This window comes from Mediterraneibacter massiliensis (genome assembly GCF_001487105.1).
In the GTDB taxonomy this organism is placed as follows: Bacteria; Bacillota; Clostridia; order Lachnospirales; family Lachnospiraceae; genus Mediterraneibacter; species Mediterraneibacter massiliensis.
This window is the reverse complement of the sequence record NZ_LN913001.1, coordinates 1554915-1612585: the sequence shown is the minus strand read 5'-3', so window position 1 is coordinate 1612585 and position 57671 is coordinate 1554915. Positions and strand designations below refer to the sequence as shown.

Annotated in this window: 51 protein-coding genes (2 of these 51 cut by a window edge); 6 read left to right on the top strand and 45 right to left on the bottom strand. The window is 42.9% G+C overall.

Annotated features, from left to right (window positions below; all coding sequences use genetic code 11):
• The 17 genes from rlmH to BN3282_RS11765 all read right to left on the bottom strand — a co-directional run.
• Positions 1–326, bottom strand: partial view of a 23S rRNA (pseudouridine(1915)-N(3))-methyltransferase RlmH gene (rlmH, locus tag BN3282_RS11845; RefSeq protein ID WP_059069439.1) — the 5' portion only. It extends 154 nt beyond the left edge of the window; 326 of the gene's 480 nt are visible here — the first part of the coding sequence; its start codon is at positions 324–326; its stop codon lies beyond the left edge, outside the window.
• Between the two features lie 35 nt (positions 327–361).
• A complete protein-coding gene (locus tag BN3282_RS11840; protein ID WP_242866633.1) occupies positions 362–946 on the bottom strand; it encodes a pyridoxamine 5'-phosphate oxidase family protein in 585 nt (194 codons plus the stop codon).
• Between the two features lie 14 nt (positions 947–960).
• Positions 961–2355 (bottom strand): NADPH-dependent glutamate synthase, encoded by a 1395-nt coding sequence (gene gltA, locus BN3282_RS11835; protein WP_059069436.1) that lies wholly within the window; start codon positions 2353–2355, stop codon positions 961–963.
• Positions 2355–3242 (bottom strand): sulfide/dihydroorotate dehydrogenase-like FAD/NAD-binding protein, encoded by an 888-nt coding sequence (locus BN3282_RS11830; protein WP_059069434.1) that lies wholly within the window; start codon positions 3240–3242, stop codon positions 2355–2357. The genes gltA and BN3282_RS11830 overlap by 1 nt, the downstream gene beginning before the upstream one ends.
• A gap of 141 nt (positions 3243–3383) precedes the next feature.
• Complete coding sequence (locus BN3282_RS11825; RefSeq protein ID WP_059069432.1) at positions 3384–4565, bottom strand: iron-containing alcohol dehydrogenase; 1182 nt, start codon at positions 4563–4565, stop codon at positions 3384–3386.
• A 113-nt stretch (positions 4566–4678) separates the two neighbouring features.
• Positions 4679–6052, bottom strand: a complete 1374-nt coding sequence (locus BN3282_RS11820) for a chitobiase/beta-hexosaminidase C-terminal domain-containing protein (RefSeq protein WP_059069430.1) — start codon at positions 6050–6052, stop codon at positions 4679–4681.
• Positions 6053–6063: 11 nt separating this feature from the next.
• The gene (gene folD / locus BN3282_RS11815; protein ID WP_059069428.1) at positions 6064–6903 is read right to left on the bottom strand and encodes a bifunctional methylenetetrahydrofolate dehydrogenase/methenyltetrahydrofolate cyclohydrolase FolD; all 840 of its coding nucleotides are present in this window, start codon (positions 6901–6903) and stop codon (positions 6064–6066) included.
• 12 nt (positions 6904–6915) lie between these two features.
• A complete protein-coding gene (locus BN3282_RS11810) occupies positions 6916–8586 on the bottom strand; it encodes a formate--tetrahydrofolate ligase (protein WP_059069426.1) in 1671 nt (556 codons plus the stop codon).
• A 34-nt stretch (positions 8587–8620) separates the two neighbouring features.
• Positions 8621–11152: an FtsK/SpoIIIE family DNA translocase gene (locus tag BN3282_RS11805; RefSeq protein WP_059069424.1), complete on the bottom strand. Its 2532-nt coding sequence runs from the start codon at positions 11150–11152 to the stop codon at positions 8621–8623.
• 68 nt (positions 11153–11220) lie between these two features.
• The gene (locus BN3282_RS11800) at positions 11221–11943 is read right to left on the bottom strand and encodes a ClpP family protease (RefSeq protein ID WP_059070443.1); all 723 of its coding nucleotides are present in this window, start codon (positions 11941–11943) and stop codon (positions 11221–11223) included.
• Between the two features lie 153 nt (positions 11944–12096).
• Positions 12097–13371 (bottom strand): O-acetylhomoserine aminocarboxypropyltransferase/cysteine synthase family protein, encoded by a 1275-nt coding sequence (locus BN3282_RS11795; protein WP_059069422.1) that lies wholly within the window; start codon positions 13369–13371, stop codon positions 12097–12099.
• Between the two features lie 28 nt (positions 13372–13399).
• Entirely contained in the window at positions 13400–14152 is a 753-nt protein-coding gene (locus BN3282_RS11790; protein WP_059069420.1) for a CFI-box-CTERM domain-containing protein, read from the bottom strand.
• An 11-nt stretch (positions 14153–14163) separates the two neighbouring features.
• The gene (locus tag BN3282_RS11785) at positions 14164–14895 is read right to left on the bottom strand and encodes a YebC/PmpR family DNA-binding transcriptional regulator (RefSeq protein ID WP_059069418.1); all 732 of its coding nucleotides are present in this window, start codon (positions 14893–14895) and stop codon (positions 14164–14166) included.
• Between the two features lie 145 nt (positions 14896–15040).
• A complete protein-coding gene (locus tag BN3282_RS11780) occupies positions 15041–15388 on the bottom strand; it encodes a type II toxin-antitoxin system PemK/MazF family toxin (RefSeq protein ID WP_059070441.1) in 348 nt (115 codons plus the stop codon).
• An 81-nt stretch (positions 15389–15469) separates the two neighbouring features.
• Positions 15470–16633 carry an alanine racemase gene (gene alr / locus BN3282_RS11775; protein WP_059069416.1) on the bottom strand — a complete coding sequence of 388 codons (1164 nt, stop codon included), beginning with the start codon at positions 16631–16633 and terminating at the stop codon, positions 15470–15472.
• Positions 16630–18135 carry a bifunctional ADP-dependent NAD(P)H-hydrate dehydratase/NAD(P)H-hydrate epimerase gene (locus tag BN3282_RS11770; RefSeq protein WP_059069415.1) on the bottom strand — a complete coding sequence of 502 codons (1506 nt, stop codon included), beginning with the start codon at positions 18133–18135 and terminating at the stop codon, positions 16630–16632. Before BN3282_RS11770 ends, alr begins: the two co-directional genes overlap by 4 nt.
• A gap of 161 nt (positions 18136–18296) precedes the next feature.
• Positions 18297–18941, bottom strand: coding sequence for a redox-sensing transcriptional repressor Rex (locus BN3282_RS11765; protein WP_059070439.1), 645 nt, complete (start codon positions 18939–18941; stop codon positions 18297–18299).
• A 168-nt stretch (positions 18942–19109) separates the two neighbouring features.
• Between BN3282_RS11765 and BN3282_RS11760 the strand changes: the two genes are divergently transcribed.
• A complete protein-coding gene (locus BN3282_RS11760; RefSeq protein WP_059069410.1) occupies positions 19110–21044 on the top strand; it encodes an ABC-F family ATP-binding cassette domain-containing protein in 1935 nt (644 codons plus the stop codon).
• Positions 21045–21221: 177 nt separating this feature from the next.
• Here the strand turns inward: BN3282_RS11760 and BN3282_RS11755 are convergent, their stop codons facing one another.
• From BN3282_RS11755 to BN3282_RS11705, 11 genes are all read right to left on the bottom strand, one after another.
• Entirely contained in the window at positions 21222–22418 is a 1197-nt protein-coding gene (locus BN3282_RS11755) for an NADP-dependent isocitrate dehydrogenase (RefSeq protein ID WP_059069408.1), read from the bottom strand.
• An 11-nt stretch (positions 22419–22429) separates the two neighbouring features.
• Positions 22430–23095, bottom strand: coding sequence for a GntR family transcriptional regulator (locus tag BN3282_RS11750; protein WP_059069406.1), 666 nt, complete (start codon positions 23093–23095; stop codon positions 22430–22432).
• 16 nt (positions 23096–23111) lie between these two features.
• A complete protein-coding gene (locus BN3282_RS11745) occupies positions 23112–24500 on the bottom strand; it encodes a beta/alpha barrel domain-containing protein (RefSeq protein WP_059069402.1) in 1389 nt (462 codons plus the stop codon).
• Between the two features lie 212 nt (positions 24501–24712).
• The gene (locus BN3282_RS11740) at positions 24713–25876 is read right to left on the bottom strand and encodes a phosphoglycerate dehydrogenase (RefSeq protein ID WP_059069401.1); all 1164 of its coding nucleotides are present in this window, start codon (positions 25874–25876) and stop codon (positions 24713–24715) included.
• Position 25877: 1 nt separating this feature from the next.
• A complete protein-coding gene (gene serC, locus BN3282_RS11735; RefSeq protein WP_059069399.1) occupies positions 25878–26960 on the bottom strand; it encodes a 3-phosphoserine/phosphohydroxythreonine transaminase in 1083 nt (360 codons plus the stop codon).
• A gap of 44 nt (positions 26961–27004) precedes the next feature.
• A complete protein-coding gene (ilvB, locus tag BN3282_RS11730; protein ID WP_059069397.1) occupies positions 27005–28681 on the bottom strand; it encodes a biosynthetic-type acetolactate synthase large subunit in 1677 nt (558 codons plus the stop codon).
• Positions 28682–28693: 12 nt separating this feature from the next.
• Positions 28694–30367, bottom strand: coding sequence for a dihydroxy-acid dehydratase (gene ilvD / locus BN3282_RS11725; protein WP_059069395.1), 1674 nt, complete (start codon positions 30365–30367; stop codon positions 28694–28696).
• Positions 30368–30409: 42 nt separating this feature from the next.
• Entirely contained in the window at positions 30410–31495 is a 1086-nt protein-coding gene (gene leuB / locus BN3282_RS11720; protein WP_059069393.1) for a 3-isopropylmalate dehydrogenase, read from the bottom strand.
• 263 nt (positions 31496–31758) lie between these two features.
• Positions 31759–32034: a preprotein translocase subunit YajC gene (gene yajC / locus BN3282_RS11715; RefSeq protein WP_330382204.1), complete on the bottom strand. Its 276-nt coding sequence runs from the start codon at positions 32032–32034 to the stop codon at positions 31759–31761.
• A 128-nt stretch (positions 32035–32162) separates the two neighbouring features.
• Positions 32163–33293: a tRNA guanosine(34) transglycosylase Tgt gene (tgt, locus tag BN3282_RS11710; RefSeq protein ID WP_059069392.1), complete on the bottom strand. Its 1131-nt coding sequence runs from the start codon at positions 33291–33293 to the stop codon at positions 32163–32165.
• A 16-nt stretch (positions 33294–33309) separates the two neighbouring features.
• A complete protein-coding gene (locus BN3282_RS11705) occupies positions 33310–34947 on the bottom strand; it encodes a L,D-transpeptidase family protein (protein WP_082667538.1) in 1638 nt (545 codons plus the stop codon).
• Between the two features lie 270 nt (positions 34948–35217).
• On the opposite strand from BN3282_RS11705, the gene aroC reads away from it, so the two are divergent.
• From aroC to BN3282_RS11685, 4 genes are read left to right on the top strand one after another with little or no spacing between them, the layout of a single operon-like run.
• Positions 35218–36333: a chorismate synthase gene (gene aroC, locus BN3282_RS11700; RefSeq protein ID WP_059069391.1), complete on the top strand. Its 1116-nt coding sequence runs from the start codon at positions 35218–35220 to the stop codon at positions 36331–36333.
• Positions 36323–37396 carry an ABC transporter ATP-binding protein gene (locus BN3282_RS11695; protein ID WP_059069389.1) on the top strand — a complete coding sequence of 358 codons (1074 nt, stop codon included), beginning with the start codon at positions 36323–36325 and terminating at the stop codon, positions 37394–37396. Before aroC ends, BN3282_RS11695 begins: the two co-directional genes overlap by 11 nt.
• On the top strand, positions 37386–38201 hold the full coding sequence (locus tag BN3282_RS11690; RefSeq protein ID WP_059069386.1) for an ABC transporter permease: 816 nt from the start codon (positions 37386–37388) through the stop codon (positions 38199–38201). Before BN3282_RS11695 ends, BN3282_RS11690 begins: the two co-directional genes overlap by 11 nt.
• Positions 38201–40090 (top strand): extracellular solute-binding protein, encoded by a 1890-nt coding sequence (locus BN3282_RS11685; RefSeq protein WP_330382249.1) that lies wholly within the window; start codon positions 38201–38203, stop codon positions 40088–40090. The genes BN3282_RS11690 and BN3282_RS11685 overlap by 1 nt, the downstream gene beginning before the upstream one ends.
• Before the next feature lie 176 nt (positions 40091–40266).
• On the opposite strand, the gene BN3282_RS11680 is transcribed toward BN3282_RS11685, so the two are convergent.
• From BN3282_RS11680 to BN3282_RS11650, 7 genes are all read right to left on the bottom strand, one after another.
• Positions 40267–40593, bottom strand: coding sequence for a cupin domain-containing protein (locus BN3282_RS11680; protein WP_059069383.1), 327 nt, complete (start codon positions 40591–40593; stop codon positions 40267–40269).
• Positions 40538–41257: an ABC transporter ATP-binding protein gene (locus BN3282_RS11675; RefSeq protein WP_082667537.1), complete on the bottom strand. Its 720-nt coding sequence runs from the start codon at positions 41255–41257 to the stop codon at positions 40538–40540. The genes BN3282_RS11680 and BN3282_RS11675 overlap by 56 nt, the downstream gene beginning before the upstream one ends.
• Positions 41254–42210, bottom strand: coding sequence for an ABC transporter ATP-binding protein (locus BN3282_RS11670; protein WP_059069382.1), 957 nt, complete (start codon positions 42208–42210; stop codon positions 41254–41256). Before BN3282_RS11670 ends, BN3282_RS11675 begins: the two co-directional genes overlap by 4 nt.
• 1 nt (position 42211) lies before the next feature.
• Positions 42212–43027 (bottom strand): ABC transporter permease, encoded by an 816-nt coding sequence (locus BN3282_RS11665; RefSeq protein ID WP_059069381.1) that lies wholly within the window; start codon positions 43025–43027, stop codon positions 42212–42214.
• The gene (locus BN3282_RS11660) at positions 43024–43974 is read right to left on the bottom strand and encodes an ABC transporter permease (RefSeq protein WP_082667536.1); all 951 of its coding nucleotides are present in this window, start codon (positions 43972–43974) and stop codon (positions 43024–43026) included. The genes BN3282_RS11665 and BN3282_RS11660 overlap by 4 nt, the downstream gene beginning before the upstream one ends.
• Before the next feature lie 47 nt (positions 43975–44021).
• A complete protein-coding gene (locus BN3282_RS11655) occupies positions 44022–45659 on the bottom strand; it encodes an ABC transporter substrate-binding protein (protein ID WP_059070433.1) in 1638 nt (545 codons plus the stop codon).
• A gap of 122 nt (positions 45660–45781) precedes the next feature.
• The gene (locus BN3282_RS11650; RefSeq protein ID WP_059069378.1) at positions 45782–46675 is read right to left on the bottom strand and encodes a tyrosine-type recombinase/integrase; all 894 of its coding nucleotides are present in this window, start codon (positions 46673–46675) and stop codon (positions 45782–45784) included.
• A 184-nt stretch (positions 46676–46859) separates the two neighbouring features.
• On the opposite strand from BN3282_RS11650, the gene BN3282_RS11645 reads away from it, so the two are divergent.
• Positions 46860–47567 (top strand): FadR/GntR family transcriptional regulator, encoded by a 708-nt coding sequence (locus BN3282_RS11645; protein ID WP_059069376.1) that lies wholly within the window; start codon positions 46860–46862, stop codon positions 47565–47567.
• Between the two features lie 92 nt (positions 47568–47659).
• On the opposite strand, the gene BN3282_RS11640 is transcribed toward BN3282_RS11645, so the two are convergent.
• The 10 genes from BN3282_RS11640 to rpoZ all read right to left on the bottom strand — a co-directional run.
• Positions 47660–48706 (bottom strand): DUF5692 family protein, encoded by a 1047-nt coding sequence (locus BN3282_RS11640; RefSeq protein ID WP_059069374.1) that lies wholly within the window; start codon positions 48704–48706, stop codon positions 47660–47662.
• A 46-nt stretch (positions 48707–48752) separates the two neighbouring features.
• The gene (locus BN3282_RS11635) at positions 48753–49097 is read right to left on the bottom strand and encodes a hydrogenase maturation nickel metallochaperone HypA (RefSeq protein WP_059069373.1); all 345 of its coding nucleotides are present in this window, start codon (positions 49095–49097) and stop codon (positions 48753–48755) included.
• A gap of 1 nt (position 49098) precedes the next feature.
• A complete protein-coding gene (locus BN3282_RS11630; RefSeq protein WP_059069370.1) occupies positions 49099–51807 on the bottom strand; it encodes an FAD-dependent oxidoreductase in 2709 nt (902 codons plus the stop codon).
• Complete coding sequence (gene hypB / locus BN3282_RS11625) at positions 51804–52484, bottom strand: hydrogenase nickel incorporation protein HypB (protein WP_059069369.1); 681 nt, start codon at positions 52482–52484, stop codon at positions 51804–51806. Before hypB ends, BN3282_RS11630 begins: the two co-directional genes overlap by 4 nt.
• 632 nt (positions 52485–53116) lie before the next feature.
• Positions 53117–54127, bottom strand: coding sequence for a GGGtGRT protein (locus tag BN3282_RS11620; RefSeq protein WP_059069367.1), 1011 nt, complete (start codon positions 54125–54127; stop codon positions 53117–53119).
• Positions 54128–54266: 139 nt separating this feature from the next.
• Positions 54267–54959: an iron-sulfur cluster assembly scaffold protein gene (locus BN3282_RS11615; protein WP_059069365.1), complete on the bottom strand. Its 693-nt coding sequence runs from the start codon at positions 54957–54959 to the stop codon at positions 54267–54269.
• Positions 54960–55134: 175 nt separating this feature from the next.
• Positions 55135–55614 carry a CinA family protein gene (locus BN3282_RS11610; RefSeq protein WP_059069364.1) on the bottom strand — a complete coding sequence of 160 codons (480 nt, stop codon included), beginning with the start codon at positions 55612–55614 and terminating at the stop codon, positions 55135–55137.
• Position 55615: 1 nt separating this feature from the next.
• A complete protein-coding gene (gene pgsA / locus BN3282_RS11605) occupies positions 55616–56158 on the bottom strand; it encodes a CDP-diacylglycerol--glycerol-3-phosphate 3-phosphatidyltransferase (protein WP_059069363.1) in 543 nt (180 codons plus the stop codon).
• Positions 56155–57480, bottom strand: coding sequence for a 30S ribosomal protein S12 methylthiotransferase RimO (gene rimO, locus BN3282_RS11600; protein WP_059069361.1), 1326 nt, complete (start codon positions 57478–57480; stop codon positions 56155–56157). The genes pgsA and rimO overlap by 4 nt, the downstream gene beginning before the upstream one ends.
• Before the next feature lie 57 nt (positions 57481–57537).
• Positions 57538–57671 carry the 3' portion of a DNA-directed RNA polymerase subunit omega gene (gene rpoZ / locus BN3282_RS11595; RefSeq protein ID WP_059069359.1) on the bottom strand. The gene runs 109 nt beyond the window's last position, so only the last 134 of its 243 coding nucleotides appear in the window; the start codon falls outside the window, past its right edge; it ends in the stop codon at positions 57538–57540.

Here is a 57671-nt window from a genome sequence, read left to right as displayed (position 1 = left end):
CCGCCTATCACAAAGGCAATATTGCTTTTCCCCTGTATGCATAAATGCTCGATCTTTTCTGCCAGTTCCTCCGAGGTCAGCATGTTCCCCTTGATTTCTAATGTGATCACATACATATCGTCCTTGATATATTTTAATAGGCGTTGTCCTTCTTTTCCACGTATGCCTTCTTCTGCGGCTGTACTGGCTGTATCCGGCGTTTTTTCATCTGCTACTTCGATGATCGTCAGTTTACAGTACTTGGATAATCGTTTCGTATATTCCGCAATCGCATCTTTTAAATATTTTTCTTTTATCTTTCCTACTGAAAGAAGGGTTATCTGCATGTTTTTCTCCTATCTGATACATAGTAAAGATCTGCTTATTTCGACTCTTTTTTCTTTCCTGTATACTGTGTTGCATCTATACGATATACTGTTGTCCTTTTCAACATATCCGACTGGAAAGGAGTTTCTAAATTTACTTGCAAATGCTCCAACAACAGCTTTAATCCCAGTATCTTTTCCTGTTCTTCCTCAACTTTGTGTATAACTCCAGTGCCCATAATACTACGATAGGCATAGGAATATTTGCACGCACACTCTCCTCGGATCAGCTCATGCGCACAGTCCATCTCGAAGGCAATCTCTTTGTTTTTTTTGAACGCCTCTGCTTTTCTGCCTTCACATGCGCTGTGCACATACAGTTTTAGACTTCCGTCCTGCATAGAAAGTACATAGCCAAAATTCATCGGTACGATAAAAAGTCCTTTTTCATCCATGGATCCAATACGTACGACCTTGCATTGTTCTATTACTTTCTTCTTTTCTTCTATCTCTTTAATTTCTCTTTTATACAGACGCATGATCTTCACTTTCTTTTTTTGTATTTTGTAATAGAAAATACTCCGCCTTCCTCCGCATCCGGTATATCCGGATACAGATTCATGCGGAGTTACATTTCTCATACTTCAGAATATTTTTATTTATCTTTATTTTTTAAATATTCATCAATCCCTTTTGCGCCGGCCTTTCCCGCTCCCATTGCCAAGATAACGGTCGCAGCTCCTGTCACAGCATCGCCGCCTGCAAAAACACCTTCTTTTGATGTCTGTCCGTTTTCTTCGTCTGCAACGATACATTTTCTACGATTTATATCCAATCCTTTTGTAGTGGACGAGATCAATGGATTAGGAGATGTTCCAAGAGACATGATCACAGTATCTACTTCAATATCGTACTCGGAGCCTGGAATCTCAACTGGACGTCTTCTTCCTGAAGCATCAGGCTCGCCTAATTCCATTTTAACAACTGTCATGCTTGTAATGTTTCCGTTGTCGTCTACATTGATCTTTTTCGGATTAGTAAGAAGATCAAAGATAACGCCTTCCTCTTTAGCATGATGAACTTCTTCTACTCGTGCCGGCAGTTCTGCCTCACTTCTTCTATAGACAACATGTACTTCCGCGCCAAGTCTTAATGCAGTTCTTGCGGCATCCATTGCCACATTGCCGCCTCCGACAACAGCGACCTTTTTGCCTGCTGCGATCGGTGTATCATAAGAATCATCGAATGCTTTCATCAAGTTGCTTCTTGTTAAATACTCATTTGCAGAAAATACTTCATTTGCATTTTCTCCAGGAATTCCCATAAACATTGGAAGACCTGCGCCAGAACCAATAAATACGGCTTCAAAACCTTCTTCCTCCATCAACTGATCGACCGTAGTAGATTTTCCTATGACTACATTCGTTTCAAATTTGACGCCTAGTTCTTTTACTTTCTCTATTTCTTTTGCTACGACTTTTTGTTTAGGAAGACGGAATTCCGGAATGCCGTATACAAGAACTCCTCCTAACTCATGAAGAGCTTCAAATACTGTCACATCATACCCCAGTTTTGCCAAATCGCCTGCGCATGTCAGTCCGGAAGGACCTGAACCGATAACGGCTACTTTATGCCCATTCTTCTTGTCTGCCCCTACAGGTTTTATATCATGTTCCAAAGCATAGTCAGCGACAAATCTCTCCAGTTTACCGATCGAGACAGGTTCGCCCTTAATGCCGCGGATACATTTCCCTTCACACTGTGATTCTTGAGGACATACTCGTCCGCAGATTGCCGGCAGTGCTGAAGATTTCCCGATGACTTTGTAGGCTTCTTCAATGTTTCCCTCTTTGACTTCATGGATAAACCCGGGAATATCAATTGAAACCGGACATCCTTGTACACACTTTGCATTCTTACAATTTAAACATCTGGCAGCTTCTTCCATAGCCTCTTCCTGATTATAACCAAGGCATACTTCCTCGAAATTAGCTGCTCGTTTTTTCGGATCCTGCTCTCTTACAGGTACCTTCTTCATTACATTTCCCATTAGTCGTCACCTCCACAATGTCCGCATCCGCCGTGATGGGTATCACCTTCCTGAAGTTTCAGCATTGCGCGTCCTTCTTTTGTTTTATACATCTGACTTCTCTTCATCGCTTGATCAAAGTCTACCAAGTGTCCGTCAAATTCAGGACCGTCTACACAGGCAAATTTAATTTCATCGCCTACCTGAAGACGACAAGCGCCGCACATGCCCGTTCCATCGACCATGATCGGATTCATACTGACAATAGTAGGGATTTCTAATTTCTTCGTCAATAAACATACGAATTTCATCATGATCATCGGACCGATAGCAACACAGACATCGTATTGTTTTCCTTCGTTTACCAATTCTTCTACCATAGTCGTGACCATGCCTGCATGTCCATAGGAGCCGTCATCTGTACATGGATAATACTCCCCTGCAACGTCTTTCATCTCATCTTCTAAGATCAGCATATCTTTTGTCTTGGCTCCGACGATCACATCTGCATCAATCCCATGTTCATGGAGCCATTTTACCTGCGGATATACAGGAGCTGCTCCTACACCGCCTGCGACAAACAGCATTTTCTTCTTTTTCAATGTCTCCATATCTTCATGAACAAATTCTGAAGCGCATCCCAATGGACCTGTAAAATCGCGGAAACTATCCCCTGCTTTTAATTCACCCATCTTCGTTGTAGACGCTCCAACCTCCTGCACAACAATCGTAATTGTGCCGGCTTCTCTGTCATAATCACAAATCGTAAGCGGAATACGTTCTCCTTTTTCATCCATCTTTACAATCACAAACTGGCCAGGCTGACAGTGACTAGCAACACGCGGTGCATGTACATCCATCAGAAAGATCTTATCAGCCAGTTTTTCAGCTTTTAATATCTTATACATGTTTTTCCTCCTTGTAAAAATCACCCTTTCCCTATAATACGCTATTTACAGCGGAAAGGCAAGTATTCTTTCCTGTCCGTATACACAATAGGGACAGGCACAATTTCTTTGCGCCTGTCCCTGCATGTATTCTTCCTCTTATTAGAAGTCAACTTCTGTTCCGTAATATGTACATGTAAACAGTTTTTCCATTGTTGCAGGATCGATTGCACGTGGATTAGAACCTGTACAGGCATCTCCTACTGCCAGCTCTGCAATGTTAGCAATTTTTTCTTTGAATTCTTCTTCATTGATTCCAAAATCTTTCAGAGTTTTTGGAATATTCAATTTTACATTGAAATCATCAATTTTCTCTACAAGACTGTTTATCAGAGCTTTTTCTGATGTTCCAGCAAGACCCATTCTGCGTGCGATCTCAGCATAACGTTTTGCAGCCACTGGATCTTTTGCATTATATTTAATAACATAAGGAAGGTAAATCGCATTTGCGCATCCATGTGGAATATGTCCTGTTGAGAATGCAGCTCCTGTCTTATGTGCCATAGAATGTACGATACCTAAAAGTGCATTAGAGAATGCCATTCCTGCCAAACACTGTGCATAGTGCATCTGCTCTCTTGCAACCATATCACAATTGTAAGAAGCAGGAAGATAATCCAGAACCATCTCGATTGCCTGCAGTGCAAGAGGATCTGTAAATGGTCCATTCAATGTAGAAACATAAGCCTCAATTGCATGTGTAAGTGCATCCATACCTGTATACGCAACCTGTTTTACAGGAAGTCCTGATACAAGATCCGGATCAACGATCGCTACATCTGGTGTAATATTGAAGTCTGCCAGAGGATATTTCACTCCTGTCTGGTAGTTTGTAATAACAGAAAATGCTGTTACTTCTGTTGCTGTTCCTGATGTAGAAGGAATCGCCGCAAATTTTGCTTTCTGTCTTAATTCTGGGAAACCAAATGGTACGCAAAGCTGTTCAAATGTTACATCCGGATATTCATAGAATGCCCACATTGCTTTTGCTGCATCGATCGGTGATCCGCCTCCCATAGAAACGATCCAGTCTGGTTCAAAAGCACGCATTGCTTCAGCGCCTTTCATAACTGTCTCCACAGATGGATCTGGCTCAACACCTTCAAATACCTGGACTTCCATTCCGGCTTCTTTCAAGTAATTTACAGCTCTGTCGAGAAATCCCTGGCGTTTCATAGATCCGCCGCCTACTACTAAGATCGCTTTTTTTCCTTTTAAATTTTTGAGTTCTTCCAGACATCCTTTTCCGTGGTAGATGTCTCTTGGTAAACAAAATCTGCTCATGATCTGCATCTCCTTTTGCTTATGTTATTTTTTTAACAAAACTATTATAACACTGCTGTTCTGGTTATGCAAGCCTTTTCCTATAATTTGTTCTAGAGAATTTTTGTTATTCTCTATTCTAAATTGAGACTATACCTTTTTGTCGTGACCTGGGTCATTTTTCCATTATTATTATTTACCAAAACCGCCTTAAACGTGGTCCATTCTCCTACTGCAACCGCAGGCATATCGACGGGTCCTGCATACTGCAAAGATGCTGTGGTAGGTTCGCTGCCGTCCAGCGTGTAATAGGCAGTATAGCCTTCCGGTACATGGACTGTTATTTGTGCAGCTTCACTATACGTTCCTGTAGACGGATTGACAGAGGGGGCGTTTGCAATCGGAATCTGTACCGTGTATGTCTTAGAGACAACAACACTTGGAATCCCCTTTTTATTCACCGCCAGTGCCTGTATCTGTGTTTCCCCTTCTTCCAATAGAATCGGCTCTGCATACTGTGTACTGGAAGTGGTCGGCTCGCTGCCGTCTGTCGTATAATAAATGGTACTGCCTTCCGCTTTAATAGTTACTTGCTGCACTTCGTCATAATTTCCTTCTTCTGGAGTAAACTCCGGCGCAGGTGAAACATATGCCTTTACTTTGGACAACACCTTTTGGTCTTCACATCCTTCCAGCAATTCGGATATTTTCCCCAGCTGATCGGTATCCTTATAAAACTGGATGGCTGCTTTATAGATTTCTGCGTTAGAAGGCTGGGTTTCCAACGCAGACAAAAATACTTCCTCCGCTGCGTCTAAATCTTCCTGCTGTATATATACCTTGGACAATCCGATATATGCTTCTGCTTTTCCAGAGCTTCTGCCGATCGCACGGCGGAACAGCTGTTCTGCAGAACTATATTCACTGGTCTGAAGTGCCTTATATCCTTGTTTTACAATGCCTACATAGGAATTGCGATAAAGTACAAAACCAGCTATGCCTAACAGAAGCAAAATCCCCAAAAGTACGATAAGCAATCTTTGCCGCCTCTTTTTTGCCGCCTGTTTTTTTCGAGTCATCTGCTGTCTTCGCCTCGCCTCGGGACTTTTAGACAATTTCCCTGTATTCGACGCATTCGTACGGATATTGGATGTCCCTTGCACTCTTCCGGTATTTTTGCTTCCTCGCATGTTTCCAGTCGTTTTTCTTTGTACGCCTTGTTCTTGTCGAGTCTGATACTGTGTCCTTCTGCTCCCCCTGATTCTGTCTAATTCTCCCTGACTTAGGACACGCGTAGAATTTCCATATTCTGTTGTATCTTCTCTTTGTATTCTGCGCAGATCACTTGTTCCTATCGGACGTGTTGCGTCTTCCACAGAGCCTTTCACTTGCTGTGTAAGAACGTCTTCCAAGGGATTATAATCTGGCACGATCTGGACTTGCATACCGCATTTAGGACAAATCAGTTCCTCATCCGAAAATACGGCTCCACAATGCCTGCATCTCATAGTATTTCCCCCTACCTGCGCACTGTCTCTACACAGTTATTCATCAACATTGCGATCGTCATCGGTCCTACTCCCCCCGGAACCGGTGTGATCGCGGATACTTTTGGTTCTACATCGGCAAAATCCACATCTCCACAGAGATGACCTTCCTCATCTCTGTGCATACCGACATCAATCACGACTGCACCGTCTTTCACATATTCGGATGTGATAAACTGTCTTTTTCCTATCGCCACGATCAAAATATCCGCTCTTTTTGTGATCTCTTTCAGATTTTTGGTACGGGAATGGGCTACTGTCACTGTGCCATTTTCTCTTAAAAGCAATGCGGCCATTGGTTTGCCGACAATATTGCTTCTCCCGACAATGACACATTCTTTTCCTTCGATAGAAATATCAGATCGTTTTAAAAGCTGTATGATTCCCGCCGGTGTACAGGACAAAAATCCTTTTTCTCCGATCCACAGCCTTCCCACACTTGTCGGATGGAAACCGTCGACATCTTTTTCCGGCGAAATCGTTCGGATGATCCGGTCTTCATTTATATGTTTAGGAAGCGGCAGCTGTACAAGTATTCCATTTACATTTGATGAGTTATTCAGACTTTTTACAAGATCGACGAGTTCTTCCTCTGTTGTACTTTCTGACAATTCATAAGACTGTGATTCGATCCCGATATATGCACATGCCTTTTTCTTATTATTGACGTATACGGTAGAAGCCGGATCCTCTCCTACCTGTATAACCGCAAGGCATATATGTTTTCCTTTTTCTTTAAACTGTTTTACTTCCTCTTTTAATTCTTCTTTTATCTCTTTAGAAATTCTCTTTCCGTCAATTCGTACTGCCATGTATCTCTCCTCTTAAAATAATCCTGTTATTTTTCCATCCTCAGAAACATCGATCCCATTTGCAGCCGGTACTTTCGGCAATCCCGGCATCGTCATGATCGCTCCTGTCAGGGCAACGACAAAACCGGCTCCTGCACTGACATACACTTCCCGGATATGAATAGCAAAGTTTTCAGGACGTCCAAGTTTCTTTGCGTCATCCGACAAAGAATATTGATTCTTTGCCATACAGACAGGAAAATTTCCAAATCCCATGGCAGTGATTTTGTCTAACTGCCTCTTAGCTGCCGGTTCATAAATAACCTCATTTGCTCCGTAAATTTCCTTTGCTATCGTTTCGATTTTCTTTTCCAGAGACATGTCATCCGGATAGAGGGTATGAAAATCACTTTCTTTATTTTCCAATGTATCCAACACTTTTTCAGCCAGTGCAATACCGCCTTCTCCGCCTTTTTCCCACACTTCTGAAAGCGCAAACTGACATCCTCTCTGCTCACAGAATTTGCGTATATACGCATTTTCCGCCTCTGTATCTGTAATAAAAGAATTTAGTGTAACAATTACTGGAACTCCATATTTTTGTATATTTTCAATATGCTTTTCCAGATTTGAAATTCCTTTTTCCAACGCTTCCAAATTCTCTTCAGCCAGATTCTCTTTTTTTACACCCCCATTATACTTGAGCGCCCGAACAGTTGCAACTAAAACAACAGCGTCTGGATGCAGCCCGGCCATACGGCATTTGATATCCATAAATTTTTCTGCGCCCAGATCTGCGCCGAAACCAGCCTCCGTGATTGTAATATCGCTTAGCTTCATAGCCATTCTCGTTGCCCGCACACTATTGCATCCATGTGCAATATTTGCAAACGGTCCCCCATGTACAAGAGCTGGCGTATGTTCCAGCGTCTGGATGAGATTCGGTTTGATCGCATCTTTTAACAGAGCCGTCATTGCCCCGGTCGCCTGCAGATCATCAGCTGTAACAGGGACCCCGTCGAAAGTATATGCCACAATGATCCTTCCCAGACGCTCTTTTAAATCTTGCAGATCCTCTGCCAGACACAGGATTGCCATGATCTCGGAAGCAACGGTGATCACAAAATGATCTTCTCTTACCATACCGTCCATTTTATTGCCAAGCCCAACGACGATATTCCGCAATACACGATCATTCATGTCCAGACAGCGTTTCCAGACAACTTGTCTTGGGTCGATCTTCAGTGCGTTTCCCTGCTGTATATGATTGTCCAGCATTGCAGCCAACAGATTATTTGCCGATGTGATCGCATGAAAATCACCTGTGAAATGGAGATTAAGATCTTCCATAGGTACGACCTGTGCATAACCGCCCCCTGCAGCGCCTCCTTTAATACCAAAACATGGACCAAGTGAAGGCTCCCGCAGTGCGATCAGTGCTTTCTTTCCTAACTTTGCCATCGCCTGTCCAAGTCCTACGGTGGTAGTTGTCTTTCCCTCGCCAGCGGGAGTTGGATTGATCGCAGTTACAAGTATAAGTTTTCCATCAGGATTTTCTTTGATTTTGTCCCAGAGTTCTTCTGATAATTTAGCTTTATGTTTTCCGTAAAATTCTAGTTCATCTTCTTCGATACCAATTTGCTGTGCTACTTCTTTAATGGGCTTTAGTTCTGCCTCCTGTGCGATCTGGATATCTGTTTTCATTTGTGTCGTCCTCCTATCTTTCTTTGTGACTTATTTATATATTTTCTTCTATAAACTGTTCAAATTCTTCCTTGGACATTAAGACTTTTCTGGGTTTTGTTCCTTCTTCCGGTCCGACCACTCCAGCCTCACAAAGCTGATCCATGATACGGGCAGCTCTGTTAAACCCAATCTTAAACATCCGCTGCAGCATACCGATAGAAGCCTTTTCTTTATCTACGATCAGGCGACCGGCTTCCGTAAAATAAGCATCTCTGTCATTTTCATTATCCTGCCCTGTTCCAGGCAGTCCATCACCTGTTCCCGCGGCATTTAGGCTTACATGTTCTTCTATTTCATCACTGTAACAAGCATTTCCGTTTTGTTCGATGAGATGATCCACTACTTTTTGTACCTCTTTATCTGATACAAAAGAACCTTGCACACGTACCGGCTTCGGATATCCTACAGGATAAAAGAGCATATCTCCTTTGCCCAAAAGTTTTTCTGCACCGTTCATATCTATGATCGTTCTGGAATCCACGCCGGAAGAAACAGAGAACGCAATCCTAGACGGCATATTTGCTTTGATCAGCCCAGTGATGACGTTCACAGAAGGCCGCTGCGTCGCAAGGATCAAATGGAGTCCTGCCGCTCTTGCAAGCTGCGCCAACCGGCAGATCGCGCTTTCCACTTTCCCAGGCGCTACCATCATCAGATCCGCAAGCTCATCTACAATAATAACAATCTGCGGCATTGGTTTGGGACTCTCCTCTTCTTTCATTTGTCCTACTTTTTCATTAAAACCTTTTAAATCTCGGACATTGTACTCTGCGAAAAGCTGATACCGCTTCATCATCTCCGCAACTGCCCAGTTCAAAGCTCCCGCCGCCTTTTTGGGATCGGTCACGACAGGAATCAAAAGATGAGGGATTCCATTATACACGCTTAACTCTACAACTTTCGGATCGACCATGATCAATTTCACATCTTCCGGACTGGATTTATAAATAATGCTCATGATCAGCGTGTTGATACATACCGATTTTCCAGATCCCGTTGCTCCTGCCACAAGTAAATGCGGCATCTTCGCAATATCTGCCACAACGACTTTTCCTGCGATATCTTTTCCTACTGCAAAAGAAAGCCCCGACTTACTTGTCTTAAACTCGTCAGATTCCAAAAGATCTCTTAACATGACTGCTGTATTCTCATTGTTGGGAACCTCGATCCCAACAGCGGCCTTTCCGGGGATCGGGGCCTCAATACGCAGATCTGCTACAGCAAGATTTAATTTGATATCGTCCGCAAGCCCAACGATCTTACTTACTTTTACTCCTTGTTCCGGCTGCAGTTCATATCTTGTAACAGAAGGACCGCAACTTGCATTGGTTACGTGTACTCTGACACCGAAATTTTGAAATGTCTGCTCTAGCTTCATTGCCGTAGCGCGCAAATGCGCATCAGAATCTCCGTTTCCCTTTTTTCCTTTTTTTAATAATGACAACGGAGGAATCTCATATTTTTTTGCATGTTCTGCCTCCTGTGTCTGAATCGCACGGGCTACATTCTGTACCTGCTCTGCTGCTTCTTCCGGACTTTGTTGTATTTTCTTCTGTCTCGGCTTTTTCGGAAGTTCATCTAGTTCTTCATAAGTACCTCCGCCTGCCGTATTGTCTGACACAGCCTCTTCTGGCGCTTCCGGCTGTTCAGCACGTGTAATGACAAATGCGTCCATAAATGCCGCATTATTTTTAGGCTCTTCTGCAATTTCTCCTATTTCTTCTCCTGCTGTATCTGCAGAAAGTTCTTTTAGCTCCGGTGACTTTCTCTTCTTTCTTCCTTTTCCTTTCGCAGTCTTTTCCTCTGCCATCTCTGAAGGAAGCTGCTCTGTCAAGGTAGTCGCAAAAGATACGCCGGAAACCTTTCTATCGCTGCGCTTTTCCTGCTTTGTCTCATTTCTAGCCTGCCGTTTCTCTTGGCGTAAGATCTGTGTCTGTTCATGTTTTCTTTTTGCACCTTCATACGCTTTTTTCCCGTGGCTGCCAAGTGGTGCCAGAAGAGATTTTTCCGTGATTAAGATCACACAGATGACAGCAAGAACGATCGTTACAACATATGTACCTGCCACACCGATCAGCGGACAGAGAAGATTCAGCACCGCGCCGCCTACAAGTCCGCCGGCATTTTTGTGAAGTCCTGCTTGATGATAATAGTCGAGCAAAGCTGTGCCGGCCTGATATTTATTGATAACCAGTTCTAAAAATACTGTAATAAGAATAAAAAGCAAAACTCCTGCCGTAATTTTTATGTAAGCCCGCGTATTGCCTTTGTTCAGCACACCAAAAGCAATACCGGCAAATAAGAGAAATGGCAGGACATACGCCATATATCCAAACAATCCGAACATAACGGAAGAAGCAGCCTCCCCGACCATTCCTCCAATGCCGAAATTACTGATCACCATAAGAATACAAACTGCCAGAGAGAGCAGGATCCAAATTTCTTCTTTTAAAGCTGTATTTTCCTTTGCTTTGTTTGGTCTGCGTTTTGTGCTTTTTTTTCTTTTTGTAGATTTTGCAGACATATAACTCCCCCTTTGGTAAATAAACATACTATATCAAGTATAACATTATTTAAAAACGGTGTCATTATTTATTTTTTACAATCTTCTTTCCTGCTTTGCTCCTGTCTTTCATCTATCAGTTCATGAAGCTTTGCAAAGGCCTGGCTTATTCCTCCCACTTCGTCTATCATCCCTTCTTCGACTGCTTCTTTTCCCTCCAACATCGTCCCCACATCTTTGACAAGCTGTGTAGAGTCCAACATCAATTCTAATAGTCTCTCCTGTGAAATGTGGGAATGTTCTGCAATAAATTGAGTAATACGCTCCTGAGTACGCTCCATATTGCGATAACTTTGTATTACTCCGATGAACATTCCCGTAGAGCGTACCGGATGAACGATCATCGTACCGGTCGGTACGATAAAAGAGTAATCCGCTGATACCGCAAGCGGCCCTCCGATTGAATGACTTCCCCCTAACACTAAGGATACTGTCGGTTTACTTAAAGAAGCAATCATCTCTGCGATCGCCAGTCCGGCCTCCACATCTCCCCCCAGCGTATTGAGCAGGATTAAAATGCCATCTGTCTCATCTTCTTCTGCCTGTGCCAGCCTTGGGAGAAGATGTTCATACTTCGTTGCTTTTGTATTGCCGGACACCGCCTCATGTCCCTCTATTTCTCCAATGATCGTTAATAGCTGGATTTTATGTTCACTTCTGCTCTCTGTAAATTTCAATGCGCCCATTTCTTTTATGGCTTCATTTTCTTTTTTCTCTTCTTCTCTTGTGTCTTCTGTCTTTTTTGTATCCATCCGGTTATTTTTCATATACGGTTTCCTCCTGCCATTTCCTCTGATTTTTCCTTTTGCGTTTTCTTTAGTATCTGGCTTCCGGACAGATTTTATTCTGCTATTATATAGAAAAATGGTATGGATGCAAATTGTATACATCCATACCATTTTAAATTATTCCAATGCTTGTGCTAAATCTGCAATGATATCATCAATATTCTCGATTCCCACACTAAAACGGATCAGATCCGGCTGAACACCTGCATCTCTTAATTCCTGCTCATTCATCTGGCGATGTGTATGGCTCGCCGGATGGAGCACACAGCTTCTCGCGTCTGCCACATGTGTTACGATCGCGATCATCTTTAATTTATCCATCATTTGGACCGCCGCTTCTCTTCCGCCTTTTAGTCCGAAAGTAAGAACGCCGCATGTACCTTCCGGCATATATTTTTGTGCCAGATCATAATATTTGTCACCTGAAAGAGATGGATAGGAAACCCAAGCCACTTTTTCATGTGCCTGAAGATATTTTGCCGCTTTCAGCGCATTTTCACAGTGACGTGGTACTCTCAAATGCAGTGTCTCCAGTCCGATATTTAAAAGGAATGCATTCTGCGGTGCCTGGATAGACCCCAGATCCCGCATCAACTGAGCTGTCGCTTTCGTAATATATGCTCCTTTGCCAAATTTCTGTGTATAGACAATCCCATGATATGTCTCATCCGGCGTAGTAAGTCCCGGAAACTTATCTTTATGTGCCTCCCAGTCAAAATTCCCGCTATCTACGATAGCTCCGCCCACGCAGGAAGCATGCCCGTCCATATATTTCGTCGTAGAATGTGTCACAATATCTGCGCCCCATTCAATTGGACGGCAGTTAATAGGCGTTGCAAATGTATTATCTACAATAAAGGGAACTCCATGACTATGAGCTGCCTTTGCAAATTTCTCTATATCCAAAACGACCAGAGCAGGATTAGCAATCGTTTCACCAAATACAGCTTTTGTATTTTCCTGAAAAGCAGCATTTAATTCTTCCTCTGTGCAGTCAGGATCCACAAAAGTTGCTTCTACCCCCATTTTACGGATCGTATGGGCATAAAGATTATATGTGCCTCCATAAAGAGCAGACGCACAGACAATATGGTCTCCGGCTTCCACTATATTCATGATCGCATAGAAATTTGCAGCCTGTCCGGAAGAAGTCAGCATCGCTGCCGCTCCGCCTTCTAAGTCGCAGATTTTGGCAGCAACTGCATCATTTGTAGGATTTTGAAGTCTTGTATAGAAATATCCGGCTTCTTCCAGATCAAAAAGTCGTCCCATCTGTTCACTGCTTGTATAACGAAAAGTCGTACTCTGATAGATTGGAAGAACTCTGGGTTCTCCGTTTCCAGGTTCATAACCAGATTGTATACATTTTGTTTCTATTTTATATTTGCTCATTTGTTCTCCTTATACACTACACATTTTCTTAAGAATACAGATATTTTGTTTCTAGTGTTCTGACCATATCAGTATAAAGTTCTTTGCATTCCTCTTTTTTATCACATTCGATCAAGTGAATGCATGGGTTTATATAATTTTTCCAAATATTGCTGTAAATCTCTTTTGCCGTTTGCTCTTTATCAATCCTTTTTACAATGGTCGGGGCGATATCATAATATTCATTTACCAGCGTTTTTCCCTCTGGAGTACCGAGCAGATAGGTATCTCTGTATTCTCTAAGCGTTGTCAATTCATAACAATCATCAGCCTTGCCCAGGCTTTGGCATACGGCTGTTGTAATATAACAAAAAATCCCTTTTTTAAATCCGCCCTGTATACCTGCAACAGTAGAATGCCCGATTTTAAACTCCGGCATTTTTTCATTCCAGATCTCTACCATTTTCTGTGTCATCTCTTTCGCCCTTAAAGAAGGCGCTTCGCCCATCAGAGGAACAAAATAGGAAACCATATTCATATTGTAATCCAGAGCAGCTACTTCTCTTTTTCTTTTGCTTGTAATAGCAGCAAGTTCTCCGGCCACGTATTCTGGCACAAAGGATGCCGCCTCTGCTAGTTCCTCATCTGTACCTTCACACGCCGCAGCTGCAGCTCTAAGGACATGGGCATATGTATCCTTTAGTTCATTGATATCTGACTCATATGTTTTTTTCTGGAATTTATAATCAAATGTCTTTTTATATAATTCGATCATATCTTCTCTGAGAGTATCCTGAATCATACTTCCTCCTTCTATTCGCTCCAGTTGTGGTATACATCCTGGACATCGTCATCTTCTTCCAACAGATCCAATGTTTTCTGGATATTTTTTATATCCTCCTCGCCTGTAAGTTCTACATAAGTCTGCGGGATCATTGTTACTTCCGCGTCTGCCATTATGACCCCAGCTTCTTCTAACTTCAAACGAACCTCACTAAAGTCTTCTGGCGCCGTCAAGATTTCAAAGCTTTCATCTTCCTCTGCAAAATCTTCTGCGCCCGCATCTAAAGCCAACATCATCAATTCGTCAGCATCCATTTCACAATCTTCTTTTGCCACAAAAATCTGCCCTTTTTCATCAAACATAAAGGAGACGCATCCCGGAGTACCAACATTTCCATTTCCTTTTGTAAATGCATTTCTTACATTAGATGCTGTCCGGTTTTTATTATCTGTCAGCGTTTTTACAATGATCGCTGTTCCACTGGGACCGTACCCTTCATATGTAATATGTTCATAATTGTCTGCCGAACCCTCTCCGGCTGCTTTTTTTATATTTCGTTCAATCGTATCATTTGGCATATTGTTTGACTTCGCCTTCGCGATCACATCGCGCAGGCGGCTGTTATTTGCCGGATCTGGGCCTCCGCCTTCTTTTACCGCAACCGCAAGTTCCCTTCCGATTTTTGTAAAGATCTTTCCTTTTGCAGCATCATTTTTTTCCTTCTTATGTTTAATATTTGCAAATTTAGAATGTCCTGACATCTCTTTTCTTAATCTCCTCTTCTATCTTCGTATATTGCTGCCGGACCTGTCATATCCGGTACTGTATGCAAACTGCAGAAAGCAGCAGCAAAACCTTACTCATGCCTTACAATTTTAGCACTCTTTTCTCTTTCTGTAAAGCACTCTATGTAGGAAGCTCCAGACTGACTCTGATCGCTTCCTCTACCTTTTTCATCTTCCCACTATCAATGTGGCAGACAAATTCTTTCAATCGTTGTTTATCGATCGTACGTATCTGCTCTAATAAAATGACAGAATTTTTTACGATCTGATAGTCCTTTGTACTAAGTTCAATGTGCGTAGGAAGTTTTGCTTTATTCATTTTTGACGTGATTGCCGCACATATAACCGTCGGGCTATGACGATTCCCTACGTTATTCTGTATAATAAGTACCGGACGTATTCCTCCCTGCTCTGAACCGACTACAGGGCTTAAGTCCGCATAATAGATATCGCCTCTTCTGATGATCAATTTTTTCACACTCCGATTTTTTACTTTCTCATTTAAAGCCTTACCATTTTTCTCGGAGGTATTCAAAAAAGGATCGCATTTCTAAAAAGAATCTATCTGCCGCACTACTTTGCCGTCTGCCCAGTAATTTCTTGGAATTCTTTTACCCAGACAGCAGATAAATTCATAAGGAAACCTGCCGCTTAACTCACTTAATTCTTCTACCGTGATCTCCTCTGTGCCGTCTTTGCCAACCAGAACGACTGGATCCATAAAGCCAGCTCCTTCTATATCTGTCACATCTGCCATGAGTTGATCCATACAGATCCTGCCAAGAATCTTCGCTCTTTTGCCGCGTATCAATACTTCTCCTTTATTTGAAAGAGAACGGGGATATCCATCTCCATATCCCACCGGGATGGTTGCAACTTTCATTTTTTTTGGAGAAATAAAAGTACCGCCATAACTGATCGAAGTACCTGCCTCTATTTCTTTTACATAAATAATATGGCTTGTAAGCGCAAGAGCCGGTTTTAGTTTCACAGCGTCCTTTTTTACTTCCTGTGAAGGATACAGGCCATACATGGCGATCCCCGCCCGTGCCAGATCATGACGCATAGCAGGCAGATCTATGATCCCTGCGCTGTTGTCGCAGTCATAGTAACGTATGTGGATATGATTTTCTTCCATTTTCTTCTTCATCCACTGAAACTTCTCATGCTGTTCTAATGTATACGTCTTATCTGTTTCATCTGCTTTCGCAAAATGTGTAAACATTCCTTCCATGCACACATGTTCAAATTTACTAATACGTCGGAGACAGTCTACACTTTCTGTGCAGACCGGAAAGCCTATCCGTCCCATTCCTGTGTCAATTTTGATGTGGAAATACGCCGTCTTTCCCATCTGCTTTGCCGTCTCCGCCATCAGTACCGCGCTTTCTTCTGTATAGACAGCAGTGCGTATCTCATATTGTATCATTTCCTCATATTGCTCCGGGAAAATACAGCCCAGAACAAGTACTGGCTTTTTCATCCCCGCCTTTTTCAGAAGCACAGCTTCTTCTAATGAAGCTGTCGCATACCCCCATACATACTCTGTCTCTTCAAACATTTCCGCGATCGGAACAGCTCCATGTCCATAGCCATCTGTTTTCAAAACAGCCACAAGGCGTCCTTCTTTTCCAATCCTATTTTTTAGCTGTTCCATATTATAAGCGATCGCATCCAAGTTAATTTCCGCGCACACTCTGCTGTATGATTTCATAATACTTCCCTCTCCTTTGTATTATACAGGCATGTTTGTATGCCCCAGATCAAATCTTCCGCAAGTACACTGTACTCGCCTTTTTCCTTTCTTGCCTCATCGCCTGCGCAGGCATGCAGATAAACCCCCAGGACACACCCCTCATAAGGGGACATCTTCTGGGCGATAAGCCCTGTGATCGTCCCTGCAAGCACATCTCCCGCACCTGCCTTCGCCATTGCGCTGTTTCCCGCAGTATTTACAAAGAGCTGACGCCCTCTTGCTGACACGATCGTCCTGCTGTCTTTTAAAGCACACACAACATCGTATTTTGCTGTAAAATCTAATAGCCTTTCCCTTCGTTTTTCTTTCATTTCTTCCATACTGCATCCCAATAATCTCGTCATTTCTTTCATATGCGGCGTTAAGATCAAAGGTGCTTTCACATCTTCTAGTATGTCCATATGCCTGCTTGCCAGGTTTAAGCCATCCGCGTCCAAAACTACAGGAACTTTTGCTCGTTTCAATGTTTCTGCCAATATTTTTTCTGCTGTTTCCGACATACCTAACCCGCATCCGATACACACTACGTCCGCCCACTCAAGAAGACTTGCAAGCTGTACTTCCTCATACTCTGTATACACAGAAATAATTGCTTCCGGAAGAAGCTGCTGTAAGATCGTTCGATTCTCTTTAACCGTATAGATCTGTACAAGTCCAGCACCGGCTGTATAAGCCGCTTTCGCAGACAGATAAGCCGCACCGGCCATACCGCAGCTTCCTGTGATCATCAGCACCTTTCCATAAGTCCCCTTATGAGAATCTGCCTTTCTTTTGGGAAGATACCGTCCTATATCTTTCTGCTCATACGTATAGCAAACACCTAACTCTTCTTTAAAGATTGCCAGATCGATCCCTATTTCTACAGGGAGCACTTTTCCGGAATATTCTTTTCCTGGGTATAATACGCAGCCTAACTTTTCACAGGCAAAGGCAACTGTCAAGTCTGCTTTAAATGCATTTCCCATCACACATCCCTTCTCTGCATGAATACCAGAAGGAATATCAACAGCAACCTTCTTAGCTGATATCTGATTCATCTGCGCTATTATATCCACATAGTGTCCTTGTATATCCCTGTTTAATCCCACACCGAAAAGTGCGTCTATTACAACAGTATATTCTTTGGACGGAATCTCTGTGCATGACATAAGCCCTAACCTTTCCAGAACTTCCTTCTGTGTACGGCATTCCATGCTTAAAGACTGTTCACGTCCCGCAAATACAACCGTTGGAAGATACCCTTTCTCTTTCATAAGGCGTGCTATGGCAAAGCCATCGCCACCGTTATTTCCACTTCCACAGACGATCAGCGCCTTATCCAGCCTGATCTGTTCTGTCTCCATGACTTCTACTGTCTTTAGAGCCGCTCGTTCCATCAATACCATAGAAGAGATCCCTATTTTTTCTATCGTATGTTTGTCTGCTTTCTGCATCCATACTCCGTCTGGAAGATATCGCATATAACTTCCCCGCCTTTCCTAAAAAATAAAAATCAGCAGAATCATTTCTTGTCTTTCACATCTTAAAATGAAAGAACGTGTAAAAAGGAAAACCTGATTACACGTTTCTGCCTGCATATTCCTGTAAATGTATACACTGCTGCATACTATACACAGCGTCACTAGTTTTTATGTTCTTCATTATAACGGCTGATATTATAAGAAAGCTTCATCAGACTGTCCGAAAGGTGTACATTTTCGACAATTATATCCTCCGGAAGATTCAAATCCGTGTGTGCAAAATTCCATATTGCCTTTATTCCATTCTCGATTACAAGTTCTGCCACTTCGATTGCTTTAGATTTAGGCAATGTGAGGATTGCGATCTCAATATCGTTTTTTTGAAGAAATTCTTCCAGATCATCCATCATACGGATCGGGATCCCACGGATAGAAACCCCTTCCAGGCGCGGGTTTACATCGAACAGTCCTTTTAAAATGAAACCGCTTTTCTCAAAAGAAGCATAATTTGCCAGTGCCTGCCCTAAATTTCCCGCTCCTATGATAATAATTGGATGTTCTCTGTTCATCCCTAATATTTTGCCGATCTCTGTATATAGATATTTCACATTATATCCATATCCTTGTTGTCCAAACCCACCAAAATTGTTCAAATCTTGTCTTATCTGCGATGCCGTTACACGCATCTTCTTGCTCAGATCACTGGAAGAGATTCTTTCCACTCCTGCCTCCAGCAATTCTCCTAAATATCTGTAATATCTTGGCAGCCTTCCTATTACTGCACGTGATATTTCTCTTTGTTCCACAGTCATCGCCCTCCAAACTTAAATCTACGCTTTATTATATAAAATTGTTAATATGATGTCAAATTATAGTTGTATTTTCTTCGGTTTTCGTTATAATTGATTACATATGCAACGTCAGACAACGCAACGGATACATAAATATACACCTATACTTTCAGGAGGAGTTTCATGATACTCGCATGTCATAATATTCATAAATCTTTTGGAGAACATCTGATCGTAAAAGAGGGCTCTTTTCATATTGAAGAACGGGAAAAAGCGGCGTTCGTCGGTATCAACGGAGCCGGCAAGTCTACTATTTTCAAAATGATCATGGGAGAGGAACCGGCTGATAGCGGGGAGGTAGTCCTTGCCAAAGGAAAAACGATCGGTTATCTCGCGCAGCATCAGACGCTTTCTTCCGGAAACACGATTTACGAAGAAGTCAAAACAGCCAAAGCGCATCTGATCCAAATGGAACACCAGATCCGTTCTATCGAATTAGAACTTAAAACACTGTCCGGAGATGCTTTAAATGCCAGGCTGGAAACTTATAACCGGCTTGTCTCCACATTCGAGTCCATGAACGGATACGCCTATGAAAGTGAGATTGCGGGAGTTCTCAAAGGGCTTGGTTTTCAGGAAGCAGATTTTTCTAAACAGACCGATACCCTGTCCGGAGGACAAAAAACCCGTGTTGCGTTAGGAAAACTGCTTCTTACCCAGCCGGACATTCTTTTGCTGGATGAGCCCACCAATCACCTGGATCTAAATTCGATCTCCTGGCTAGAGACATATCTTTTAAACTATACCGGCGCTGTTTTTATCATCTCGCATGACCGGTATTTTTTGAACCGCGTCGTAACAAAAGTCGTAGAGATCGAACAGGGAACGATCCGGACGTATGTCGGAAATTATAAGGCTTACGCAGAGAAGAAACAGCAGATCCGGGATGCACAATTAAAAGAATACCTGAATCAGCAAAGAGAGATCAAACATCAACAGGCTGTCATAGAAAAGCTTCGTTCTTTTAATCGTGAAAAATCCATCAAGCGCGCAGAAAGCCGTGAGAAACTGCTGGAAAAGATCACACCAGCAGAAAAGCCTGTCCAGACAGCCACACAGATGCATCTTACATTAGAGCCGTCCTGTATCAGCGGCAACGACGTACTCTCCGTTGCACAATTATCGAAGAGCTTTGATTCACAGACACTTTTTCATAAAGTCGATCTCGAAATAAAGCGCGGGGAACATGTTGCCGTGATTGGAGATAACGGTACCGGCAAGACGACTTTATTAAAAATACTTAACCAGGTCATTCCTGCCGACGAAGGTTCTTTCACTCTCGGTTCCAAAGTAAAAATCGGTTATTATGATCAGGAACATCATGTACTGCATGATGAGAAAACCATATTTGATGAAATATCCGATGCCTATCCAGCGCTTACAAACACACAGATACGAAATACACTGGCTGCTTTTCAGTTTACAGGCGATGAAGTTTTCCACCTCATTGGAAATCTATCCGGAGGCGAAAAAGGCCGTGTTTCATTGGCAAAACTTATGCTGTCAGAAGCAAATTTCCTGATTCTTGACGAACCGACCAATCACTTAGATATTACCTCTAAAGAAATATTAGAGCATGCACTCAACGACTATACCGGCACCGTACTCTATGTATCTCATGACCGCTATTTTATCAATCAGACAGCGACCCGCATTTTGGAATTAGTCAATCAGACTTTTGTGAATTATATAGGAAATTATGATTATTATTTAGAAAAAAAAGAAGAACTCACTGCTGCTTATGCTCCTACTTCTAACGCTGCGGTCAGAGGAGATTCGCAAAGCACAGCCTCTGATGCAAAACTAAACTGGCAAGAGCAAAAAGAATTGCAGGCAAAAGAACGAAAAAGGAAAAATGATCTGAAGAAAACAGAAGAACAGATCACATGTCTGGAACAACGGAACCAAATAATCGATCAGCTCATGACGCAGGAAGATGTCTATTCCAATTCCATCCGCTGTCAGGAACTCGCTGAAGAAAAGCATAAAAATGACTGCACATTAGAAGAACTATATGAACAGTGGGAAACTCTTGCAGAAGGCGGATCCCTCAATTAGATTTGAAAAAAAGACGACTTCACGCCATTGTACATCTCCAATTGGAAGAAAATAAATCTCTTTATTTGGAAGTGCGCAGCAGTGTGAAGTCGATTTTTTTAACAGAAATATGAATTTAAACGGCAAAAGTGTATGCATGAAATATGTGTTTTATGTGAGCAAGAAATTTCGGCAACTTTATAATCTTTCAGCGATTGCTTTTATGAATTCTTCGCTGTTTAGCACATTTGGATTTTCAATCGTTGTGATCAAGGCCAGATCTTTTGTCATGGAGCCGGATTCGATCGTGTCAATAGTTGCCTTCTCCAGTCTGTCGGCAAATTCCATAAGTTCTTTATTGCCATCCAATTCGCCGCGTTTTCTTAAAGCTCCGCTCCAAGCAAAAATGGTTGCCACAGAGTTAGTGGAAGTCTCCTCTCCTTTTAGATGTTTATAATAATGGCGCTGTACAGTTCCATGGGCAGCCTCGTATTCATAATATCCTTCCGGAGATACAAGGACCGACGTCATCATGGCGAGTGAGCCAAATGCAGAAGATACCATATCACTCATTACATCTCCGTCATAATTTTTACATGCCCATATGTATCCGCCTTCTGACTTCATGACTCTTGCCACTGCGTCATCGATCAAAGTATAGAAGTACACAATCCCTGCTTTTTTAAATTTTTCATCATACTCTGCGTCATAAATCTCCTGGAAAATATCTTTGAATGTATGGTCATATTTCTTAGAAATCGTATCTTTTGTTGCAAACCAGAGATCCTGTTTTGTATCCAGAGCATAATTAAAGCAGCTTCTTGCAAAACTTGCGATTGATTTACTGATATTATGCATCCCCTGTATGATCCCAGGTCCGTCAAATTCATGGATCAGTTCTTTTTGCTGTGTGCCGTCTTCTGCCGTATATACCAATTCTGCCTTTCCAGCTCCTGGGATCTTCATTTCTGTTCCTTTATATACATCTCCATAAGCATGTCTGGCAATCGTGATCGGTTTCTTCCAATTCTTTACACATGGTTCAATCCCTTTCACCACGATCGGTGCACGGAAAACAGTTCCATCCAGAATCGCACGGATTGTTCCATTTGGACTTTTCCACATTTCCTTTAGATCATACTCATCCATCCTTGCCGCATTCGGGGTAATAGTTGCACATTTAACAGCAACCTTATATTTTTTTGTTGCATTTGCTGAATCTATCGTAACCTGATCATTTGTCTCATTTCTGTGCTGTAATCCTAGATCATAATATTCTGTTTTTAAATCTATATAAGGTTCAAGCAAATTGTCTTTGATCATTTTCCAGAGGATCCTGGTCATTTCATCCCCATCCATTTCTACTAACGGTGTCGTCATTTTGATTTTTTCCATTTTTTCTCCTCCTAAATATCTTCATATCCTTGTTTTTTCAGATTCTGCATCACATGCAGGATATGTTCATTTGCCAGCTGTTCTGCCATATTTGCATCTTTATCCCGTATAGCCCGCAAGATCTGCTTATGTTCTCGTATAGATTTTCTTGCTCTTTCTTCTGAAACAACGGAAAATTTTCTCGCAGGCTGCACGTACTTATGAAAATCCATAAGAACATGACTCAATATCCTACTGTTTGAAGCCTCATATAAAATCGTATGGAATCGTCCGTCTAACAGCGTGATCTGTTCTACATTATATGTCCCCTCCCGTTTCATATGGAATTCAGACAGCAGAATCGTTTCATCCAGCGCCTCCATCTGTTCTTCTGTAATATTTTCAGTTGCCCATCTGGCACAAAGTCCCTCAAGCATGGAACGTATCATGTAAATATCCTTTACGTCTTTTGAAGAAATCCCTGTCACATATGCCCCCTTATTGGGAATAATCGTCACAAGTCCTTCCAGTTCCAATTGTCTGAGTGCCTCCCGTACAGGGGTACGGCTTACGCCTAATTCTTTTCCGATCGTATTCTCCCTCAGTTCCTCATGTTCTTTATACTTCCCTTTCAGAATATCCTCACGGATTTTCTGAAAGACTCTTCCGCCAAGAGAATACTCCTGATATTCCTCCATTTCGAAAGCCTCCTGCTTACAGTGTTATATGCAATTCTTCGCATATAGTATTTATTCTCTCAATTAATTCTTCATCTGTCAAGACCGTGACTCTTCCTTCTTCATATTCTTTGTCTACCCAGTCTTTTACCTTGCATACTAATTGGGAATTCTTATCTACCTGTCGTTCTTTCGGCAATTTATAAAAAGCGTTTATCCAGTAAGCAATTCCCGCAGCCCCCGATGTATTCGATACAGATACGAGCGCCGGGCGGTCTAAGAATTTTTCTGTATCAAAGATATTGTATATTTCCTCATTTTTCAGCATGCCGTCCGCATGGATCCCCGCCTTTGTCACATTGAAGTTTTTTCCTACAAACGGCGTCCTGGATGGAATATGGTATCCAATCTCTTTTTCATAGTATTCCGCAAGTTCTGTGATCACTCTGGTATCCATTCCATCCAGTGTTCCTTTCAACTGCGCATATTCAAAGACCATGGCCTCCAAAGGAGTATTACCTGTCCGTTCCCCGATGCCAAATAGAGAACAATTTACGCCGGACGCGCCATACAGCCACGCAGTTGTTGAATTATTGACAGCCTTATAAAAATCATTATGTCCGTGAAATTCGATCAGTGAGCTTGGAACCCCTGCATGTGTCATCAGTCCGTAAATGATACCCGGAATAGAACGTGGAATCACTGCTCCTGGAAAATTCACCCCATATCCCATTGTATCACAGACACGTACTTTTATTGGTATTTTATATTCTTCCATTAATTTCATCAGTTCTACACAAAACGGAATCACGAAGCCATAAATATCTGAACGAGTGATGTCTTCTAAATGGCATCTTGGACGTACGCCTATCTCCAGACAGTCTCTGATAACCGACAGATAATGCTCCATTGCTTCACGTCGTGTCATTTTCAGCTTGTAAAATATATGGTAGTCAGAACAACTCACCAGTACACCTGTTTCTTTTAAGCCGATTTCTTTGACAAGCTGAAAGTCCTTTTTGCTGGCGCGTATCCAACTTGTAACTTCCGGAAATTCGTAACCCCTTTCCATACATTTGTATACAGCGTCTCTGTCTTTTTTGCTGTAAAGAAAAAATTCACTTTGACGGATTTTTCCTTTTGGACCGCCAAGACGATGCAGATAATCAAATATCGTGACAATCTGCTCCGTCGTATATGGAGCACGGGATTGCTGCCCATCACGGAAGGTCGTATCTGTGATCCATATCTCATCTGGCATATGATGGGGCACGATACGATCATTAAATGCGATCTTCGGAATCTCGTCATATCGGAATAAATTCCGAAACACATTTGGTGTTTCTACATCTACCAGAGGATACATATATTCCTCCAGCTCTAAAAGATTTGTATGTTGATTCATAAATACTTTTCTGTCTTCCACTTTTTACCTCCTGCACACAGAGCATATCCCGCCCTTTTTATCTTGTATAATTGTATACAATTATACATTTTTTGTCAACTACAATATAACTCTCTTTTATGTCCTATTTCTGACCAACTCCAGTATATTGCGCAGACACTTTTGCCGTTATATAAAGGCGACCGCACCGGCAGTGAGATCACTGTCCGGTACGGTCGCCTTTATTCTTTCTTCTAATGGATCATACGTACTTTCAATACTCCGTCTATACTGTTAAATTTTTTTATCAGATCAGCCGGTACTTCTGCTTCTACATCCATCATTGTATATGCATATTCTTTTTTGCTCTTATTTGTCATAAGCGTAATATTTAGATTTTCCCCAGCAAGCAATGCCGTAAACTGTCCAAGCATATTGGGAATATTATGATGTAGCACTGTGATACGTGTTCCGTCTCCTTTTGTTCCCATATTGCAATCCGGATAATTTACAGAATGCACAATATTTCCATTTTCCAAAAAATCGATCACTTCTGCAACTGCCATCCGTGCACAATTATCTTCGGACTCTTCTGTAGAGGCTCCAAGATGTGGAATAACGATTGCGCCTTTTACTCCGGCTATCTCCGGTGTAGGGAAATCTGTGACATAGCATTTTACAGCGCCGGACACAAGAGCGTCTACCATATCCTCACTATTTACAAGAACATCTCTTGCAAAATTTAAGATGACTACATTTTCCTTCATCAAACTGATAGCGCCTTTATCGATCATACCTTTTGTATCTGGTGTAGCCGGAACATGAATCGTGATATAGTCGCATTCTTTATACAATTCATCTACCGTCTTTGCATGATGGATATTTCTGGACAGCTTCCATGCTGTATCTACAGAAATATATGGATCATATCCGTATACATCCATTCCCAAATGGGTAGCTGTATTCGCGACCAGTACCCCGATAGCTCCCAGACCGATCACACCAAGCTTCTTTCCTTCAAGTTCTGTACCTGCAAAGACCTTTTTCTTTTTCTCTGTCATCTTGGCCAGATCTCCGTCTTCTTCATGTTCTTCAACCCAATTGATCCCGCCGATGATATCCCTAGCAGAAAGCAGCATGCCTGCAAGCACTAGTTCTTTCACACCATTTGCGTTTGCTCCAGGTGTATTAAATACAACGATTCCCTTTTCTGCACATTTATCCAAAGGAATGTTATTCACTCCTGCGCCTGCACGGGCGATTACTTTTAGATGATCGCTGAATTCCATGTCATGCATAGCAGCGCTTCTTACCAGTACCGCATCTGCTTCGTCCATATTTTCTGTTTTTACATATTTTTCCCCAAACTGTTCCAAGCCGATCTCTGCGATCGGATTCAGGCAATGATATTCATACATTTTACAGATTCTCCTCCTCAAACTTTTTCATAAATGCTACGAGGGCCTCTACGCCTTCGTACGGCATAGCGTTATATATGCTGGCACGCATACCGCCTACAGTCCTGTGTCCTTTTAAATTCTCAAGACCTGCCGCCTTTGCTTCCTTTACGAATTTTGCATCCAGATCAGGATTACCTGTAACAAATGGTACATTCATCAAAGAACGATCCTTCTTTTCCACAGTGCCTTTAAATAACTTACTCTGATCCAGAAAATCATAGAGCAGCTTTGCTTTCTTTTCATTGTGCTCTTTCATCACAGAAAGTCCGCCCATTGATTTCAGCCATTTAAACACTTTCCCACAGATATAGATTCCATATGCCGGAGGCGTGTTATACAAAGAATCGGCGTCTGCATGTGTTTTATATGTAAGCATCGTCGGCGTTCCAGGCAAGACTTCCTCTGTGATCAAATCTTCCCGTATGATCACGATGACAACGCCAGCGGGTCCGATATTTTTCTGTACGCCACCGTAAATGACTCCATATTTTTCCACATCAATTGGCTCTGAAAGAAAACAGGAGGATACATCTGACACCAGTATTTTTCCTTTTGTATTTGGCAGTTCTTTATACTTTGTCCCATAGATTGTATTATTTTCGCATATATATACATAGTCTGCATCTTCAGAAACCGGAAGATCAGAACAGTCCGGGATATATGAAAAAGTTTTGTCCTCTGAGGAGGCAATCCGATTTACTTTTCCATATTTTTCAGCTTCTTTGGCAGCTTTTTTTGCCCACTGGCCTGTTATGATATAATCTGCCACACGATTTTTCATTAGATTCATCGGGATCATCGCAAACTGCTGGGACGCCCCACCCTGCAAAAACAACACCTTATAATTATCCGGAATACCCATAAGATCACGCAGATCTCGCTCTGCTGTCTGAATAATTTCTTCAAATGCTTTAGATCTGTGACTCATCTCCATAACAGACATGCCTGTTCCCTGATAATCCAGCATTTCTGCCGCAGCTTCCTTTAAGACTTCTTCCGGCAGCACTGCTGGTCCTGCCGAAAAGTTATACACTCTACCCATTTTCTTTTCCTCCTGCACTTATAATTTATTTTATGATAATGGAATTACTCCTCCATATCTTCTTCATCAAATGCATCGCTGATAGCCGCACCAGGAGCCACCATCGGCCATACTTTGTCATCTGCGTCGATCTGACAGTCTATAACGACCGGACTATTCATACTAAGCGCTGTCGCAAATGCCTCTGCAAACTCCTCCTTAGTCTGTACCCCGATCCCCTTTGCACCCATCGCCTCTGCAAGCTTTACAAAATCGACACCATCCCTGAGTACAGTTGCCGAATATCTTTCATCATAAAACAGATCCTGCCACTGACGTACCATTCCGAGTACATGGTTATTTACAACCACTTGAATGATCGGGATCTGGTGCCGTACCGCTGTCGCAATCTCATTCATATTCATGCGGAAACAGCCATCCCCGGCAATATTAACGACCGTTTTATCTGGACAGCCGCATTTTGCGCCCAAAGATGCACCTAATCCATATCCCATTGTCCCAAGACCTCCGGATGTCAAAAATGTTCTCGGCTCCGTATACTTATAATACTGTGCCGCCCACATCTGATGCTGTCCGACTTCGGTTACGATCAATGCCTCGCCCTTTGTCTGTCTGTAGATTTCCTCCACGATAAATGGACCTGTCAATGTATCATGATGGTATTTCAAAGGATACTTTTCTTTATATTCCTGTATCTGCGCAAGCCATTGAGAATGCGCCTGCTGCGGAAGCTTTTCATTGATCCTTTTCAGTGTTTCTTTGAGATCTCCTGTTACCCCCTGGGTAATGACTACATTTTTATTCATCTCTGCCGCGTCAATATCCAACTGCAAGATTTTTGCTTTCCGCGCAAATTTCTTTGTATTTCCCGTCACGCGATCACTGAACCTGGCTCCTGCCACGATCAGCAGATCGCATCCGCTTACTCCATAGTTGGAAGTCTTCGTTCCATGCATACCAAGCATCCCTGTATACCTGGAATCTGTACCTGGAAATGCCCCTTTTCCCATCAAAGAATCTGTAACCGGTGCATCTACTTTCTCAGCAAATTCCCGCAATTCCTCTGAAGCGCCGGAAAGTACCGCGCCGCCGCCTACAAAGATATATGGCCGTTTTGACGCTTCGATCATGCGGACAGCTGCATCGATTTCTTGTTCGGAGGCAGGTGTTGTTTTTCTCCCTTCTGCATTTACAGTCATTGGTATATATTCTGTCTGATTCGCCGTAATATCTTTTGGAATATCGATCAGTACAGGCCCCGGTCTGCCAGATTTGGCGATCAGAAAGGCTTTACGGATTGTGTCAGCCAATTTTGTAATATCCTTTACAATATAATTATGCTTGGTGATAGGCATGGTGACCCCTGCAATGTCAATCTCCTGAAAGCTATCCTTTCCAAGCAAAGCGACTCCTACATTACATGTGATCGCCACCACAGGGATTGAATCCATATAAGCGGTCGCGATTCCTGTTACCAAGTTCGTAGCCCCCGGGCCGCTTGTTGCCAGACATACGCCGACCTTTCCTGTTGCACGGGCATATCCGTCTGCCGCATGTGCCGCTCCCTGTTCATGAGAAGTCAATACGTGACGGATTTCATCTCTGTGTTTATATAACGCATCATACACATTTAAAATGGCTCCGCCCGGATACCCAAATACTGTATCGACTCCCTGCTCTTTTAAACATGCGATTACTATTTCCGCTCCATTTAATAACATGGCGCTTCCCTCCTAGTTGTTCTTCGGTATTTCCAGAATTGCTCCTCGGTTTCCTGAGGTGACCATGGATGCATATCTTGCAAGGTACCCCGTCTTGACTTTCGGTTCTCTTGGCATCCATTTTTCCTTTCTGCGTGCCATTTCCTCGTCCGAAATATCTACTTCCAATTTCAGTTCCGGTATATTTATCTTGATCAGATCTCCTTCCTCAAGAAGTGCGATCGGACCGCCTACGGCTGCTTCCGGAGAAACATGTCCGATAGAAGCTCCTCTGGAGGCGCCACTAAATCTCCCGTCTGTGATCAGAGCGACACTCGATCCCAACCCATAACCTGCGATCGCAGAAGTAGGGTTTAACATCTCCCGCATGCCCGGACCGCCTTTAGGGCCTTCATAGCGGATGACGATCACATCCCCGGGATGGATCTTTCCGTTTTTAATTGCTGCCGTAGCCTCCTCATCGCTTTCGAAGATTCTTGCCGGTCCTTCGTGTACAAGCATCTCCTCCACTACTGCGGAACGTTTTACTACACTTCCGTCCGGAGCTAAATTCCCTTTCAACACAGCAAGTCCGCCGGTCTCGCTGTAGGGATGTTCTATCGGACGGATAACTTCCGGATTCTTATTGATGCATCCCTCGATATTCTCTCCGATCGTCTTTCCTGTCACTGTCATACAATCTGTATGCAGCAGCCCCTTCTTATTTAATTCATGCATAACTGCGTAGACGCCGCCTGCTTCATTCAAATCTTCAATATATGTATGCCCTGCCGGAGCCAGATGACAGAGATTTGGGGTTTTTTCACTAATACTGTTGGCAAAATCAATCTCAAAATCCATACCGATCTCATGTGCGATTGCCGGAATATGCAGCATACTGTTTGTAGAACATCCCAATGCCATATCTACCGTCAATGCATTTAAAATCGCTTCTTCTGTCATAATATCACGAGGACGGATATTTTTTCGTACCAGTTCCATCACCTGCATCCCTGCATGTTTTGCAAGCTGCAGCCTTGCAGAATATACAGCTGGGATCGTACCGTTTCCTTTCAGTCCCATCCCCAAAGCCTCTGTCAGACAGTTCATACTGTTTGCTGTATACATGCCTGAACAGGAACCACAGGTAGGACATGCTTTATTTTCAAATTCACAGACATCTGCTTCTGTCATTGTTCCCGCCGCATAGCTTCCCACTGCTTCAAACATACTGGAAAGACTTGTCTTGGAACCTTTTACATGTCCAGCGAGCATCGGCCCTCCACTGACGAAAATGGTCGGAATATTTACACGTGCCGCGGCCATCAACAGTCCCGGTACATTTTTATCACAATTTGGTATCATGACCAGTCCGTCAAATTGGTGTGCCATCGCCAGTGCTTCTGTAGAATCCGCGATCAAATCCCTTGTGACAAGGGAATATTTCATTCCAATATGCCCCATCGCTATTCCATCGCAGACGGCGATCGCCGGAACCATGATCGGCGTTCCTCCTGCCATTGCGACTCCCATTTTTACCGCTTCTGTGATCTTATCCAAATTCATATGTCCGGGGACGATCTCATTATAGGAACTTACGACCCCGATCAACGGTCTGTCCAATTCTTCTTGTGTCATTCCCAGCGCATTGAAAAGGGAACGATGCGGTGCTTGCTGCACTCCTTTTGTAACAGTATCACTTCTCATCTTGCCTTCCTCCTGTTCTTTCGTTTTTTGCCTCTTTCATCTCTATTCAATATAGGAACAAATCTTGTCTCCCATTTGGGAAGTTCCAATCTGCTTCTTGCCTTCTGACATAATATCGATCGTACGGTAACCTTCTTTGAGCGTTTTCTCCACAGCTGCCTCAATTGCGTCAGCAGCTTTGTCTAGATCAAATGAAAAGCGCAGCATCATCGCCGCAGAAAGTATCGTTGCGATCGGATTGGCGATCCCTTTACCTGCAATATCCGGAGCCGAACCGCCACTGGGCTCATACAAGCCGAATTTTGTCTCATTTAAACTTGCGGAAGCAAGCATTCCGATAGATCCAGTCACCATACTAGCTTCATCAGAAAGAATGTCTCCAAACATATTTTCTGTCAGGATCACATCAAACTGCGCAGGATCTTTTACAAGCTGCATAGCACAATTATCAACCAGCATATGTTCCAACGTCACATCTGGATAGGAAGCGGCGACTTCCTCTACGATTTTTCTCCAAAGCCTGGAGGAATCCAAAACATTTGCCTTGTCGACGCTAGTCACCTTTTTTCTCCGTTTTCTGGCAATATCAAAGCCTCTTCTTGCTATTCTTCTGATTTCTTCTTCATTATATGTAAGTTCATCCTTTGCCGTCAATACTCCGTTTTCTTCCTGTGTGCTACGTTTACCGAAATACAGACCGCCTGTCAATTCCCGCATGATCATCATATCAAACCCATTTTTTGTAATTTCTTCCTTTAAAGGGCATGCCTCTTTTAATTGTTCATATAGAACGGCAGGCCGCAGATTCGCGAATAGGTTCAACTCTTTTCTTATACGCAGAAGTCCTGCTTCCGGACGCTTTGAGGGCTCTAACTTGTACCAGGGTGAAACTTTTGCATCTCCACCAATAGAACCCATCAGAACAGCCTGACTTTCTTTTGCCGCCAGGATCGTCTCCTCTGTCAATGGAATACCATGGACATCAATCGAAGCTCCTCCCATCAAAAGCTGTGTATACTGACAGGTAAATCCATACTGCTTTCCTGTCCTGTCTAGCACCTTCATTGCCTCTTCGACGATTTCTGGTCCAATCCCGTCACCTTTGATTACGCCTATCTTTAATTCCATCTGTCTTCATCCTTCCAACCATAAAAATACTAATTTTAATCATACTCCATTTCTACTGGTGTTTCAAGTATTTCATCCGAAAAAACAGAGCACTCTCCATTTTTTTATTTCCCCAGAAATCGAGTCAAAACAGCCACTGTATCCCCCTAAAAAAGCGTGCGTCGTTAGGCACACAAGCAGAAAGGGCGCTGATATTTCCCAAAATCAGCGCCCTTTCCTTATATATAGCAGGAATTCTATCCCTTTTGATACTCACTCTATACTTATTCCGCACTTGGCTTTTCAATCTGTGCGATCGCAGCTTTCTGCATAGGAATACGGCAGTTTTTATTATTGCCGAATTCTACGATAACGTCATCATCTGTGATGTCAATGATAACACCATAGAAGCCGCTTGTCGTCAATGCAGTATCTCCGACCTCCATTGTAGCGAGCATTGCCTGGATTCTCTTCTGCTCCTTTTTCTGCGGACGCATAAGAAGAAACCACATACCTCCTAATACTACAGCATAGATGAGAATAATACCTATCATATTCATCTTGTTTCTTTCCTCCTAACTCTATGTTCAAACCAATAAGACTACTATACACAATATTCAAATAATCTTCAAGTCTGTTTTTCATTTTCTGTCGGTTTTTAAGACAATTTTTATATTCTGAGGAAAACTTAAGACTTTTGTCCCATTCCTGCGAGCTTTCTTGCCTTATATTCTTTATATGTTCCTCCTTCTATCGCTTCTCGTATCTCTTCCATCATCGTATTATAAAAATACAAGTTATGCAGCACGCAAAGCCTCATCCCCAGCATCTCTTTCGCCTTTAATAAATGGCGGATATATGCTCTGCTGTAACTTCTGCATGCAGGACACTGACAATTTTCTTCGATTGGTCTGTCATCCAACTCATATTTTGCATTGAACAGATTTAGTTTTCCACGGTTCGTGTATACATGTCCATGACGCCCATTTCGGCTTGGATATACACAGTCAAAGAAATCTACTCCTCTATCTACTGCTTCCAATATATTCGCCGGTGTGCCCACTCCCATCAGATATGTAGGCTTATTCTGGGGAAGATATGGAACGACTGCATCCAAGATCCGATACATATCCTCATGGCTTTCTCCCACTGCCAGCCCGCCGACCGCATAGCCGTCCAGATTTAGTTCCGTAATCTGCTGCGCATGCGAGATACGAATGTCTTCGTAGATTCCACCTTGATTAATACCAAACAGCAGCTGCTGTGAATTCAAAGTTCCTGAGAGAGAATTCAGCCTATTCATCTCCTTTTTGCAGCGTTTCAGCCATCTTGTTGTCCGTGCCACAGACTTTTCCATATACGATCTGTCCGCCACACTGGAGGGACATTCATCAAATGCCATAGCGATGGTAGATGCCAGATTAGACTGGATCTGCATGCTTTCTTCCGGTCCCATAAAGATTTTTTTTCCATCAATATGAGAATGGAAGTGTACCCCTTCTTCTTTGATCTTCCTCAACCCTGCAAGAGAAAACACTTGAAATCCCCCGGAATCTGTCAGTATCGGCTTGTCCCAGTTCATAAATTTATGAAGTCCGCCTAATTTTCTGACGATCTCATCCCCTGGCCTTACATGGAGATGATACGTATTGGACAATTCTACCTGCGTCTTTATTGCACGCAGATCATCTGTCGATACCGCTCCTTTGATCGCAGCCGCAGTGCCTACATTCATAAATACCGGGGTCTCTATCGTACCGTGCACTGTGACAAGTCTTCCCCTCTTTGCTTTACCGTCTGTTTTTATCAGTTCATACATCTGTCATTTACTCCTGTTAATTGTGGATGATAACCGGGGTTCCCGTGGACAACATGCTGTACAGGGATGCCGCCTGGTCAAGAGGCATATTGATACAGCCGTGAGAGCCCAGACCATCCTGATACAAGCTCCCGCCAAAAGCCGGCTGCCAAGTTGCGTCATGGAAACCAATGCCGCTCCATGTCACTCGCATCCAATATGCTACAGGTGTCCTATATTCCGGCTCACCTGTAGAAGGATCGATCTCTCCTACCAGTGTCTCATTCTGGCTCATTTCTAAAATCGAATAAACTCCTGTAGGTGTAATCTTCGCCGGAATTGGTTCGCCTGTTACTACATCTGTCTCAAGCGCAACGCCTCCATCTATGATATACCACATATGCTGCGCAGATAAGTCCACTTCCAGATAGGTCGTTCCCCAGTCCTGTGCGCCATGAACTGCCGCCGTCTGATAATACGCCGGCTCTTTTGTCACAGTTTCTCCATTTTTAATACTGTTTGTCAATGCCTCAAATTCTGCGTCTTCATCTATAGACCATCCATAATCCCCACCGGAAACTTCGGTCGTTTTCCCCGTCGGAGTCGTGATCGTCCGGGTTGTGCCTTGTGTATCATAGGTATCCCCAAATTCTGTCAGCCATGTCCGCACTGCATCTGTATTAAATGTCACATTCATGTCTTCATCAACTGAAAGCCACTCAGATATCAACGTCTTGTCTACAACGACATTCTCACCCATTGTATAGGTAATATTCGCCTTGCAGTAGGTATTCATTGTATCACATGCAGCCTGCACTTCTTTGGAGTCTGCTGTATATTTAGGTTCTGCATAGCAGCCTTCCTTCTGCATATTTAATGCAGGCTTAAACTCTGTGATATACTCATGTATCTTCTCTGTCAGGATTTCCATATTCACGGCAGTTCCATAAACTTCCGGTTCTACAGTGAACTTCTCCCCATCAAATTTCGGCATAGCAGATATCGGCTGTGTCTGTTCTACTGTCACCGGTTTCAAATCGGCGATCAATGTATTCAGTGCATCTGTGTCATAGGATACATTGACCGTTACTTTCTGGGAATTTTTATCAAAAAATGCCTTCGGCCACAAAAAGCCATTCTGTTTTTTTACCGCTTCTTTTATTTCATTACTTTTTTTATACGTCAAGGAAATGGCATCTCCGTCGATCAGATCTGACTGATTGTCCTTCTCTAAAATTTTAAGCTGGTAGTCCTTTACCTGCTCTTTCATATAGTCTTCTACTGCTGATACAGACTTTCCTGAAAAATCATGTCCGTTAATTTCTGTATTGATAAAAAAATGCTGCATAAAAAAGACAGAAACACCTATATAAACTACTGCCAGTACGCCAATTATACTGCTGCAGATAATAAAAATCTTTTTCCCGGATCTTCTGACCTTTTTTTCTTTGTTTTTTCTTCTTTTCCGTCTCCTGTTTTTCTCTGTCGGAACGTCATCTTCCAAATCTTCTTCTCGTAAAATTTCTATATCATCATATCCACTTTCATCGTGTTCGTCATATTCACTATCTGTCTGCGCAGACGGAGCTTCTTCTTCAAATTCCTCCTCATCCAGATAGTACGTATCCTCTTCCGACGTAAGTACATTTCTCTTTTTTATGTCCTTATCGTTCATATAGTATAGCTCCTTCTCTTTTTCTCAACATCTGGACCCATTATATTACGAAACGGCAAAAAAGTACAGTATTATCTGCTTTCTTAAAACATTCTTAAAACATTTCCTCGCTCTTTGCCGACAAAGCTGCATGTTTAAAAAACATACATGACAGGCTGCCGCACAGACGTATATTTTTCAATCATTTTATGTACTTGTCAACAAAGGGTCTTTTCCTATATAATAAGTCTGTATGTCTATATAATACTATGAACAGAAAGGAGTTTTTCCATGAGTGGTTCTACATTTGGCAAACTATTTCGCATTACAACCTGGGGAGAATCCCACGGTCCCGCCGTTGGAGTCACAGTAGACGGCTGTCCTGCGGGACTTGCTCTTACAGAAAACGATATACAGGTATTTCTGGACAGGCGTAAGCCCGGACAAAATAAATATACAACAAGAAGAAGTGAGGAGGATACGGTAGAAATCCTCTCCGGCGTCTTTGAAGGGTACACGACAGGTACTCCTATCTCTCTTCTCATACATAATAAGGATCAGCGTTCCCGTGATTATGGGAATATAGCAGAAGTGTACCGTCCCGGTCATGCTGACTATCCGTTTCAGAAAAAATATGGTTTTCGGGACTACAGAGGCGGAGGACGTTCTTCCGGGCGAGAAACGATAGGAAGAGTCGCTGCCGGCGCTGTTGCTTCTCTTCTGTTAAAAGAGCTTGGAATTACTGTAACAGCATATACAAAATCGATCGGACCTTATACCGTAAAGGCAGACGCATACCATTTATCAGAAATCTCAGAAAATCCTCTTTTTATGCCTAGCAACGAAGTCGCCAAAAAGGCAGGCAGCTATCTGGATACCTTGATAAAGGAATTAAATTCCAGCGGAGGGACGATAGAATGTATCGCGCAGGGACTTCCTGTTGGAATCGGAGAACCTGTTTTTGACAAATTAGACGCTCTGCTCGCCCAAGCGATCATGTCTGTGGGCGCTGTAAAAGCGGTGGAAATTGGAGATGGTATTGCTGTATCCAACGCGATCGGCAGTGAAAATAATGATTCCTTTTTCATGGAAGGCGAGAAAATTGCCAAACGAACCAATCATTCCGGAGGAACTTTGGGCGGAATGAGTGACGGTTCTTGTTTGATCCTGCGCGCCAGTATAAAGCCTACTTCCTCTATCTCCCGGCAGCAACATACTGTTACTGTGGAAGGGCAGGATACGGAAATCTCCATACATGGCAGGCACGATCCGGTTATCGTTCCACGCGCCGTTGTTGTCATAGAATCTATGACAGCGATCACCCTGGCTGATCTGCTCCTGCAAAATATGGCCAGCCAGATGGAACACGTAAAAAAAATTTATGCGGAGGATAAAAATGTCGAATAAACTGATCGATATTGTCGATATTACAAAATCTTTTGACGGCAATCTGGTCCTGGACCAGTTAAATCTTTATATACGGGAAAATGAATTTCTTACCCTCCTTGGTCCAAGCGGATGCGGAAAAACCACTCTGCTGCGTATTTTAGGCGGCTTTGAAACTCCTGATCACGGTGATATTATTTTCAATGGGAAAAATATCAATCATCTGCCGCCCAACCGAAGACAATTAAATACTGTCTTCCAAAAATATGCGCTTTTTTCTCATATGTCCATCGCCGAAAATATCGCGTTCGGACTAAAGATCAAGAAGAAATCAAAATCTTATATCCAGGATAAAATACGCTATGCACTCAAACTTGTCAATCTGGAAGGTTATGATGATCGTTCTGTCGATTCTTTAAGCGGAGGTCAGCAGCAGCGTATCGCGATCGCACGTGCGATCGTCAATGAGCCTAAGGTACTGCTTCTGGATGAACCTCTTGGCGCTTTGGATTTAAAACTACGCCAGGACATGCAGTATGAACTGATCCGTCTGAAAAACGAACTGGGGATCACTTTCATTTATGTTACCCATGACCAGGAAGAAGCGCTGACTATGTCGGATACGATCGTTGTCATGAACCAGGGATATATCCAACAAATCGGCACACCTGAAGATATTTACAATGAACCGCAGAATGCCTTTGTTGCCGATTTTATTGGTGACAGTAATATTCTTCCTGCCACCATGGTACAAGATAAAGTTGTCAAAATGCTGGGAGCTGTCTGGCAGTGTGTGGATATTGGTTTCGGGCATAATACACCTGTGGACGCTGTTATCCGCCCGGAGGATATTGATCTTGTAAAACCTGGAGAAGGTACGATTGACGGCGTTGTCACACATTTGATCTTCAAAGGTGTCCATTATGAGATGGAAGTTCTCGCTAATAACTATGAACTTCTTGTCCACAGCACGGACATGTTTCCTGTGGGAACGGAAGTTGGGATCAAAGTCGATCCTTTTGATATTCAGATCATGAAAAAACCAGAATCCGAAGATGAGGAGGCAGTTGGAATTGAAGAGTAGGAAATGGCTTGCAGGCCCGTATCTATTCTGGTCTGTATCTTTTATTATCATCCCTCTTTTTATGATCGTCTATTATGGACTTACAGATAAAGAAGGCAGATTTACATTGTTAAACTTAGCACAGATCACGACCCCTGAGAATTTAAAAGCGCTGGGGCTTTCTTTGCTGCTCTCTTTTATCAGTACTTTCATCTGCCTGCTCCTTGCCTATCCCCTTGCTATGATACTGGCGGAAAAGAAAGTACGCCAATCCAGCTTTATCGTGCTCATCTTCATCCTCCCTATGTGGATGAACTTTCTTTTGCGTACTCTTGCCTGGCAAAATCTCCTGGAAAAAAATGGTATCATTAACAGTGTTTTGCAATTTTTCCATCTTCCTTCCCTGGAGATCATCAACACGCCTTATGCCATCGTGCTTGGAATGGTTTATAACTTTCTGCCTTTTATGGTGCTTCCTATATATAATGTTCTTGTAAAGATTGACAAGGATATTCTTTTTGCTGCCAGAGACTTGGGGGCTAATGCAGTACAGACATTTATGAAGATCATATTACCCCTTAGTATTCCCGGCATCATCAGCGGGATTACTATGGTATTTGTACCTTCTCTTACTACATTCGTCATTTCAGATCTGCTGGGAGGAAGCAAGATTTTGCTGATCGGAAATGTCATTGAACAAGAATTTAAACAAGGAAGCAACTGGAATGTCGGTTCCGGTCTTTCTCTTGTTCTAATGATTTTTATCATTGCCAGTATGGCTTTGATCGCAAAATATGATAAAAACGGGGAGGGAAATACATTTTGATGAAAAATATAATGAAAAAAATCTATCTGCTGCTTATCTTTTTTTTGCTGTATTCCCCTATTGCGACTTTGATCGTTCTGTCTTTTAACAATACAAAAACACGTTCCAAATGGGGCGGTTTCACAGGGAAATGGTATGTCTCTTTATTTCAGAATCAGGATATCATGAACGCTCTGTATACTACTTTGATCATCGCACTGCTATCTGCTCTGATAGCCACTTTATTAGGGACAGCAGCCGCTGTCGGCATACAGGTCATGCAGCCGAGAATACGTACGCTTCTTTTAGGGATCACCAATATTCCTATGCTCAATGCAGACATTGTAACTGGAATTTCCCTTATGCTTTTATTTATCGCTATGCGTTTCACTCTCGGGTTTTCTACAATTTTACTTGCACATATAACTTTTAATATCCCGTATGTTATATTGAGCGTCCTGCCTAAATTAAAACAAACAAATAAAAATACCTATGAAGCGGCGCTTGATCTGGGGGCTTCTCCTACTTATGCATTTTACAAAGTCGTATTTCCGGACATACTCCCTGGCATCTTCTCCGGTTTTCTTCTTGCTTTTACCATGTCCCTGGATGATTTCATCATTACGCATTTTACAAAAGGTCCCGGTATCGATACTCTGTCCACGAAGATCTACAGCGAGGTCAGAAAAGGCATCAAACCTGAGATGTACGCACTATCTACAATTATGTTCCTTACCGTGCTGCTTCTTTTGTTTCTCGTCAATTTCACGCCGGAGCATAAGGATACCAAAAGACCTTCCCACAAAAATACAGGAGTTTTCCTCTGGTTTAGTAAGAGTTTTAAATTCCTGTGCCGAAAAGTGGTCCCTGTTTTTATGATCCTTATGATCATCGTCGGCGGTGTTTTCTATCTTTCCAAAAACCCGGTGTCTACTTCCAATCAGGTGATCGTCTATAACTGGGGAGAATATCTGGATCCTAAAGTCATCTCTATGTTTGAAGAAGAAACGGGTATTCATGTCGTCTACGAAGAATTTGAAACAAATGAAATCATGTACCCTAAAGTCCAATCCGGTGCCATCGCTTATGATGTAGTCTGCCCGTCCGATTATATGGTACAGCGTATGATTGAAAATGACCTGCTTGCCGAAATCAACTATGACAACATTCCCAACCTACAGTATATTGGGGATGTCTATATGGAGCAGTCCAGGCAATTCGATCCAGATAACGCCTACTCCGTCCCCTATTTGTGGGGAACTGTCGGTATCCTTTACAACAAAACAATGGTAGACGGTCCCGTCGATAGTTGGGGGATTCTGTGGGATAAAACATATAAAGACAATATTCTCATGCAAGACAGTGTACGGGATGCGTTTGCTGTTGCACTAAAATACTTAGGTTACTCTCTGAATTCTACTGATTTAGATGAATTAGAAGCCGCAAAAAAATTGCTTATCGAACAAAAACCACTCGTCCAGGCTTACGTGATCGATCAGGTACGTGATAAAATGATCGGAAATGAAGCGGCGCTTGGTGTGATTTATTCTGGAGAAGCGCTCTATTGTCAGAAAGAAAATAAAGACTTGGAATATGTCATTCCAAAAGAAGGATCTAATCTTTGGATTGATTCCTGGGTGATTCCCAAAAATGCACAGCACAAAGAAAATGCAGAAAAATTTATCAACTTTCTCTGCCGCCCGGATATTGCTAAAATGAATTTTGACTACATTACATACTCTATCCCCAATACAGCAGGACGAGAATTGATTGAAGATCCCGCCATCCGCAACAGTACGATCGCCTTTCCAGATGCATCTCAGCTTACAAACTGTGAAACCTTCCAGTTTCTGGGCGACGAAAACGATGTGATCTATAACCAACTGTGGAGAGAAGTAAAATCTCAATAATATAAATTTAATGAAGCAACAAGCAGCGAAAAAACAGATCATACCATGTGTCATACTTACATGTAAACAGGGTACGATCTGTTTCTTTTTATTCGGCGATCGCCGATAGCAAAATGAAACATAAGAGGAATTGAGCTGGCACTGCGGAAGCGCTCGAAAGAATGTAAGTCTATATTCTATTCATTGATGATCAGCGCCATGAATTTTAATGGTTCTATCCCTATATTTTTGAGTGCATGTCCTTTTCCATCTGGAGTATAGGTCACATCGCCCGGTTTTACGCTGCGAATGCTGCCATTGTCATTATATTCACCTTCTCCCGACAAAATATAATATGTCTCGCTATTCTGGTGATGTTCATGATATCCAAGACTGCATCCATGTTCCAATGTAACTTCTGCATACATCTTGCATTTTCCATTTAATTCCTTATCTCCCAACAGACGTTTAATGATCACATGCCCCTCTCCGCCGCACATATTTTCTACTCTTTCTATTTTCATGTCTGAGCCCTCTTTTCTCTTTATTTTTCCAAATGCTGGAATATTTATTTTCGACCGTCTCTAATTTTATCACCTTTGTACATACTCTGTCCAGCAGTTCTCTGCTGTGGCTCGCCGCCAGTATCCCAATCTTTCTTTTGCTGCATTCATTCAGCAGAAACTCCCATATCTGGCACTGTGTCACTGCATCCATCATTGTGCTGATTTCGTCTGCCACCAGATATTTGGTCCTCTGTCCCAGTGCTCTTGCAATACAAAAACGCTGGAGTTCTCCGCCAGAAAGTTCCTGGGGAAAGCGTTCCAACCATGTATCCTCGATACCTAGTTTCTCGATCACTTGTCTTTCTATCCTATCCCCTTCTGCTAAAACAGATTTCATTTTCAACCGTGGATTTACACACATTTCCGGATGCTGCCAGATCATTTGCACCGGGCAATACTTCTGTTTGCCTATTGGTTCTCCGTCAATGAATATCTGACCACTATCTGGTTTTAAATAACCGCTCAAAATTTTCATCAGTGTCGTCTTTCCTGTTCCGCTAGGCGCCTGGATACCAATTCGCTCTCCTTCTCTGATTTCCAGACTGATGTCCCTTATGATTGTTTTTCTTGCTGTTTGATTTTCTTTATAAGAAAATGTGATATGCTCTGCATTTAGACTCATGCAAGCGTACTCCTTTCGTTATATCCTAGGTTTTTCACACACCGCACCTTACCGCCATCTATCGATCTAAAGGGAATCTTTCCTTCACATTTTGCATCTGCAAATGGACAACGAGACCGATAGACACAACCTTCTCCTACAGAAGCAGCCAAAGGCTGTCTGCCGGGCACAGATACAAAAGCATTGCCGGGCAATGCCTGCCATAGTGCCCGTGTATAAGGATGGCGCAGTTTTTCTTCTTTAAAATCACGGGCATTTGCCTCTTCCAGCGTCGTTCCCGCATAAAAAACGACGATCCGATCCGCTGTCTTAACCGCCATATCTAAATCATGCGTGATGAAAAGCACGCCATTTCCTTCCTTTGCAAATGCTCTGAAATCCTGCATAGCCTGCACAGCAAGTGCCTGCTCTACCCCTGTTGTCGGTTCGTCTGCGATCAAAAGACGAGGCCGTTCGATCAATGCGGTACACAAAAGGATCCTTCTCAACATCCCGCCTGAACATTCATGTGGATAAAAGTCTTCCACTTCTTCTGGAAGTCCATATTTTAAAAATAATTTTCTTTGCATATCTTTTCGTTCGGGACTGTTCTTCTGACCTCGCACCTGTCTTCCTACTTTCATAAGAGGATCCAGATATGTGACATTCTGCGGCACCAGAGCAATTTTCTTTCCTCTGTACTGTTCTGTCTTTTCCTCAGTCAGACATTCTCCGTCGAAACAGATGGTTCCTTCTTTTTGGGAATTCTCCGGTAATATTCCTAGTATTGCATGTGCAAGAAGACTTTTCCCAGAACCACTTGATCCAACAACTGCTACAATCTCTCCGGCATGCACCTCTACACTCAGATCATTGATCGCAGATACCCACTGCTGCGAAAATGCTTCTGCATACTGCCGAAATGTCACAGATAAATGTTGTATTTCTACTATCGGCTGTTTCACTTCACACATTCTACTCTCTGGCTCCTTTCGGATCTTGCAGGCGCTTGACAGAATTTCCCATGCGATCAAATAAAAATACAGTGCATACAAGCATCATCCCCGGAAATAAAGCCAACCACCATTTTCCTGTTATCAAATACTGCATACTTTCTGATAAGATCACCCCAATGGCAGGCTCCTTCGCAGAAAGTCCAAAACCCAAAAATGTAATACTTGCTTCATGCAATATAGCATGGGGAAACAGTAAGATCAACCCTGTTAAAAATTGTGGTATGAGCTGGGGCAATATATGCCGCACCGCTGTTTTAAGCTTTCCGTGTCCAAGTTTTAAAGAAATCTGCACATACTGGCTTTCCTTGATCTGTAATACTTCCCCTCTGATCACACGCGCCAAAGAAGGCCAATGCGTCAGAGCAACCGCAAGCACAACTCCTTTGAAACCCTTACCAAAAGCAAAGGAGACAAGAAGCAAAAGCAAAATATGTGGGATTCCCATGATCATATCAATAAGAAAGGAAATCACACTGTCCACTGCTCTCCCCATGATTGCCGCCGCAATCCCAAGAAATAACGCAATACAAGCACTGACTGCGGCAGACACTGTCCCTATACATATACTTAAAGAAAGCCCTGCCAATGTCCGCGCCCACATATCCCTCCCCATCCAGTCTGTTCCAAATAGGCAAGAAAAAGAAGGCGCCTGATTCTTCCTTGTAAAATCTGTCAAAAACGCAGTTTCTCTTAGTGCGCCCCCCAATATTGCAACTGCAGCTAAAAAAACAAGACAGAGACTAACTGTAAATGCTGTTTTTTTTCTTAGATTCATCTTGTTCTCCCCCTTCTCCTCATGCGGGGGTCTATCAGTGGATAGAGTATATCCGCGATCAGGTTCCCGATAAAAACAATCGCGGCAGTTACGAGTGTAATACCGAGTAAAAGAGGAACATCGCTTCCTGTCCCAGCAGTCACTGCCGCCTGCCCAAGTCCGGGATAAGAAAATACTTGTTCTACCAGAACAGAACCGCCGATGATCTCACTGACAGAAGCAAATTGCAGCGTTAATGCCGGAAACAGCATGTTCCTCAAACCATGTCGCAGAATACGGCTCTTTTTCTTTTCTCCCCGTGCCATGGCAAAAAGCATATACTCGCTTTCCATCACCTCTGCCATTTTCTCTCTTGTATGGAGGGCTATATTTGCGATCCCGGTAATACTTAAGGTCAATGCCGGAAGGATGGCATGCAGGACGCGCTCCTTAAGTGTCACATCCGAAGCTGCCATTCCGATCGGTACGCTAAAACCTACCGGAAGTATTTGCAGCCAGACGGCAAAGATCAAAAGCAGTAAAAGCGCCAGCCAAAATACAGGTGTGCTGGAAATCAGAAGACAATATCGTCTTACAACCTTATCCAGCCAGGAATCACGATAACTTCCCGCTAATATACCGAGTACAAGACCGATCATTCCGGAAAATGTCCAGGAGATCAGAAGGAGTAAAAAAGAATTCGACAGCTTTTCTGCAATTACTTTTGTCACGGGTCTTCTATACAGCAAAGATGTCCCCATATCACCTCTAAGCATATCACCTGCCCAATTCACATAACGTTCTGCTGGTTTCATATCCGTCCCCCAATAAGACTGCAGCTTTTCAATCTGCTCTCGGCTCATACTTCCCATTGCAGCCTGTCCCACATTTGCCTGCAAAGGATCCACAGGAGAAGCACTTACAAGCGCAAAGGCGGCAATACTAACTGCCGCCAACAATAAAAGCATTCTTATACATTTCTTTACGACCAAACAAACGATTTCCCTTGCCACTTTTACTCATTCCATTCCCATTGATCTACATTATTTACGATCGACCACCCATGTCCATGTGGATGGATCTTCTGCTCTGCCACCTGCAGACCATCCCGTACGAAATAGAGATGTTCTGCATTGCACAGCCATATCCAAGGAATATCTCCCTCCTGTACAATACCTGTCTTTCCATCCCACTGTGCCTGTTTCCACAATTCATAAGACTCTTCCAACGTGTCTGCTTTCAAGGCTTCTTCCATATACGTATCCACAGCCATATTGGCATAAGGAGAATACTGTGCATATTTTTCTCCAGGCACGGTGTGGTAAATGTTATATACCTCCATCGGGGTGTGAGCTCCCCATCCCCAGACCAGTGCATCTGTCTGCGCCCTGTCATAAGCGGTATCCCACCCCACGCTTTCTGTTTCTACAGCAATACCTATTTCTTTTAATTGATTCGCCGTATCTTCTGCAAGTGCCTGCCTGACAGAATCATCATGACTGAACAGCAATGTGAATTCCGCTTTTACGCCATCTTTTTCCCGTATACCATCCTTGCCTTCCTCCCAACCTGCTTCTTCCAGTATTTCTTTTGCTTTCTCCGGATCATACTCTACCTGCGATGCTTCATTATACCAAGGAAGCTTGTCACATACACTATAGGCAGGTGTGCCATATCCGTTTAATACGTTTGTAATCATTTCTTCTCTGTCGATTCCTATATTGATCGCCTTTCTGATCGCCGCATCACTTGTCACATCATTTCCCTTTTTCATCCCGTCATCTTCATAAGCTGGTACTGCCGGAAGATTAAATCCTCTATTATCCACCGTTTCAACTTCCAGTAGTCCATATCCTTCTACTTCCTGTTCTGCATAGGAAGCAGAGGTATATGCAACGTCTACCTGCCCGCTCATTGCCGCCGCAAGAGAAGCATCCTCTTCCATAAAGAGTATGGTGACTTTTTTTATCTTAACTTCGCTGCCATAATACTCTGGGTTTGCCTCTAAAATCACCTGTTGTCCTTTATCCCACTGTTTTAGGATATAGCGTCCTGAGCCAATGGGATTCTCCCCATAAGTTTCATCATAGGCATGCTCTGGTACGATCCCTACCGTTGCCATCGTATAAGGCCAGATCGAATACGGCGTATTCATATAAAATCTGACTGTATCCTCATCCACTGCTTCTGCCCTGTTGAGCATAGTAAAATCATTGACACTGCTTTTCTCTTTGCATACATTATAGGTAAAGGCAACATCCCCTGCTGTCAGTGGCTCCCCATCTGTAAAAAACACATCTTGTTTAATGTCCACAGTCCAGATCAGTCCATCCTCACTGACAGAATATCCCTCTGCCAGATCATTTTCCACTTCCAATTCTTCTGTTGTCACCGTAAGCGTGCTCTGTATCAAAGGCTCATGCACATGCTCACCGGCTCCCCAGCCAGAAGCAGGATCGAATCCAGCTTCCGGTTCTGATGTAACGGGCATGGTTACAATAACCTCATTTTCTTCTCTCGTTTCTTTTGCCTGCTTGGCCGTATCTGCTTTTTTTTCTCCTGCACATCCTGTCAACATCATGGAGGCTGCGAGAATGCAGGCTGTGACCAGGTTCCTTCTTTTCACTCTGTCTTCCTGCCTTTCTATGTACATATATTCTTCCATAAGATATTTTTATCTGTTTCCTGTTGTTTCTATTGTATCATCTGTATAGATATGTACAAGCCCTGGGTGGGGATACGTATACGGCTGTATCGATATGACTGAAGGAAGATTTAGGGTTTTTCTACTCTCAATTTTACAAGGCTGTTTGCCTTCTTCTTCAGATTTTCTCTGTATCCTATCCCTCGATAACGATGGATCTGCTGCGTGGTACGCCCCATCTGATCTGCCGTCTGTTCTTTCGTTGCGCCATACGCAAACAAATTGTATGCGCAAGTATTTCGCACATCCTGCGCACTATAAGACGGGAGTCCTGCCAACTGTGTATACTTTTTCATCATACGACTTATATACATGCTGTTCAGTCTGCGCTTGCTTCGGTTATAAAAAAGACTCTGGCATCGTTCTCTGCCCTCCATATATATTGCCAGGATCTCCCACGCATCCTCTGGAATATAACAGGGGTCTTCCCTCCCCTGCAGCAGCGAATAGACACCGTCCTCATATATTAAAAAATCTTCTTCCCCGTTTAAAGAAATAATCTCACTGGAAGAAAGTCCCGCCCGGTACAAAAGTGTCAAGATTGTATATGCCATTCTGTCTTCTCTTGCCGCGTCCAACAATGCATCCATATGCTCTACAGGAACAAATCGGGCAAATTTCTCTTCTTTAGCCATCTCTTTTAAATATGGATAAAAGTAATCTTGGAATGTCTCGTTTGCCGTCTCATCCTTTTCTTCTGTAAATACTGCAAATGAATGTAGTTCCCGGAATTTTTTCGTGGCAGTAAGCGCGCTGATCTTCCTTTCTTTTATATTTTTTTTCAGGAACGAAAAATAGGATTCCACATCTTCTGCCTCAGTCTTTACAAAAGGCTTTTTTGTATAACGACAAAATTCTTGTATATCTGACCAATAGGAAAAAGAAGTCGTATGGCTTTTAAAGTGCATACAGAATAAATCCCATATTTTCATATTGACAAATTCCTCTTGAACGTTTTGGATCATTAGCCGCGCCCTCCCAGCCTTGTTTATATTTCTTTTTATATGTTATTTATATTATTCATACTATAACATTTTTATGTTTTTCTATCAACCTCTTATTTGCTTTTCTTTTATAATTACTCTCCTTTGTCTTTTTAAATATGCTATAATGTTAAAAATAAATAAGAAAATATAGCGAGGATTTTATATGGAATTTCAAAAGATCAGCTCCCCTTCTCTTAAAGAGCTTTTTATAGAACAATTAGAGCATATGATACTCTCCGGCAAGTTGAAGATCGGAGAAAAACTGCCACCGGAACGCCAACTCTCAGAAATGATGCAGGTCAGCCGTGCCGTTGTGAACAGCGGTATAACGGATCTTGAAAAGAAAGGGTTTCTTATCGTAAAACCAAGAAGTGGAACTTACGTGGCAGATTATCGCAGAAAAGGAACGCTTGATACATTGATGTCTATTATGAAATATAATGGCGGAAAGATCCGCAATGAGGAAATACGTTCCATTTTTGAAGTCCGCACTGCCCTGGATACGCTGGCTGCAAGACTGTGCATTGATCGGATCACGGATGAAGAAGTGCAAAGTCTGTTTCAGATTGTAGAACATATCCGCACTTCCCAAACAGTATCTGAAGCAATCCAGTATGCCTTTGACTTCCAGCATGAATTTGCCCTTCTCTCCAAAAATACGCTCATCCCTTTGATATTTCAGTCTTTCCGCGCCCCAGTATTTACTATGTGGGAACGATTCTGTGATCTATACGGTATAGAAACACTCTATGAAAGTAATCTTACGATGTGGACCTATATACGTGATCGGGATACAGAAGGCGCAGTCAACTGGATCGAACAATCTATGCAGCAATGCATTGATGGAAACTGGAAAATCTATTATGACTAAACTTGTTTTCTAAATACAGACTGCCGCATCTAATTTTTTACTCTTAGATGCGGCAGTTTTTAGTATATCTACTCCGGCAAACTTACCTGTATTTATTTCATTTCTTCAGCTCTTGCTATCGCCAGCTTAAAGTCTCTTTGATCTGTAAATATTTCATTTTTATATGGATTCTTTCTCTGCTCTTTCGCCCGTTTGATGATCACCGCCAGAACGATCACATTTGCCGCAAGGGCAAGGATCGCGATGATTCCCTGCATAGTCGGATCCGCAGATGTCGGTCTTACAGCGGCATCCATCACACCATCCGTATATACAGAAGAGATTGTCGTAAATTTACTGTTGTCCTGGAACAATGGAAATACCTGGGCAAACATACACCATAACGCCAGCGTATTCGCACGGTTTTGGATCCAGCCGCCTTTATTCCACAAGGCATTGGCAAAGGTTGGCGCCAGAAGAAGCGCAAGCCCACAATACCACGCATGCGTAGGTAGATTGTTATACGTGTATTCAAAATTCCACAGATCATAGGCAATAATAAAGCAGAATGTCATATCCGGCCACAGCATATCCTTTTTATCTTTTGAAGAATAGATTCCCCACCAGCCAGTCATACATAAAATATTTAAGATACCTGCAATTCCATTTACCCAGTTCCACCATCCGCCGTAAAGCCATACATTTTCTGAGGAAAGCCACCAACGGTCCCCATGTTCTGCAAGCGCCATAGCGCCTCGGATCCCCGACTCAAAATCGCTGGCTACCGCAATTAGAATATTGATTGCTACGATCAAAAAAGGAAAGATTTTAAACCACTCCTTTTTCCCTATGCTCCATTTATATTTCAGCATCATAAATCCGATACATCCCGCTGTAGCCGCATATAATTTTGCATAATGGAACCAACTGTTCATATGCGTATACGTAGGATTATTCAGCGCCCACTCTGCTCCTCCTGCCGCGCCCACATAAATCGCGATGAAATATATCGTCAAAGCCGCCGGCAAGATCAAAAAACAGAAGATTCCACCTGCTTTTGTGCGTCTGGCAATTTCATTTGCCAAGATCAATCCCGCAAACACCAACAGCCAGCCTAAAAACTGCCAGCCTGCATTATCCCCATAAATCTGAAATAACATCTTTCATTCCTCCTTCTTTTTTGCTCTCATGCCCGTTTTCTTGCTTTTAGCGGGCTTCTATTTCCTTGATATTAAACTCATTTCCCACTGCCAGATACGTATGCCCACTCTGACAGTATGGGCAGATCTTACCATATTTCACAGTACTGTATGTACTGCCGCAGTCTTCGCAGAAAGTCACCGCTTCTATTGTCTCTGTAATAAGTTCCGCCTTTTTTAATAAATCGGACTTTCGAACTGCCCATTTCCAGCAATCTTTTAAATAGGCATCTACGACCCCTGACACCTCGCCAATCTCCAATGTCACATTTGCGATCTCACTTAATTGATTTTCCTTGCCGATCTTCTCCAGACTGTCCATAATATGAAATACGATTCCCAACTCATGCATTTTATTTTTCCTTATCTTTCCTGCCGAACCTGATCTTTACTTCTCGCTTCAGCATATAAGGCAGGATTGCTTTCATCTTATCTTCTGCCTTGTACATCTTACTGCACTCTGGATGCTCTCTGTACAGATGAATCGCATCAAATTCACATTTTGTCGTACAGACTCCGCAGCCGATACATTTATTTTCGTCTACAACCGATGCGCCACAGCTTAAACATCTTGCAGTCTCTGCTTTCACCTGCTCTTCCGTAAATGTTTTCCGTATATCTCTAAAAGAATGTCTGCTGTCGGTATCTGTGTCTTTTCCGGGTATCTGCCTGGAAGAAGTATCATAAGTATCCAAAAGAATATTTTCTTTATCCAGTTCCTTGAATTTTCTGCGGTTTCTTCCTATCGTCAGACTGCTGTTAGGCTGTACAAAACGATGGATAGAAACTGCTCCTTCTTTTCCTGCAGCGATCGCGTCAATGGCAAATTTAGGTCCCGTATAGACATCGCCGCCCACAAAAATATCCGATTCTGCAGTCTGATAGGTAAGTTCATCAGCTATCACTTTATTTCCTCTTCCCAGTTCTACTTTGGAATCTTTCAGAAGATCTCCCCAGACGATACTCTGTCCGATACTCAAAAATACATGCTCACATTTCACTGTGATCGTTTCCTTTTCATCATATGTAGGTGCAAAGCGCCCATTCTCATCAAACACAGAAACACATCTTTTTAAAACGATCCCACAGACTTTTCCGTTTTCCTGCAAAATCTCTTTCGGTCCCCATCCACAGTTTACTTCCACACCGTCTTCTTTTGCTTCACCTATTTCCTCGTCAGACGCCGGCATTTCTTCTTTGCTCTCCAGGCTAAACATTTGCACCTGGTCAGAACCACAGCGGACACTGGTCCTCGCCACATCCACCGCTACATTGCCGCCTCCAATGACAACCGTTCTGCCTTTGACTTCCATTGGCTGTTCTGCAACTGTTTTCAGGAAATCCACTGCCGTCATGACACCTTCTGCATCTTCACCCGGTATCCCGGCCATACGGCCACCCTGACAGCCGACAGCGATATAAAACGCCTTATATCCCTGTTTTCTAAGTTCTTCTAACGTGACGTCTCTGCCAACTTCTACACCGCAGCGGATCTCCACACCCATCTTACGTATCACATCGATCTCTGCCTCTACGACATCTTTCTCTAATTTAAAAGATGGTATTCCATATACCAACATACCGCCGGGACGTTGATTTTTCTCAAACACAGTCGGTTTATATCCTTTTTCGGCCAAATAAAATGCACAGCTTAATCCCGCAGGTCCTGCTCCAATGATCGCGATCTTCTCCGTAAACAACCTTCCTGTTGTAGGCGGTACGATAGGAGGGATATAGCGTTCTTTTTCATCCAGGTCTTTTCTTGCGATGAATTTCTTCACTTCGTCGATCGCCACCGCTTCATCCACCGTACCTCTTGTACAGGCATCCTCGCACCTTCGATTACAAACATGCCCGCATACCGCCGGAAATGGATTTTCCTTTTTGATCAATGCGAGTGCATCTGTATATCTTCCTTGGGCAGCCATTTTCAAATAGCCCTGCACGGCAATGTGCGCAGGACAGGCTGTCTTGCAGGGAGCTGTTCCGGTATCGTAACAGTTGATCCGGTTGTTGTCCCGGTAGTCTTCATCCCATTTTTCCGGTCCCCATTTCACGCGATCCGGCAATTCCTGTTTCGGGTAAATCACAGGTCCATCCTTTGTGCACAGCTTCTGCCCCAACTTGACCGCTCCCGCCGGACAATATTCCACACAGCGTCCGCATGCCACACAATCCTCTGCCGTTACCCGTGCCACATAAGCAGAACGAGAAAGATTTGGCGTATTAAAAAGCTGCGAGGTCCGCAGTGCATAACATACATTCACGTTACAATTACAGATGGCAAATATCTTGTTTTCTCCGTCAATATTGGTGATCTGATGTACAAAGCCATTGTCTTCTGCCCTTTTTAAGATTTCCATTACCTCGTCATATGTAATGTAGCGGCCGCCCTTATTCGTCTCTACCACATAATCCGCCATATCGCCTACAGCAATGCACCAGTCCGCCGGATCATCGGCGCATCCTTCATCAAATGTCTGGCGGGACATTCTACAGGAACAGGGGCTTGCAGCATATTTTCCTTCATACTTTTTCAGCCAGTGTGAAATATGCTCAATATCCACAGACTGATTTTCCATCTCGATCGCCTTTTCCACGGGAATAACATGCATACCGATCCCGGCTCCGCCCGGCGGCACCATAGGCGTTACTTTTTCAAGCGGCAGACGAGACATACGCTCAAAGAAACGGCCCAATTCCGGATGCTTTTCCAGCTGCTCTTTATTCATATTGGTAAACTCTGCGCTTCCCGGCACAAACATAGGCAGTACATACTGCTTTTCATGTGCCGGATTTTCCCAATTATATTCCAAAAGTCCCACAACACACATTTCATGCAGCAGTTTTTCTAGCTCTTTTTCCTCTTTTTTTGTTGCCTTCAATAATTGCCGGAAAGTCATAGGCTTACGGACTTTCATCTTCAGCGCCACTTCTGCCATCTCGTCTGTCACTACACTGGCAAGTCCCCAATATTCCGGATCCTCTACCGTCACCTTATGTCCGATCCGGTCCGTAATCTTCTGCCCTAATTTCAAAATCAGTGTCCGTTCTTCACTCATCCCTCTGCTCCCTCCTGAAACATTCTTACTTCTCTTTCAAGCCATTCACACCATTTATCTATTCCCTCTTTCGTCTTTGCAGAAATGGGAATAATCTCTGCCTCCGGGTTTCTCATCCTGATATTTTCCTTACATTTTTCCATATCAAAATCAAAATACGGCATCACATCCGTCTTATTGATCAGCACTACATCACAGACAGAAAACATAAGCGGATACTTTAACGGTTTATCGTCGCCTTCTGGTACACTTAAGATCATCACGTTTTTTATCGCTCCGGTGTCAAACTCCGCAGGACAAACCAGATTTCCCACATTTTCCAAAATCACCAGATCCGTTTCCTTCGTTGTAAGTCCCTCTAACCCCTGCATTGTCATATCTGCATCCAGATGACACATACCTCCCGTATGCAGCTGGATTGTTCTGACCCCCATACTAGCAACTGCCTGAGCATCTACATCTGAATCTATATCTGCCTCCATAATACCGATACGCATCTTTTCTTTCAATTGTTCGATCGTACGGAGCAGTGTCGTTGTTTTACCGGCGCCCGGCGACGCCATCAAATTCAAAAGAAATACTTTTTCTTCTTTTAATGTATTTCTGACTTCTTCCGCCCGTCTGTCATTATCCGCAAAAACACTCTGTTTGATCTCCAGGACTCTAAATTCTTCCATTTTCTCATCCCTCCTCTTCATAATTGGTCATACCAGATTTTGTTACTTTTTTATCATTATACTATTCCGTATAAATTATGTCAATTATACAGATAAATATTGTGCAATTATATTGAATATTAAACTTTTATAAGTAATATTACAAAATAAACAATTTTGGTATCTGGTATAACCAATTCCATTTATTGTAAACCGATACTATCTCTTCATACTTTTCGTGTCAAAAAATTGGGTAGCGTATGATACAACACCTCTGTTGGAAATAAAAAACACCGTATTACTACGATGTTTTTCTGTCTTTCATATAGATTTTCGCATTCCACAAACTGGCAATTTTCGAGTTCGTTTACTTAAAAATATCTTGATAATTGGGATGGTAATACACCTATAAGGTATCCGGTATCGCTGTTATCTCCAACATATTTCAACATTATACAACAAATTAACTACCTGAACGGGCTCTTAATTGGCTTAGAAATGAAATAGAAAAAATAAAATAGAATGTAATCTGTGTTTTTAGATGTAGACTTGTGGGTGTAGACTTAGTGTAGACGTAATGTAGGAGTGGTCTGTATTTCCATACATCGAACCACTCCTTACTGCTCTTAAAACTCTTTATTTTACGCTGTTTCTTAGAATTTACCTTCTTTTGCTGCTTCCTCGATACTTACAGCTACTGCAACAGTCATACCAACCATCGGATTGTTTCCTGCTCCGATCAGACCCATCATCTCTACGTGAGCCGGTACGGAAGAAGAGCCTGCGAACTGCGCATCAGAATGCATACGTCCTAAAGTATCTGTCATACCATAGGAAGCCGGACCAGCAGCCATGTTGTCCGGATGCAGTGTACGTCCTGTACCACCGCCGGATGCAACGGAGAAATATTTCTTTCCTGCTTCAATACATTCTTTCTTATATGTTCCTGCAACCGGATGCTGGAAACGTGTCGGATTTGTTGAATTTCCTGTAATAGAAACATCCACGCCCTCTTTCCACATGATTGCTACGCCTTCACGGACATCATTTGCTCCATAGCAGTTTACTTTGGAACGAAGTCCGTCTGAATAAGCCGTTCTGGATACTTCTTTAAGATCTCCTGTATAATAATCATATTCTGTCTGTACATAAGTAAAACCATTGATTCTGGAAATGATCTTTGCGGCATCTTTGCCAAGACCATTCAGGATAACACGAAGTGGTTTCTTACGTACTTTATTCGCCTTCTCTGCGATACCGATCGCACCTTCTGCTGCCGCAAAGGATTCATGCCCTGCCAGGAATGCGAAACAGTCTGTTTCTTCTTCCAAAAGCATTTTTCCAAGATTTCCATGTCCCAGACCTACTTTTCTCTGATCTGCAACAGAGCCAGGAATACAGAATGCCTGCAGTCCTTCACCAATAGCTGCTGCTGCGTCTGCTGCTCTTGTACAGCCTTTCTTGATCGCAATCGCAGCGCCTACGATATATGCCCAGCATGCGTTTTCAAAACAGATCGGCTGAATCCCTTTGATCTGATTGTAAACATCCAGTCCAGCATCTTTTGTGATCTTCTCCGCTTCCTCCAGAGAAGCAATGCCGTAACTGTTCAATACTTCATTGATTTTATCAATTCTTCTTTCATATGATTCAAATAAAGCCATTTACTTGTCCTCCTCGTTATGAACACTTAGCATGTGTATTTTCCATGCTTACGTGCAATACATGTCGCCGCTGTCAGCAAACTCTTGTACAGGTTTGCATAACGACGCTGTCATTTTTATTGATACTGCCTGTATGTAATTACTCTTTACGCGGATCAATGATCTTCACTGCGTCATCTACACGGCCATACTGTCCCTTTGCTTTCTCCCATGCATCGTTCGGTGTATCGCCTGCTTTAATAAAATCAGTGAATTTTCCAAGGCTTACGAACTGGTATCCGATGATCTCATCTTTATCATCCAGTGCAATACCTGTTACATATCCCTCTGCCATTTCCAGGTAACGAGGACCTTTTGCCAATGTTCCATACATTGTTCCCACCTGAGAACGCAGTCCTTTTCCGAGGTCTTCCAAGCCGGCACCTATCGGAAGTCCATCCTCCGAGAATGCACTCTGTGTTCTTCCGTATACGATCTGTAAAAACAATTCTCTCATTGCTGTATTGATCGCATCACAGACAAGGTCTGTATTCAACGCCTCTAAAATAGTTTTTCCCGGAAGGATCTCAGATGCCATAGCAGCAGAATGTGTCATTCCAGAACATCCAATCGTCTCTACCAGAGCTTCCTGGATGATACCGTCTTTTACATTCAGAGTCAGTTTACATGTTCCCTGCTGCGGAGCACACCAGCCGACACCATGTGTCAGACCGGAAATATCTTTGATTTCCTTTGCCTGTACCCATTTTGCTTCTTCCGGAATCGGAGCTGGTCCGTGATTAGCACCTTGAGCCACCGGACACATCATTTCTACTTCATGTGAATAAATCATGTTAAAACTCCTTTCAAATATGTATACTTTTCTACCTATACGGTACGTTGCATTTTCCGCGCAAAAACGGACGACCTTACGCCTTCTGTCGCGAAAGGTCAGCCCTGCACCATATAAAGGTATTTTCGCACAATTTTCGACATTCGTCAATCGGTACTTTATACAAGTTTGCCCTCTATCCAGGCACTTTCTCTAACATTTCAAGCAGCATTTCCAAGGCAGCCTGCACCGTTCTTTTTCGGTTTTCCATACGATCCCCTTTGAAATGACACTCCTTCACTGCTGTTTCGCCATTTACGAAACAGCCTATATAGACGAGCCCTACTGGCTTTTCTTTACTCCCGCCTCCCGGCCCTGCGATCCCTGTTGCGCTCAGCGCCGCATCTGCACCTGCCGCCTTTGCCGCTCCGCATGCCATTTCTTCTGCTGTCTGTGCGCTCACGGCGCCATAGACAGCTAATGTGTCATGCCGAACTCCTACCAGACGCTCTTTTGCCTCATTAGAATACGTCACATACCCTTCGTTTAAAACTTCTGACGCGCCTGCCGCATTGACCAATGTCCCTGCGATAAGTCCTCCGGTACAAGACTCTGCCGCAGTCACCGTCATATGCCGCCGTGCAAGTACTTCTACTACGCGTTCTTCCAGCTGCACTTTACATTCCTCCCTGGGTCAATACCTGTTTATTTTTCACAATATAATCAATCAAGGAGATCACCGTCAGCGCTAATGCTGCCCAGATAAGAACTTCCCCGATCACGTCAAATACGCCGCCGAAATCTGCGATCAAGACAATGATCATCATCATCTGAAATACCGTTTTAAATTTTCCCCAGTAACTTGCAGCGATCACAATCCCATTGTCGGACGCCACCAGGCGAAAACCACTGATGATAAATTCTCTTGCAATGATCACAATAACAATCCAAGCAGATAGTTTTTTCTGTGGGATCAGACAGATCATAGCGGAACACACAAGCAGCTTATCCGCAAGCGGATCCATAAATTTTCCGAAATTTGTCACCAGATTATACTTTCTCGCAATCTTCCCATCCAACATATCCGTAAGACTGGCGATGGCAAAAAGCACAAGAGCAATCCATTTATTTGCATCTCCCCCTACGTCCGTCAGCATAAAAAACACAAAAAAAGGAACCATGATCACTCTCAATACTGTTAATTTATTTGGTAGATTCATTCTACTAATCCTCCTATCAAATCATACTCTACAGCGCCTGTCACCTTCACTTTCGCAAAGTCTCCGGAGAGCATTATCTCCTCTGTGTTAATAAAGATCAGACCGTCCACATTCGGAGCGTCCCGATATGTACGTCCCACATAGGCATTTTCATCTGCTACTTTGCCTTCTATCATGACCAGCACTTCTTTTCCTATCATCGCTTCTTCATTTTCAAAAGCAATTTCCTGCTGCAGCTCCATCAGCTGTGCCTGCCTTTCTTCCTTGATCTCCTCTGGAATCTGATCTGGCATAGAAGCAGCAGGTGTATCTTCTTCGGCAGAATACGTAAAGACTCCCAATCTGTCGAATTCCATCTCATCCACAAACTCCATCAGTTCTTCATGCTGTTCTTCTGTCTCCCCCGGAAAGCCTGTGATCAGCGTTGTGCGCAGACAAATATCCGGGATCTCTTTACGAAGTTTTCCAATGATTTCTTTGAGTTCTGCCTTTGTGGTTCTTCTTCCCATGCGCTTTAGCACCGCATCACTGGCATGCTGTATAGGCAGATCCAAATAGTGACAGATCTTCTTTTCTTTCTTGATCACCTGGATCAACTCATCCGTGATTTCCTCCGGGTAACAATATAACAGACGTATCCACCGTATCCCCTTGATCTCACATAATTTCTTTAAAAGCAAAGGAAGCGTTTTCTGCCCATACAGATCTTTTCCGTAAAGTGTCGTCTCCTGCGCCACTAAAATGAGTTCCCTCACTCCTTGCTCTGCCAGATATTCTGCCTCTCTTATCAGACGTTCCATCGGGATACTCCTGAAATTACCGCGTATTTTAGGAATGATGCAGTAAGTACAGTGTTTATCACACCCTTCCGCGATCTTCAAATAAGCAAAATGTCCGCCTGTAGTAACCAAACGCTTTGTGTCGACCAGAGGCAATGCGTCTTTATCTTCTAGGATCAGCTCACTTTTCCCTTGCAGAGCCTCCTCCACAGCCTCTAATATTTTATCATATGCAGTAACACCGAGTACCACATCTACTTCAGGTATCTCTTCTAAGATTTCCTGACGATATCTCTGCGCCAAACATCCTGTCACGATCAGCGCCTTTAATCTACCTTCTTTTTTGTACCTTGCCATATCCAAAATATTCTGGATGCTTTCTTCCTTCGCGTCATGGATAAAGCAGCAGGTATTGACCACGATCACATCCGCCTCTGTCTCATCATCGGTCATCTGGTACCCTTTTTCATGCAAAAGTCCAAGCATAACCTCTGTATCTACTAGATTTTTATCGCAGCCAAGAGAAATAAATAACAGCTTCATCTTCTTCTCCTTCATAGTGGAAAGGACAGATACCACATGTGCATCTGCCCTTTCTTTTTATTCTTCTGCATTTTCAGCGATAATCTTCAACTTTCCTTCATTCAGTTCTTCAATTGCTATGGAAAGCGGTTTTTCTCCGTCTTTTGCATGAACAAGCGGAAGCTCTCCGTCTATCAGTTGTCTTGCCCGTT

Excerpts from the sequence above, each read along its gene's own strand:
- BN3282_RS11840 (WP_242866633.1), bottom strand. The coding sequence starts at position 946 with ATGAGAAATGTAACTCCGCATGAATCTGTATCCGGATATACCGGATGC.
- gltA (WP_059069436.1), bottom strand. The coding sequence starts at position 2,355 with ATGGGAAATGTAATGAAGAAGGTACCTGTAAGAGAGCAGGATCCGAAA.
- BN3282_RS11830 (WP_059069434.1), bottom strand. The coding sequence starts at position 3,242 with ATGTATAAGATATTAAAAGCTGAAAAACTGGCTGATAAGATCTTTCTG.
- BN3282_RS11825 (WP_059069432.1), bottom strand. The coding sequence starts at position 4,565 with ATGAGCAGATTTTGTTTACCAAGAGACATCTACCACGGAAAAGGATGT.
- BN3282_RS11820 (WP_059069430.1), bottom strand. The coding sequence starts at position 6,052 with ATGAGATGCAGGCATTGTGGAGCCGTATTTTCGGATGAGGAACTGATT.
- folD (WP_059069428.1), bottom strand. The coding sequence starts at position 6,903 with ATGGCAGTACGAATTGACGGAAAGAGAATTTCTAAAGAGATAAAAGAA.
- BN3282_RS11810 (WP_059069426.1), bottom strand. The coding sequence starts at position 8,586 with ATGAAAACAGATATCCAGATCGCACAGGAGGCAGAACTAAAGCCCATT.
- BN3282_RS11805 (WP_059069424.1), bottom strand. The coding sequence starts at position 11,152 with ATGTCTGCAAAATCTACAAAAAGAAAAAAAAGCACAAAACGCAGACCA.
- BN3282_RS11800 (WP_059070443.1), bottom strand. The coding sequence starts at position 11,943 with ATGGATACAAAAAAGACAGAAGACACAAGAGAAGAAGAGAAAAAAGAA.
- BN3282_RS11795 (WP_059069422.1), bottom strand. The coding sequence starts at position 13,371 with ATGAGCAAATATAAAATAGAAACAAAATGTATACAATCTGGTTATGAA.
- BN3282_RS11790 (WP_059069420.1), bottom strand. The coding sequence starts at position 14,152 with ATGATTCAGGATACTCTCAGAGAAGATATGATCGAATTATATAAAAAG.
- BN3282_RS11785 (WP_059069418.1), bottom strand. The coding sequence starts at position 14,895 with ATGTCAGGACATTCTAAATTTGCAAATATTAAACATAAGAAGGAAAAA.
- alr (WP_059069416.1), bottom strand. The coding sequence starts at position 16,633 with ATGAAATCATACAGCAGAGTGTGCGCGGAAATTAACTTGGATGCGATC.
- BN3282_RS11770 (WP_059069415.1), bottom strand. The coding sequence starts at position 18,135 with ATGCGATATCTTCCAGACGGAGTATGGATGCAGAAAGCAGACAAACAT.
- BN3282_RS11760 (WP_059069410.1), top strand. The coding sequence starts at position 19,110 with ATGATACTCGCATGTCATAATATTCATAAATCTTTTGGAGAACATCTG.
- BN3282_RS11755 (WP_059069408.1), bottom strand. The coding sequence starts at position 22,418 with ATGGAAAAAATCAAAATGACGACACCGTTAGTAGAAATGGATGGGGAT.
- BN3282_RS11750 (WP_059069406.1), bottom strand. The coding sequence starts at position 23,095 with ATGGAGGAATATCAGGAGTATTCTCTTGGCGGAAGAGTCTTTCAGAAA.
- BN3282_RS11740 (WP_059069401.1), bottom strand. The coding sequence starts at position 25,876 with ATGTATGAATATCATTGCCTGAATCCGATCGCAGAGATCGGCTTGGAA.
- serC (WP_059069399.1), bottom strand. The coding sequence starts at position 26,960 with ATGGGTAGAGTGTATAACTTTTCGGCAGGACCAGCAGTGCTGCCGGAA.
- ilvB (WP_059069397.1), bottom strand. The coding sequence starts at position 28,681 with ATGTTATTAAATGGAGCGGAAATAGTAATCGCATGTTTAAAAGAGCAG.
- ilvD (WP_059069395.1), bottom strand. The coding sequence starts at position 30,367 with ATGAGAAGTGATACTGTTACAAAAGGAGTGCAGCAAGCACCGCATCGT.
- leuB (WP_059069393.1), bottom strand. The coding sequence starts at position 31,495 with ATGGAATTAAAGATAGGCGTAATCAAAGGTGACGGGATTGGACCAGAA.
- yajC (WP_330382204.1), bottom strand. The coding sequence starts at position 32,034 with ATGAATATGATAGGTATTATTCTCATCTATGCTGTAGTATTAGGAGGT.
- tgt (WP_059069392.1), bottom strand. The coding sequence starts at position 33,293 with ATGTATGAACTGATAAAAACAGACGGTAAAGCAAAGAGGGGAAGACTT.
- BN3282_RS11705 (WP_082667538.1), bottom strand. The coding sequence starts at position 34,947 with ATGAACGATAAGGACATAAAAAAGAGAAATGTACTTACGTCGGAAGAG.
- aroC (WP_059069391.1), top strand. The coding sequence starts at position 35,218 with ATGAGTGGTTCTACATTTGGCAAACTATTTCGCATTACAACCTGGGGA.
- BN3282_RS11695 (WP_059069389.1), top strand. The coding sequence starts at position 36,323 with ATGTCGAATAAACTGATCGATATTGTCGATATTACAAAATCTTTTGAC.
- BN3282_RS11685 (WP_330382249.1), top strand. The coding sequence starts at position 38,201 with ATGAAAAATATAATGAAAAAAATCTATCTGCTGCTTATCTTTTTTTTG.
- BN3282_RS11680 (WP_059069383.1), bottom strand. The coding sequence starts at position 40,593 with ATGAAAATAGAAAGAGTAGAAAATATGTGCGGCGGAGAGGGGCATGTG.
- BN3282_RS11675 (WP_082667537.1), bottom strand. The coding sequence starts at position 41,257 with ATGAGTCTAAATGCAGAGCATATCACATTTTCTTATAAAGAAAATCAA.
- BN3282_RS11670 (WP_059069382.1), bottom strand. The coding sequence starts at position 42,210 with ATGTGTGAAGTGAAACAGCCGATAGTAGAAATACAACATTTATCTGTG.
- BN3282_RS11665 (WP_059069381.1), bottom strand. The coding sequence starts at position 43,027 with ATGAATCTAAGAAAAAAAACAGCATTTACAGTTAGTCTCTGTCTTGTT.
- BN3282_RS11660 (WP_082667536.1), bottom strand. The coding sequence starts at position 43,974 with ATGCTTTTATTGTTGGCGGCAGTTAGTATTGCCGCCTTTGCGCTTGTA.
- BN3282_RS11655 (WP_059070433.1), bottom strand. The coding sequence starts at position 45,659 with ATGTACATAGAAAGGCAGGAAGACAGAGTGAAAAGAAGGAACCTGGTC.
- BN3282_RS11650 (WP_059069378.1), bottom strand. The coding sequence starts at position 46,675 with ATGATCCAAAACGTTCAAGAGGAATTTGTCAATATGAAAATATGGGAT.
- BN3282_RS11645 (WP_059069376.1), top strand. The coding sequence starts at position 46,860 with ATGGAATTTCAAAAGATCAGCTCCCCTTCTCTTAAAGAGCTTTTTATA.
- BN3282_RS11640 (WP_059069374.1), bottom strand. The coding sequence starts at position 48,706 with ATGTTATTTCAGATTTATGGGGATAATGCAGGCTGGCAGTTTTTAGGC.
- BN3282_RS11635 (WP_059069373.1), bottom strand. The coding sequence starts at position 49,097 with ATGCATGAGTTGGGAATCGTATTTCATATTATGGACAGTCTGGAGAAG.
- BN3282_RS11630 (WP_059069370.1), bottom strand. The coding sequence starts at position 51,807 with ATGAGTGAAGAACGGACACTGATTTTGAAATTAGGGCAGAAGATTACG.
- hypB (WP_059069369.1), bottom strand. The coding sequence starts at position 52,484 with ATGGAAGAATTTAGAGTCCTGGAGATCAAACAGAGTGTTTTTGCGGAT.
- BN3282_RS11620 (WP_059069367.1), bottom strand. The coding sequence starts at position 54,127 with ATGGCTTTATTTGAATCATATGAAAGAAGAATTGATAAAATCAATGAA.
- BN3282_RS11615 (WP_059069365.1), bottom strand. The coding sequence starts at position 54,959 with ATGATTTATTCACATGAAGTAGAAATGATGTGTCCGGTGGCTCAAGGT.
- pgsA (WP_059069363.1), bottom strand. The coding sequence starts at position 56,158 with ATGAATCTACCAAATAAATTAACAGTATTGAGAGTGATCATGGTTCCT.
- rimO (WP_059069361.1), bottom strand. The coding sequence starts at position 57,480 with ATGAAGCTGTTATTTATTTCTCTTGGCTGCGATAAAAATCTAGTAGAT.